The following is a 57,671-nucleotide window of genomic DNA, read 5'->3' on the forward strand; positions in this document are numbered from 1 at the left end:
GGAAGTGGTCGATCGTTTATTGAAGATTTCTTCTGAATTGAAGGCTGCCTACTTGTATTATCAAGAACTATTGGCATCTTATCATGAGAAAGATGGGAATCACTTCTTCCGCCTGCTTCGCACGATGCCAACGAAGCTACCCGAAGAGCTACGATCGGTAAGAAAAGCTTTCTTCAAGTACGAAAATGGCATTCGTCTTGCTTTGACCAAACCCTATTCCAATGGTCGCTTAGAGAACTTGCACACGCATATTAAAACGCTAAAAAGAGTTGCTTATGGTTTCCGAGATTTTTCAAATATGCGTACCCGAATTTTCTTACTCAACGGCCTTATTCAATACAAATAAAAAACACCGGAGAAGGAGTTCGATTCCTTCTTCCGATGTTCATTGGTGATACTATCAGTCCGATTTGACAAAGAGCCCTGAAAGGTTAAACCTCCCGGGCGCTCTCTTTATTTGAAGAAATAATTATTTTGTCGAACCTTTTTTATCCAGCCCATAAGGCAGAATAACTGTCTTATCTTCAATTTCTTCTTTATTCATCAGCTTTGTCAATAAGCGCATCGCTACCGCACCAATGTCATATAACGGTTGTGTAACGCTTGACAGTTTAGGACGGGCAACTTCAGTCAGTAATGAATTGTTGCTGGTAATAATTTCAAACTCTTCTGGAACTTTCACTCCTGCATCAAGCATTCCATCCAATAATCCAATTGCCAGTTCATCGTCAGTAACAACAGCAGCAGTTGCACCACTGTTGCGTATACGCTCTGCCAAATTAATACCATCTTTAAACTTGTATTCCGATTCAAAAATTAATCCTTCGCTGTATGTCAAATCATTTTCAGCAAGTGCTTCTTTGTATCCGCTCATTCTATTTTTACCATTAATTGGATCAATCAGCGCACCGCTGACAAACGCAATCTCCTTATTGCCATTTTTGGCAAGCAGATCTGTAGCATCCTTAATTGCAGAAGTATAGTCAATGTTCACACTGCCAACCTGTTCGTCTGGATCAATCGAACCAGCCAACACAACAGGTGTTTTAGATCGTGAAAATTCACCGCGAATTTCATCTGTAATATGATGACCCATAAAAATAATCCCATCTACTTGTTTTGCAAGCAGATTGTTTAACACATTCACTTCCTTCTGATCATTTCCGTCAGAATTAGCTAAAATAATATTATATTTATACATTGTCGCTACATCATCAATCCCTCTAGCTAAAGAAGAGAAAAAGATATTGCTGACATCCGGTATAATAACCCCTACTGTTGTTGTTTTTTTACTAGCCAGTCCACGTGCTACAGCATTTGGACGATAATCCAAGCGGTCAATAACTTCCAGTACTTTCTTTCTGGTTGCCGGCTTAACGTTAGGATTACCATTCACTACGCGGGAAACGGTTGCCATCGATACATCTGCTTCACGAGCCACATCATAAATTGTAATCGTTTGTTTTTCCATGTTCTTTTCTCCTAAATTTATATTAGTTTTCATTTTCAGAAAACTTCATTTACATTTCTTATTTAGAATATCAGACTTATTTTCATTTTGCAACCGTTTTTATGCCATTTTCATGAAATTTAATTTCTTTATTTCAAAAAGAAAAAAACAGACTTTCATGGTATGATAAATAAAACGATTTTACATAAACAATAGAGAGAAGGTCTTTTATGAATCAGAACAAAATGAATGAATTAAAAAGTTGGATGGCATCCGAACAAATCGATTTAACCTATATCAGCGATCCTCACCATATTGCTTATTTTTCCGGCTATACAAGTGATCCGCATGAACGTATCTTGGCATTATTCATCGCCTTGGAAGACGACCCTTTCCTCTTCACCCCGGCACTGGAAGTTGAGGACGCAGAAAACAGCAGCTGGGCTTATCCTGTCTACGGCTACTTGGATAGTGAAAATCCATGGGAAAAGATTGCTCAATTGATAAAGAAAACTGGGCTTCCAAAGAAAATAGCAACTGAAAAAGAATTTTTGTCTGTCGCCCGCTTTGACCAGCTAAAGGCATTTTTCCCTGAAGCTGACTTATCAGCAAATGCCGTACCTGTTATTGAAAAACTTCAATTGATTAAAACGAAGGAAGAAATCAATCTCTTAATGGAAGCAGGAAATTGGGCAGATGTTGCATTGGAAATCGGCTTTCAAGCCGTAAAAGAAGGAGCAGCAGAACAGGAAATAATCGCTGAAATTGAGTATCAGTTAAAGCGGAGAGGCGTTCGTGCCATGAGCTTCGACACGCTTGTATTGACAGGAAAAAATGCTGCCAGCCCGCATGGCACTCCAGGAAAAACAACGGTCAAAAATGGCGACTTTGTTCTATTTGATTTAGGCGTGGTCTGGAAAGGCTATTGCAGTGACGTCACACGTACAATCTCTTTTAAAGAGCCTACTGCCTTTCAAAGAGAAATCTATGAACTTGTACTTAAAGCTCAATTAGCAGCTGCAGAAGCGGTGAAACCGGGTATAACTGCAGGCGAGCTTGATACTGTTGCACGTTTAGTCATTGAGGAACAAGGCTACGGTGCCTATTTCAACCACAGACTGGGGCATGGAATCGGAACCACTGTCCATGAATACCCATCTTTAATTACCGGCAATGATTTAGTTATTGAAGAAGGAATGTGTTTCTCTTTGGAACCTGGAATTTATATTCCAAATAATATTGGTGTTCGCATTGAAGATTGTGTCTACGTGACTGAGAACGGCTGCGTACCCTTTACAAAAACGCCTAAAGAATTACAGATTCTCGAATGATCTTTTTGAACTTTTGTCATATAAGCAGCATTTCAGGCTAAACTTTCAGCAATTCATCTTCAATTATTGAAGGAAAGCTCTTTCTTAATTAAAGTAAGCTGCTGATACCTTCCATGCTCAAGAGTATAAACAGGTGATTAAATTACGCTATGCTCTCTGTATTTGACTGTGAATTCAAAATAAAGCTGGAACTTCCTCCCTGAGAGTGTTCCAGCTTTATTCGTATACAATATTTTTAGTATTCAGTTCCTAATTCACTGTTTTATCTACAGCCTCTTTAATATCTTCTTTAGCTTCCTCTGCTTTTTCAGGAATATCAGCAGCTGCGGCTTTTGCTTCATCTTTTCCATCAGAAACAATCTCTTTTGCTTTCTTTGCAGAGTCTTTTACATCAATATAAATATCATCAGAAGTGTCTTCTGCAATACTCTCTAACTCACTCAGGTCATCATTTAATTCATCCGCAGTCTTTTTAAAACGGCTGGATAAATCATTTGTCTGTTTCTTTAGTGTTTCTAAAACTGAATCAGAAACTCCTTGAGCCTTTTCAAAAGAATCTTTAGATTTTTCTTTAATATTTCCTGCAAGATCATTCGCCTGATCCCCTAAAGAATCAGCTTTTTCTTTAGCTATTGATCCAAGTTCATTGCTTTTTTGTTTTGCATATTCTGTATAATCAGATGCTTTTTCTTTTAAATCATCTGCCTGTTCAGATAAATCCCTGCGCAGCTCTTTTCCAGATTTCGGTGCAAGCAGTAACGCCGCAATCGCAGCTGCTGTTCCACCAATTACTGCACCCAATAAAAATCCGCCTTTTTTAGCCATATCTCTATTCCTCCATCTATTATTAATTACTACTTACTTCTTTTTTGATCGCATTGCTCGAAAGGCTGCTCCCCCAACTTTGCTGACAACGCCTGCTTTTGCCGTTGTTTTCCCAACAGCTCCAACTTTACTGATTAGATTTCTGCTTGAAAGATTCAATTCAGAAACACTTTCACTCAGATCAGCAACGGCTTGAAACAAAGGATCAATCGTCGCTACCTTCTGATTGACATCATTTAGAAGATCATTGCTTTTTACGAGCAGTCCCTCCACCTGCTTTGATAAAATGTCCACATCATTTGTGACAACCGAAATTGTTTTATTTGCCTCATCTACCGTTTTTGTTACCTGGTCCACTGTTTTTGATATTTTTACCAGTAGAAACCCGATAAACAATACTAAAACAGCAAATGCTGAAGCAGCTATCAGTCCTGCAATTTCTCCACCTGTCATAATTTTACTCCTTTCAAACATCCATTTTACTTAGCATAACATTTGCTATACTTTTCTACAAATCATTAAATGACTTTTCTCTTATTTATTATACCAATTTCTTTCTGTTCACTCCATAATAAAATATCACAAGTTCCTCAAAAAAATTTATTTCAATGATTATCAAAAAAACAGAAGCGGAGATCTTATCTGCCTCCAGCTTCTGTCCATACAATACTATTTTTCTTTAGGGTTGCTTGCTTTTTCTTCTTTCAGCAATTCCTGCCCCAGCTCAAGCAAATACTGTCTTAAATTATCTTTTACCTCAGGATGTGTCAGACCGTATTCAATACTTGTTTTCATAAAGCCGAATTTATCCCCGACATCATAACGTTTCCCCGTAAATGCTCTGGCAAAGACACGTTGCGTTTTATTTAAGGTATCAATAGCATCCGTTAATTGAATTTCACCGCCGGCTCCTGGTTTTTGATTTTCCAATACCTGAAAGATTTCCGGTGTAAGCAGATAACGTCCAATAATGGCTAAATTACTTGGTGCTTCTTTTGGAGCTGGTTTTTCAACAAAGTTTTTTACATTATACAAGCCCTTTGATACTTCTGTTTCCGGATTAATAATTCCGTATTTAGAAGTATCTTTATGAGGTACTTCCATAACAGCAAGTGTTGACGCATGTGTTTCCTCGTAGTCATTGATCAGTTGTTTCGTCAATGGAATTTCATCATCCATAATATCATCACCAAGCATAACCACAAACGGTTCATTGCCAACAAAAGCTTTTGCCTGTAAAACCGCATGTCCCAATCCTTTAGGATGCGACTGGCGAATAAAATGAAGATTCACATCTGTCGTTTCTTCAACCAGTTTTAATAATTCTGTTTTATTTTTTTCTTTCAAATTTGTTTCTAATTCAACATTTGAATCAAAATGATCTTCAATTGGACGCTTTGCTTTTCCTGTGACAATCAAAATATCTTCAATTCCTGAAGCCAAAGCTTCTTCTACAATAAACTGAATTGTCGGTTTATCGACAATCGGCAACATTTCTTTCGCCATTGCCTTTGTTGCCGGTAGAAATCTTGTTCCCAATCCAGCTGCTGGAATGACTGCTTTTTTTACATTCATTTTCAATAGTTCCCCCTTTATTAGAATTCACTTTCTGTTTTTCCATCACGCAGCATGATTTCTTTTGCTGCCTGTTTTACCTCTTTTTGTTCGTATAATACCTGATATATAGCCGTAGTAATCGGCATATCGATATGCATCTGTTCAGCCAATTCATAGGCTGCCTTGGTCGTGGAAACTCCTTCGACAATCATCCCCATATTTTCCAGAATTTCATCCAAACTATGCCCTTTTCCTAAAAGGTTGCCTGCCCGCCAATTCCGTGAATGAATACTGGTACAGGTGACAATCAGATCTCCAACACCGCTTAAACCAATAAAAGTCATTGGATTCGCCCCCATCGCAACACCCAAACGGCTGATTTCTGCTAACCCTCGTGTCATAATTGCAGCCTTTGCATTGTCTCCAAAGCCTAAACCATGAATGGCACCGGCACCTAATGCAATAATGTTTTTTAAAGCAGCACCGGTTTCGACACCAATAACATCCTTATTCGTGTAAATCCTAAAATAGCTGTTCATAAACAATTTCTGTACATATACTGCATTTTCTATAATTTCACTTGCTGCAGTAATTGTCGTAATATCATGAACGGCTACTTCTTCAGCATGACTTGGTCCTGAAAGAACAACAATTCCTTTGCGTTTATCAGCTGGTATTTCTTCCATCAGCACTTCAGAAATCCGCTTATGTGTTCCTTGCTCCAAGCCTTTACTTGCATGGATAATCAAAGGCTGGTTTTCAGCCGCTGCAGCAAATTCTCTTGCCACTGCGCGCATTGCCTTAGTTGGAACAACAAACAGTACTGCATCAACGTCTTTGATACATTCGGCCATTGTTTTCGTTCCTTTAATAGACTCAGGAATCACTAAATCCGGCAGATAGTGCTTATTTGTATGATATTCATTAATTTCATCAATCTGTTTTGGATTATTTCCCCATATTCGCACATCATGACCATTTTCAGCCAATACTTGTGCTAATGCTGTTCCCCATGAACCGGGGCCTAAAACAGCTATCTTTTGTTTCATCGTATATTTCCCTCCTAAAATGGAATCTGTTCATTGCCTGAATCTATTCTCTGATTCCCTATTCGCTTTTTTGAGAAAGCTGTTGCTCTCGATTATAAAAAGGCAGTTTTGCATTTCTTCTGCGAACGGCAAGTAAAACAATCGCACCAACAAATAATATAATCGATAAAAGCTGAGACACTCTGATTAAGTCAAATACATACAAACTGTCTGTTCGCAGACCTTCTATAAAGAAACGGCCAAAAGAATACCAAATTACATAAAGAAGAAATATCTCTCCTTCTTTTAAAAAGTTCTTTTTCCTGCGTAATAAAATAAGCACGATAAAGCCCAAAACACTCCAAATTGATTCATAGAGAAATGTCGGCTGACGGTAAATGCCAGCTATATTCATATTCTCTATGAGGAAATTTGGTAAATGCAGACTTTCCAAAAAACTTCTAGTTGTATCAGGTCCATAGGCCTCATGGTTCATAAAATTCCCCCATCTGCCGATTCCCTGCGCCAGAATGACACTTGGTGCTGCAATATCTAAAAACAGCCAGGTAGATATAAAACGATTTCTTGCAAAGAAAAACAATGCAAGTCCGCCGCCAATCAATCCGCCATAAACAGCAAGACCTCCATTTCTAATTAAAAAGATATCAATTGGATTCTTCAGGTAATCCTGCCATTCAAAAATAACATAATAGAATCTGGCTCCGATGATTGCACTGGGAAGCCCCCAGATCATGAAATCAACCACATCATCTGATTGCATTCCAACTCGAACTGCTTCTCTGCTGCTTAGCCAGACAGCAAGAATAATCCCGGATACAATAATTATTGCATACCAGTAAATTTCAACTCCCAGAATACGGAAAGCCACCGGACTGAGTTGAGCCAACATGTGAATTCCCCCTACATCCCCGAATTTTCTTCAATTAAGCTTGTCAATCTATTTTCAAATTCCTTCGTAGCATCATACCCCATAGTTTTAGCACGAAAATTCATTGCAGCAACTTCTATAATAATAGCCACATTTCGCCCCGTCTTCACTGGTATACGTATTTGAGGAACATCCACGTTGCCAATCTCAATCACTGCATCATTACTGCCTAAACGGTCATATTGCTTATCTTTTGCCCAAGCTTCAAGATATACAACCAATTGAACCTGCATAGATCCTCTGACTGCACTTGCACCAAAAAGATTCATTACATCAATAATACCAATTCCTCTAATTTCTATCAAATGTTGCAAAATTTTTGGCGGTTCGCCAACCAATGTCAGTTCATCCTGCTGATGAACATCAACACGATCATCTGCAATCAAACGATGCCCGCGCTTTATCAGCTCTAATGCTGTTTCGCTTTTCCCAATTCCACTATCCCCCTGAATCAGCACTCCCAAGCCATAGACATCCACTAATACCCCATGAACACTTGTACGACTTGCCAGTTCGCCATCAAGAAAGCTGGATAGCTCCCCCAACAAACGTGAAGTAGAAATCGGTGAGCGAAGAACAGCCATATCTTTTTCTTTTGCCGCCTGAATCATCTCTTCAGGAACGTCCAATCCTCTGGAAATGATAAAGCCCGGTGTATCTTCTGAGCACATTCGCCGTAACACAAGCAGTCGTTCTTCTGGAATCATTCTTTCCGCAAAAGCAATCTCTTTATTTCCAAAAAGTTGCAGCCGATCATGAGAATAATAATTAAAGTAGCCCGTTAACTCTAAACCGGGACGCGAGATATCTCCTGTTGTAATTATTTTATCCAGTGCTTCTTCAGAACCAAAAACAATTTCTAAAGAAAGCTTTTCCACTAATTGACGAATTTTTACAGTTTCTGTCATAAAATACGACTCATTCCTTTCTTCTCTTCGATCTATTTTATCATTTCAATCAATAACTTTCTACCTATATTAATTTAGCCTATTGTTCAAGGAACGATTGCTCTTGACTATTTTGTCAGCCGCAGTATACTTAAACTGATTTTAAAATAAGGTCAGGTATTGATATATGAACGAGCAACTCAAAAAGGAAGCAAAGAAACTGCCTCTTTCTCCCGGCGTTTATTTAATGAAAGATAAATCTGGAACAATTATTTATATAGGAAAAGCAAAAAAGTTAAAAGAACGTGTCAGCAGTTATTTTATTAAGAACAATCAGCATTCCAACAAAGTTAAACGAATGCTTGTTCAGCTGTCTTCTTTTGATGTCATTCATGTTGATACCGAACTCGATGCCTTATTGCTTGAATGTCGTTTAATTCAACATTATCGCCCCATGTATAATCGGCAAATGAATGCTTTTGAAAGATACAGCTATTTGGAAATTCATGAAGGCGAAACATCTATTCGTCTTCACAAGTCTCCTTATCCCGAGGCAAAGTACTCTTTTGGTCCTTATGCAGGCTATCAAAAAATCCCTGAAGTAATAGCAATACTGGAAAAACTCTATCAGCTAAACCCCAATGATGCATGGCAACGTTTATTCCATCGATCAGATGAGACAAAACCATTAAAATACCTTGTCCTAAAAGAACTTTTACAAGCGTTTTCCGGTGATTCACAGGATATAGAAAAACGTATCGAAGAAAAAATGCTGGAAGCCTCCGAGCAAATGCAGTTCATTCAGGCTGCTCGCTGGCGGGATGATGGAAAATTCATCCGGACTTTCTTCTATAAAAACAAACAGCTTCTCTTATCTCCAATTAATCAAAAAGAATGGCATGCACTGTGGCTCCCAATGGATCATACAGTAAAATGCTACCTGATTTATCAAGGTCTAATTGTTACTGAAAAAGTGTTTCCAGAAAAAATTACCAGCAGTAGTCAAAATATGCAGCAAGCTGCCCAAACATTGCTTTTAAACATCACAGAGTATCCAGATTCTCTTAGTACCTATTCCAAAAAACAGATCGACTTTGTGGCGATCCTCCACCTTTATCTTAAACGTATTGAGGAATACCAGTTATTTCCTATAGAAAAAGAATAGACGTGCCTTAAGGCCCTCGTCTATTCTTTTTCTTTATTTAAATTATGCTCACTGACAACGGCATTTACGAGTGACATAATGACTGCCATCAATAGCGCAGCACCAAAACTCGAAAAGCCAAAATTCATCTCTCCCACAAAGTAGGAGGTCATCTTTAAAATTACCGCATTTACAACAAAACTAAATAATCCAAATGTCAGCAACGTAAATGGCAGTGACAAAATTGTCAAAATTGGTTTGACGAACATATTCAATATGGATAAAACAAATGCCGCAATTACAGCTATTCCCAAGCTTCTAACATGAATCATGTTTGGAAAAACAACTGCCAGCGAAACAAATATCAAAGTATTAACGACCAAACGTTGAAAATAGGTCATTAAAAGTCACTCCAGTCATCATCATCCATTTTTTCAGCTTGTTTTCTTTCATGCCTTTTATAAGGATTTTCATTTCTTACGTTTCTATTGTAGTTATATGGGTTACTGCTTCCTTTACGTGGAGAAGGAATGACAATCGCTAAAATGATGTACACAAAAATTCCAGGGAAAGCTGCTGAAAAGAAACTGATAATCACAAATAGTACACGCACAATTGTCGGATCGATACCCAGCCACTCGCCGATACCGGCTAAAGTTCCAGTAAAAACTACGTTATTAGAAGATTTCGTCAATCTTTTTCTCATTTTAATCTCACCTCTTATTCCTGATAAGTTGATTATTTTTCAAAAAGCCGGGACAAAGTTCCTGTTAAACGTTGTCCCACGCTCTACTATAACTTTATTGGTTAATTACTTATATATTTATTTGTCTGTATCTTTCAAATAAATATTTCCTGTTGTTGTAGAAGCATTGATTTGAGCCATTTGCTCATCGGAAACACGTCTGAATTGAAGCAGCTGATTCGTACGTTCTTTTTTCTTACGGATCACTTCATAGTCTGACAATCGACTGTTAATACTGCCTAAGCTTGTTTTAACAGTTCCTTCAATACCAAGCATCAGCGGTAAAGCAATTTTTACATTCCCGTTCACTGAACTTGCTTCAATTTTTTTCAACGTATTTTCCTTTACAGTAATTCGAATATCTCCGTTGATTAAAGAGATTGCAATCGTTTGAGGAGTTGCTGCAACTGTAACTGTACCGTTTACTGTTTCGATAATATTATCCAGAATTTCTCCTTTAAGGACTTTAATATCGCCATTTACTCCTTCTACTTCCAACATCGTTGCATTGATGTCGTTAAAAGTAATTGAGCCGTTTGTAGACTTCGTATAAACATCTTTTGCTTTTAATTCTTCCACCGTGATATTACCATTCAGTAATTTAACAGATACATGATCATATGTACGTGCAGGTAGATAGAATACAAGGTCAGCTCTTACGCGTTTATTTGGAATTTGGAATGAAATGACTTCATCATCCACATCAATCTGACTTCTTTCAAGGAAGGCTTCCAAAGGTGTGTCTCCGTCCATTTTACCATAGAGTTTGATCTTTCCTTCCACTTTTACATCATCCTGATCCCATGTTTTGAAAACAACATTTCCGTTGGCCACTTTCACATCAATCAAGCTTGCTTCAACAGCAGGATAATTAAACTCATGGTCAAATTTCGTTGTAGCCACACCCGGTACACGGAAATTAATATCTTTCCATTCAACGTTTTCGTTAACCGTTTCAGCTACTGTACTGAATGTTTTCTTTAGGAATGAACCTAATTGAGAACCGGCTTCACTCATTTTTTCGCCAACCTGATTTATTGTATCAGTTGCCTGCTCTTTCCAGTCATCCGGAATATCAAATTTTGAAGTTACACGATCCTTTGTTTCAGTCCATTGTTCTTTACGTATATTTTTCAGTTCTGCTTCCAACGCAATCTTTTCCTGACTGCTATCAGCCAGAGAATCTTCTAGCTTTTTAAGCTCTTCTTCCAAATCAGCTCTTATTTTCAGATCTTCTTCAGAAAGCTCACCTAGTTCTTCCTTGGTGTTCAGCTCCATCAGAGCTTCTTGCGTTTCTTTAATTTCTTCTTTGATTCCCGCAATCTCAGCATTTACTTCATCCAGTTCCACAGAAGCCTGATTTGCTTTAGTTGCCAGCTCATCTAAAATCTTTTCCAAATTTTTTCGATCTGCTTCTATACTCGCTTTTGTTTGTTCTTCAAAAGAATCAGCAGCGCTTTTCTCGTCTTCCACTGTTTCTTTTTCAGATTCTAACTCATCTAATAAATCAGCAACTTGGTCACTTTCTTTTGAATCAACATTCGTAGTTGTTACATCTACTTCATCTGCAGCTTTTTTTATCTGTTTTTCATCTTTTTCAGTTGCCAGGTTTTCTAATAAGACCAAGGCTTCCTCAGATGACAGGATTCCTTTTTTTACTAAATCCAGTACTCTTTCTCTTTCTTTCATGGAAATTGCCTCCTTAGCAAATTTTTCACCCTAAGGTGTCTTCCTTACATGTATTATTATGCCTTTTTTTCATTTCTTTGTCATAGGACTTAAGAATGAATTTTCCCTCATTCTTAAGGACATTCAAAAAACACAGCAATTCTCCGCTTTCTTATCTGGTTTAATCATAAAACATTTCATAATGGATGGTCAATTATTACTGATTATTTTATATAGAAAGAAAACAATTTAGAATCGGTATGAATACTCTAGCGGCGAGTCTTTTCATAATTTCTACAGATATCGCCATTATAAACCCTCGCTTATGAATCACATAAACTGTATTTCTTCCCATGACTACCGCTTAAATTCCTGAAAAAGCCATTCCCTCAATAGTTTTCAGACAAACCCTAGTACTCTGAGCAAATTATAAATTGCACTAAAAAATAGTCTATACATGATGTTCTTAGAAAATTTTAAGCTGTTTCTATAATTTTTACAGCTAGTTTGACTCCAGTTAGGGATAAAATCAGCATTTTCTGCCGAGTTGCTCCCGTTCTGGCTCCACGTTTCTTGGATTAAAAGTATAACCTTTTTTAATTCGGTCAGTACACTGGTTTTCTGCTGGATACTTCATTTTATCAGCGGAAAATTAAAAAATAAAAATTTTTTGTAATCGAGTTGCCTTTCTTCAAAAAAAATAGGTCTGTGACATTAATATGTCCAGAACCCTTAAAACCGAATAAATGGTGTTACAAATCCTCTCCATGCTTCGAGGATCAGAATGAAGCCCCTCAATTCTTAGTGGCTCTGCCATTTAGAAATTGATGAGATCGAAACGAAGTGTAGTGTTGTGTAGTGTAGTGAGAACCGTAGACGAAGAAAAATGGATACAGTGTAATGTTTTGTCTAGAGAATCGTTGGACTCGTAGAGACAGCAGCTCTGCTCCGCATACCGTTCTACTACATCAAGTGAGCTAGTTTCATTCAAGAAATACTTATCGAAACTACGCATACCATTCTGCTAAAGTGCGAATATAAGCAGAAGCGGCAAAGTAGAACTAGCACTTGTCGGTCCTAATCTGTGCCGATTAATCGCAGGCAACATCTCGGAAATAAGCCGAATGCTCTCAAAAATATAGACAGCTCCAAGTAGATATCAATCCACAGCTATTCATTTCATAAATAGTGTTCCATGACAATTTTGGGTTTGTCCTTCTTGGTGTCATAAATCACTACGATTGACTTGTCAGAGTAGATGATACATGATACCTACTTGATTATCGGCGCTGAACTTCTGCTCCTGCGATTACTCATCGCATGGAGACGCTTTGTCACAACTTCGTCGTACTATTCATTTAATTATTCATCGTGATTGGTGTTTAATTCAGTAATTTTTCCTGTTGCAAGATAGACAATCCATTCACAGATATTCGTTACATAGTCACCAATTCTCTCCAAATATGTTGCCACATGAAGATAGTCTGTTCCGCTGATTACTGTTTCGGGATTTTCCTGCATGCTTCTAACCGAATTTTTGTAGATACTGTTAAAGTAGTCATTCACAGTATCGTCCATTGTAGCAATCATACGTGCATCCTTTTCATCTGTTTTCACATAGGCGATCAATACATTGTCCACCATTTTTTTCACAAAATCAGACATATCGGATATTTCTTTCTCAATTTCAGGAATTCGTGTTTCTCCTTTTAAGCGGATTGCTGATTTTGCGATGGAAACAGCATGATCTGCCATTCTTTCCAAATCAGAGCTGGCTTTCATCACTGTAATGATCATTCGTAAATCAGTTGTCACCGGCTGCTGTAAAGCAATCATTTCAAAACTTTTCTTTTCCAGCTTTACTTCCATGTCATTGATTTCAGTATCATAATCAATCACTTCCTGAGCAAGTTCCTTATTGTGGTCAATATAGGCACGAACAGACTTATGAACTGCATTGCTCACCATCATTCCCATTTCATAAAATTGATTATGCAGATTTAATAATTCTTCTTCAAACTGGCTGCGCAGCATATACCTTCCTCCTTACATTCTCTGTATGTAAAGTAATCGTCTAAAATTTTTCGACTACTTTCTTCTTTTTTCTCTTTCAATAATATTAATTCCCTGCAGCCTTCTAAATAAATCTGTGATTCAGACTTATCCAAATTTCCCTGATATATAATCTTCTGTTTCTTTTTTCTTCGGATTCAAAAAGATTTTTTTCGTATCGTTAAATTCTATCAGTTCTCCCTGCAAAAAGAAAGCTGTCTTATCAGAAATACGAGAAGCCTGAGACATATTGTGTGTAACCATAATCATCGTATATTGTTCTTTCAATGTCAGCAGCATACTTTCAATCTTCCCGCTCGATACAGGATCCAGAGCACTGGTCGGCTCATCAAGCAAAATAATTTCAGGATTTACTGCTAATACTCTGGCAATACAGACTCTCTGCTGCTGTCCTCCAGATAAAGATAACGCACTTTTATGCAGTTTATCTTTCACATCATCCCAAACAGAAGCAGCTTTCAGGCTTGTTTCCACCACTTCGTCCAGTACCTGTTTATCCTTTTCACCTTTTAAACGCAATCCATATATGACATTTTCATATACGGAAAACGGAAAAGGATTAGGCTGTTGAAATACCATGCCGATTTCTTTACGAAGCTCTACAGTATCTGTTTTAGGTCCGTAGATATCTTTTCCTTTATACATAACACTGCCAGTTATCGTTACCCCCGGAATCAGATCATTCATTCGATTTAACGACCGCAGATAAGTGGATTTCCCACAGCCGGACGGGCCGATCATTGCCGTAATTTCTCCCTGATTAATCGAAAGATCGATTCCCTTCAGGGCTTCTTTTTTCCCGTAATATAAATGCAGATCCTTGGATGAAATAATTTCTTTTGTCATCTTTTTCCTCCTAACCAAAATGTCCGGAAACATAATCTTCTGTTGCCTGTATTTTTGGTCGCGTAAAGATTTTACGTGTTTCGTCGTATTCAATAACTTTTCCTAAATAGAAAAATGCTGTTTGATCACTGATACGTGCTGCCTGCTGCATATTGTGCGTTACAATAATAATTGTATAATTGTCTTTCAGGCTGACCAGTGTTTCTTCCACAGTTCCTGTTGAAATAGGGTCCAATGCACTTGCCGGCTCATCTAATAAAAGAATATCCGGTTTCATTGCAATTGCCCGTGCAATACACAAACGTTGCTGCTGACCTCCGGATAAAGCCAGCGCACTCTTATTCAAATTATCTTTTGCCTGATCCCACAATGCAGCCTGCTTCAAGCTTGTTTCAACAATTTCATCAAGTTTATTTTTATCTTTTTCCCCATGCTGTTTCAATGCAAAAGTAATATTTTCGTAGATTGATTTGCTGAACGGATTTGGACGCTGAAACACCATACCGATTCGCTTACGCATTTCATAGACATCAACCTTCTTACTATTCACATCCACACCTTTATACATAATTTTCCCTGTAATCCTGGTGTTTGCAATTCCATCGTTCATTCGATTCAACGAACGCAGATAAGTGGATTTTCCACAGCCGGACGGCCCGATAAGCGCAGTAATCTTGCTCTTTTCAAATTGAAGGTCTACGCCCTTAATCGCTTCATTGTCACCATACCAAACATGCAAGTCCTCTGTATAAAGAGCAATGGGCGTCTCTTCAGGATTTAACTGGATAATATTTGTTTCATTCAAATTATATTCTTTCATTTGTCTACCCCTAACATTACGCTGATGTCAATCGCTTGTGCAGTTTATTTCCGATAAACCGGGCACCAAAGTTGAATAACAAAACAACGATGATTAAAACTGCAGAGGCTCCTGCTGATACTGCCGGACCATCCGGCATGGTTCCTTCTGAATTGATTTTCCAGATATGAACAGCTAATGTTTCCGCCTGTCTGAAAATACTGATTGGACTGGAAATACTCAATGGATTCCAATTACTGAAATCCAAAGCAGGTGCGCTTTGTCCAGCTGTATAAATCAAGGCGGCTGCTTCGCCAAATATCCGTCCTGAGCTCAAAATCAGTCCTGTCAGAATTCCCGGCATTGCTTCAGGTATAATGACCTTTCTCACTGTCTCCCAGCGAGACAAGCCTAGAGCAAGTCCCGCCTCACGCTGTGTGTAATGTACAGCTTTAAGCGATTCTTCCACATTTCTTGTCAGTAAAGGCAGATTAAAGAACGTCAGTGCAAGTGCACCAGAAATAATTGAAAACCCGTAACCGATTTGAACAACGAAAACTAAAAAACCAAAAAGACCTACTACGACTGACGGTAATGAGCTCAAAATTTCAATAGAGGTTCGAATCACATCTGTCAGCCAATTCTTTTTTGCATATTCCGATAAATATATTCCTGCTCCCAGAGAAATCGGCATACTGATAAGCATTGTTATTAATAGCAGATAAAGAGAGTTAAATAATTGAATCCCAATTCCTCCGCCTGCCTGATAAGCTTTAGATGGTGTTGTCAGGAAGCTCCAGGAAATATGAGGGAGTCCTCTAAATAGAATGAACAGCAGCAACGCTGCCAATAACAGGACGATGACTCCGGAAACGGTATAAAGAACACCTGTTGCTATTTTATCAGCTTTTTTAGCATTCATTATTTCAACGCTCCCTTCCTGCCAATAATTCGAATGATAATATTAAATAATAAGGACATTAGGAGTAAAATCAGAGCCAGTGACCAGAGAACATTGTTCTCAACTGTGCCCATAATTGTATTACCGATTCCCATCGTTAAGATACTTGTCAATGTTGATGCCGGTGTTGTGAATCCATTTGGCATGACAGCAGCATTACCAATAACCATTTGAATAGCCAACGCTTCACCAAACGCCCGAGCCATTCCAAACACAACAGCTGTCAGAATTCCTGGAACAGCCGCTCTTAAAACTACTTTATAGATTGTCTGCCAACGTGTTCCCCCTAAAGCCAGAGACGCTTCCCGGTAGTGACGTGGAACAGCTTTTAAGGCATCGACAGTCATCGTAGTAACCGTAGGTAAAATCATAACAAACAGAACAAATGTCCCAGCCAAAATACCAAAACCAGTTCCTCCAAAGATCGAGCGGATAAAGGGTACAATCACTGTCAGTCCGATAAAACCGTAAACCACAGAAGGAATACCCACTAATAATTCAATAACCGGTTGCAGAATTTTTGAGCCTTTTTTCGGGGAAATTTCCGTCATAAATACTGCTGCACCAATAGCAAAAGGTGTTGCAATAATGGCTGATAGAAATGTCACTATGAATGACCCCGTAATCATTGGAAGCGCACCAACCATTGGCTGTCCGCCAGGTCCAGTCGCACTGGGATTCCAATCTGTTCCAAATATAAAATCAAAAACATTTATTTTATCTACAAAAAAGGTTGCCATACCTTTGCTTGCTACGAAATAAAAAATTGAAAGTACCACGAGTACAATTAGAGCAATACATAAGAAACTGATAAATTTTCCCCGTTGCTCCATTCTTGACCGTTTTGATTTTGTCAGTAATTGCTTCTGCACATCTTCCAAGAAAACCCCTCCTTGAGCACTATAAGATAAATTCAAGTCTACGCGTTGAATATCAATTTGCATTTAATAACATGTAAATCTTATGTTAAGTTTGTAAATTTTGTGTAAAGATGATTAATTGATTAAATTTCCTTCCCAGTCCCGTTCAACTTTCATTTTGGAAACAGGAATGTACCCCAGCTGTTCAACAATCTCTCCCTGCACCTGATCCGACAGCATAAATTCAAGAAAATCCTTTGTTAATTCTTGCGGTTCGCCCAATGTATACATATGTTCATAGGACCAGATTTTCCAGGCGTTTGTTGTTACATTTTCATCCGTTGGTTCTATGCCATCAACGCTTAATGTCGCAACCTGATCATTTACATATGAAAAAGCCGTATAGCTGATTGCTCCGGGCGTATCTGAAACAATAGATCGAACCATCCCGCTGGAATCCTGTTCTTGTGCCTTTACAGCTGTCTGACCATCAAGAACCCATTGTTCAAAAGTTGCACGTGTACCGCTTCCTGAAGCACGATTTAATATAACCACTTCCACATCGGTACCGCCCAGTTCGCTCCAGTTCTTTATTTCTCCAAGAAAGATCTTTCTCAGATTTTCCAATGAGATATCAGTCACGCCGATATTTTTGTTTACAATTGGGGTAATTCCGGCAACTGCTACTTTATGATCAACCAGTTTATCGGCATCAATCCCTTTTTTCTCTTCTGCAAACAGATCAGAATTTCCTATTTCTACAGCACCGGCCTGAACCTGGCTCAGCCCAGTTCCGCTTCCGCCGCCCTGAACATTGATGAACCTTCCAGGGTTACTGTTTTGGTAGGCTTCACTTGCGGTTTCCACCAAAGGCTGCAACGCAGATGAGCCGACAGCAGTAATTGATTCTCCACGATCAATCCAGCTGGCACAGCCTGAAAGTCCGACCAAACTAATAAAGCTAAAAAGAATGAATAATTTCGTTTTCATTTTTCAACAATCCTCCAAATACTTTCATTCAGTTCATTTTAACATTAACATTGGAACTTGAAAATTAAATTTCTTTACTTTTTCTCAAACCCACTGCATTATCATAATAAAATAACAAAAAATCGGAGATTCTCTCCGATTTCAGTAATACTATCTTATGGGCTTGTATCTTAAAAATCAAATGCCAGTTCTTACTCTACTCATTCTGTTTAGTTCACAGCAAAGGTGAAATTAGTCTAGCCAACCCTTCTTTGAGTTTAATCCAAAAGCCGCGTGCATTGTACTTTTCCTGAGTCAGGAGCTCAGATACTTGCGAATCTTCATAGAATGAATCTCTGACTTTTTCTGAAAATTCCTGATCATAAATAATCGTATTGACTTCAAAATCCAGTCGGAATGAACGAACATCGATGTTCGCTGATCCCACAGATACAATTCCTCCATCTATAATCATCGTTTTAGCATGTATAAAACCATTTTCATAGGTTTCAATAATTGCACCATACTCAAGCAGTTCAGCAGCAAACGAATAGGTTGCCCAGTAAACCAGCATATGATCTGGTTTATTGGGGATTTGAATTCTTACTTTCACACCAGACAGCAATGCAAGCTTAATTGCCTCATGGATAGATTCGTCAGGAATATAGTAAGGAGTCTGAATTAGAATTTCTTTCTTTGCAATGGAAATCATCTTCAAATAAGTCATTTTAATCTGTTCATGTTCAGAATCAGGTCCGCTCGTTACCACCTGAACAGCTCGTTTCCCTAAAGAAGTAATAGATGGGAAATAAGCATCATCGTAACTTACTTCCTCAGTATGCTGAGAATTCCAGTCCATCAGGAACCGGTTCTGCATACTGTACACAGCATCACCATATATCCGTAGATGATTATCCCTCCAGTACCCAAATTTATCAACAAGTCCCAGATACTCGTTTCCGACATTGAATCCTCCAGTGTATCCGATTATTCCGTCAATGACAACAATTTTCCTGTGATTCCGGTAATTAATTCTTGGATTTAAATAGGGGACAAATAATGGAAAGAAGAAAGCAACTTCCCCTCCTTCTTTCGTTAATCCTTCAAAAAACTTCATATTTACCTGAGTAGAACCCCATGCATCCAAAAGCAGACGAACTTTAACCCCTCGTTTAGCTGCAGCTATTAATTCACTTCGTATTTCCTGACCCAATTCATCTGAACGGTATATATAGTACTCCATATGAATGTGATTTTTTGCATTTTTGATATCATCAATTAGAGCGTCAAATTTCTCCCGCCCATCCGTATATAAAACAATATCATTGTTTGTGGAATACATAGAGCTTTCAAAAATGGTCAGCATATAAATCAGCTGCTTTGATTCTACCTCACCCGTAGGCGGATGAGGAAACAGTCCCCGCTTTAACGATTGCTTTTCAACTTCTATCTCTACATTCAAGCCAAGCTTAACCTGCATCTTCATATCAAATATCTTATCTTTGGAAATTCCTCTTCCTAAAAAGATATAGAGTATAAATCCAACAACTGGAACAAACAACAGAACCAGCAGCCATGCCCAAGTTTGTGCAGTCTGTTTCCTTTCCCAGAAGACAATAATCAATGACAGTAAAATATTTGCAATAAAAATAATAACAAAAAAATTATTAATGACAAAACTCATCTGTTCACCTCAACCCTAACTTTCCCATAATAGTAAGAATAGCGAACTTATTAAAATAAGTAAAGAAAAAAAGCGAGGTTGTGCTAAACACTCATGAGTGTTTAGCACAACCTCCGCCTAAATTCTTATATCTTTAAGAAACGACGCATTGAAATAATTGATCCTACTGATCCGATAATCATACCTGTTCCTACCATCAGCAGATTTAACTGCCATAAAAAGCTTTCAGGCTTAAGCATGGAATAGTTTGAACGCAGCAGCTGCAAATTCAAAATATTATATGCTTGTGTATAACCAAATGTCAGTAACAAAATTGGAACAATAGCTCCCAATAACCCAATCCACGCTCCTTCAAGAAAGAACGGCCAACGGATATATCCATTTTTAGCACCAACCAGACGCATAATTTGGATTTCTCTTTGTCTGGAAAGGATAGTAATACGTATAGTATTGGAAATTAGGAAAACTGCAACAAACAGCAACAACGCTGCAGCAGCAAGTCCCCAGGTTTGAACTGTTTTTGCCAGTTGAATAATCTTATCTGATGAAACACCGCCGTAATCGGCTTTAAAAACATTTTGAAGTTTTCCGGCATCCTCTGATATTTTCTTTGTCTGTTCAGGTTCTTTTGCACTTAGATAATACACATCATAAAGCGGGTTGCTGTCGCCTTCAAATAAATTCCAGGCGTCTCCCATTTGATCTTGTATTTTCTTCAGCTGCTGATCTTTATTTGAATAAGAAATGCTCTCAACATTTTTAATCTGTCCCAGTTCAGCTTCTAAATTCTGCATCTCCTCCGCAGTTGTTCCAATATCAACAAATACTGAAACTGTTACGTTTTGTGAAATATCTCTTGAAAGCTTTGTAGCATTAAAAATAATTGCCATGAAAATACCAACAAGTATCAGTGTAATTGTCACAGCACTGGTTGAAGCAATGGTCATCCAACCGTTTCGCTTCAAACTTTTCATACTCTCAAGCATATGAGTAAAAAATGTTCTAATCATCGTAACCGTAATCCCCTTCCGCTTGATCTCGAATGATCCGTCCATTTTCTATCGCAATAACTCTGTGACGGATGGTGTTTACGATCGTGCTGTTATGCGTTGCCATCACAACCGTTGTTCCCTGGGCATTGATTCGATCCAATAATTTCATGATTTCCCAGGAATTTTCCGGATCAAGATTTCCGGTAGGCTCATCGGCAATAAGAACTTTTGGTGTATTAACAATTGCACGGGCAATAGAAACACGCTGTTGTTCTCCTCCAGATAGTTCGCTTGGGAAAACACGTACTTTATGTTTCAAACCAACTAAATCTAACACTTCCATTACACGTTTTTTCACCTCACGCGGTTTTCTTCCAATTACCTGCATTGCGTAGGCAACATTCTCATAAACAGTCTTTTTGCTTAACAGTTTATAGTCCTGGAAAACAATTCCAATTTCTCTTCTCAGATAAGGAACCTCAGTGTTCTTGATCTTTATCAAGTCGTGTCCGGCAACTTTTAATTTGCCTTTTGTTGCTTTTTCCTCGCGGTACATCAGTTTGATAAACGTTGATTTACCAGCACCTGAAGGTCCTACAACGTAGACAAACTCACCAGGTTTTATTTCTATTGAAAGATTTCTAATAGCTGTTGTTCCATTAGAATACTTCTTCATTATATCTTTCATTTCAATCATGATGTTTTCTCTCCATCTCTGTATAAAATCATTGCTTATTATAGCATTAATTTGTTTCAATCCTCTTGCAAGACTTTACAGTTATATTTCATTTACAAACTAAAGCTAATTAATCTGCATTTTTAAATACGCATCAATAAATCCATCAAGATCTCCATCCATCACAGCTTGTACATTTCCAGTTTCATGATTCGTCCGGTGATCCTTAACCATGGAGTATGGATGAAAAACATAGGAACGAATCTGAGAGCCCCAGCCAATTTCGAGCTGCTCGCCACGCAGGCTTGCTGCTTCCTGTTCCTTTTTCTCAAGTTCCAGCTGATAAAGTTTTGCTTTCAGCATAGACATTGCCTGCTCCCTGTTCTTCAGCTGAGAGCGCTGAGCCTGGCTGGCAACTACCGTCCCGGTTGGAATATGAGTAATCCGAACTGCCGACTCTGTCTTATTGATATGCTGTCCTCCGGCCCCGCTGGCACGATACGTATCAACTTTCAAATCATCTGTATTAATATCTATTTCTACCGTATCATCCAGTTCAGGCATTACATCGACAGAACAAAATGAAGTATGTCGGCGCTTGGCTGAATCAAACGGAGAAATTCTAACCAGACGATGAACGCCTTTTTCGGATTTTAAATAGCCGTAAGCATTATACCCTTTTATTTCCAGTGTAACACTCTTGATCCCCGCTTCATCTCCTGCAAGGTAATCCAGTGTCGCAACTTGAAAGCCATGGCTTTCTGCCCAGCGTGTATACATTCTAAGGAGCATACTCCCCCAATCCTGTGATTCAGTACCGCCAGCTCCCGGATGCAGTTCAATGATTGCATTATTCTTATCATACGGTTCATTTAACAGAAGAGAAAGTTCATAAACAGCCAGCTTTTCAGTTAGCTTTTGAATTCTTTCCACCAACTCATCCTGTGTCTCCTGGTCATACTCTTCCTGCTGCAGTTCATTCATGATCTCCAATTCTTCAAGTTCCTCAGACAACTGATTAAACTGCTGAAATTTCTCTTTGTAAATATTGGTTTCATTAATCAGCTTTTGCGCTTCTTCTGTATTATCCCAAAAGCCCGGTTCTGCCATTCTATGTTCAGCCTCAGCAATGTCTTCCTCTAACTGATCTAAGTCAAAGAGACCCCCTATAGCTGTTGATTTTTTCATTCATTTCATCTAAAGAACGGCGAATTTCTGCATTTTCCATAAATTGAAACATTCCTTTCTTTTCATATACTAAATGGAATTTTGCTGTTTTTGCCCATAGAATTAATAGATACTAAAGACTACAGGAGAAAAAAAGAAATATCAACTGCTGACTTATTCATCTTTAGCAATTCTTTAATTTTTATGGATGCAGCCAGCTAAACTAAAACATTTGACTGTATGATTATTTCAGTTCTGAAAACAGATGATCTGCATCAACTTTTTTCAGCTCAATAAAACAGCGGGACAGAAGTCACTCCTATAAAATGAATCAGAATTTGATTTAACTGAGAACCATTTCCTACTAAGCAGTACTAAACAGTTTCTCTGCAAAATTGAATGCTCCGCTTTCTGCAAATAAACAGTCGCAGTCAACCTGCCATTCAGTTATCAATTTCTGTTCATTCTTTGAAGTTGAATACTTCCGTCCCGATTTCTTCACATATTACGCATTTTTACCATGACAGTTTTTGTATTTTTTTCCACTGCCGCATGGACATGGATCATTTCTTCCAACTTTTTTATCCACTTTAACAGGTTTCTTTTTAGCAGAAGTATTACTTTGTTCTTCTGCTGTTTCGCCTGGATGACTTGCTTCACCTTTAGCAACCTGTTCTCTTTGAACATTTTGGCGAATCTCTGATTTCATAAACAGACGGGTTACTTCAAACTCGATCGCTCCAACCATATCTTCAAACATTTGGTATCCTTCAGTCTGGTATTCCACTAATGGATTATTTTGTCCATATGCACGCAATCCCACTGATTGACGCAGCTGATCCATCGCATCGATATGATCCGTCCATTTTGTATCTACAACACGCAGAATAACCACTTTTTGGAATTCAAGCATTTGTTCCGGTCCATTCAGCTGTCCTGCTTTTGTTTCATAAACTTTATGGGCAGCCTCATACAAATATTCTTTGATTTGTTCAGGTGTTTTATCTTTAATATCTTCCGCAGAAACTTCATCTTCATGTAAAAGAGCAGAGCCGGCAAAATCAACAATACCTTCAATGTTCCAATTTTCTTTTTCCAGTTGGGTATGGCTGTCAACAACACGTCCGATAGTACGTTTCACCATATTCAGCAAAATTTCTGTCAGATCATTTTCTTCCATAATAACTTGCTGGCGCTGTGCATAAATAACTTCACGCTGTTCGCGCATGACATCATCATACTGCAAGACATTTTTACGAGTATCATAGTTGTTTCCTTCCACTCGTTTCTGTGCAGATTCAACCTGTTTTGTCAGCATTTTACTTTGAATAACCGCATCTTCTTCATCAATCTTCATCCGATCAAGGAATACTTTGATACGATCTGTACCAAAACGTTTCATCAAATCATCCTCTAAAGAAAGGTAGAATTGAGAAACACCCGGGTCTCCCTGCCGGCCCGAACGTCCGCGCAGCTGATTGTCGATACGTCGTGATTCATGACGTTCAGTACCAATTACAGCCAAACCGCCTAATTCAATCACACCAAGTCCCAACTTAATGTCGGTACCACGACCAGCCATGTTGGTTGCAATAGTAACAGCGCCTTTTTGACCAGCATTCATAATGATTTCCGCTTCTTTAAAGTGATTTTTTGCATTTAATACTTCATGCGGTACTTTTTCCTTATTCAGCATATCAGAAAGTAACTCAGATGTTTCTACAGCAACAGTACCAACCAAGACTGGCTGCCCATTATGATAACGTTCTTTAATATCATTAACTACCGCTATAAATTTACTTTTCAGTGTTGGATAAAGCAAATCTGCACGATCATCACGAATAATTGGTTTGTTTGTTGGAATCTGGATAACCTGCATATTATAAATTTCACGGAATTCTTCTTCTTCCGTTTTCGCAGTCCCTGTCATACCAGACAACTTTTTATACATCCGGAAATAGTTTTGGAACGTGATTGTTGCCATTGTTTTTGTTTCATCTTCGATTTCCACGCCTTCTTTGGCTTCAATCGCCTGATGCAGTCCGTCAGAGTAGCGACGACCATCCATAATACGTCCAGTAAACTGGTCAACAATCAGCACTTTGCCTTCCTGCACAACATAGTCAATGTCGCGAATCATGATATAGTTGGCGCGAAGTGCCTGCTCCAAGTGATGGGTTAAAGCTGTATTTTCAATTTCATAAAGATTTTCCAGACCAAAAGTTTCTTCGGCTTTTTCCATACCGGCTTCTGTCAGATTAATCGTTTTTGACTGAACATCAATCTTATAATCGTCTTCTTCTTTCAAGCGTTTTACCAGATTATCTGCACGAGTATACAAGCCAGTTGATTTTTCAGCTTGCCCTGAAATAATCAAAGGTGTACGTGCTTCATCGACTAAAATCGAGTCAACTTCATCCACAATCGCATAGTTCAGCGGACGTTGAACCATTTGGTTTTTATAAACTACCATGTTATCTCTGAGGTAATCAAAACCAAGCTCATTATTTGTACTGTAAGTAATATCTGCTGCATAGGCTGCACGTTTTTCTTCTGCTGATTTTGAGTTGATATTCAGTCCAACACTTAGACCAAGAAAATTATACAATTCACCCATTTCATTGGAGTCACGTGTTGCCAGATATTCATTCACGGTTACAACGTGAACACCTTCTCCTGAGAGTGCATTTAAATAAACCGGCATTGTTGCTGTCAGGGTTTTCCCTTCACCGGTTCTCATTTCAGGAATATTGCCATCATGCAGGACAATCCCTCCCATAAGCTGAACTCGGTAAGGATACAGTCCCAAGACTCTTTTTGCCCCTTCACGAACAACAGCAAAAGCTTCCGGAAGCAGCTGATCAAGAGTTTCTCCTTTTTGATAGCGTCCTTTCAATTCTTCAGTTTTTCCTGCAAAGTCTTCATCTTTTAATTGTTCCATGGTTGAAGCAAAGCTGTCAATTTTATCTGCGATAGCTTCCAGCCGCTTCAGTTCCTTTTTATCATTTTCAATCATCTGTCTCAGAAAATTTGCCATTTTTTAAGTGTTCCTTTCAATTAACTCTATTTATTTTTTTCTTCGAATTACACAGTCATTTTTACAAGAATGTACAATCATCCTTCTTATTTTATCATTACTTCTTAAGAAAGGAAATAACTTACTAAAAAGAATTCCCTAAATATTTCTATGTACTTGCAACTATATTTACAATAAAAACTGGAGAAAAGCAACTGCCTTACTCCAGTCGACTATTAATATTTCCACCTTTGGAATGATTCAAACTCAGTCTGTTTCAATCAATCCATATTTACCGTCTTTACGACGATAAACAATGCTTGTGCCATTAGTGTCAGAATCTTCAAAGATGAAGAAATTATGTCCAAGCATGTTCATTTGTAAAACAGCTTCTTCACTATCCATTGGTTTTAGTGAAAGGCGTTTTGTACGTACGATATCAAGTTCTGAATTTTCTTCTGAATTATTGTCATCTTCAGTAAAGAAGACAGCTTCCTTCATAATTTCTGTACCGGTTTCGCGTGATTTGCGATTGATTTTTGTTTTAAATTTACGGATTTGACGTTCCAGTTTATCTACAACTAAATCAATGCTCGCATATAAATCAGGAGAAGTTTCTTCAGCTCTTAAAACTAGATACGGAAGAGGGATAGTTACTTCAACTTTAGCAGTTTTTTCAGTGTAAACTTTCAAATTAACGTAAACAGTTGCTTCTGGTGAATCACTGAAATATCTTTCCAGTTTCTTAACTTTCTTCTCTACGTAATCACGGATTGCTTCTGTTACTTCAATGTTTTCTCCACGTACATTATATCTAAACATAACAATTGCCCCTTTCATCTACCACTAAAGAGAGAATTCAAAGGACCACTCTTTCCTTCTCTCTTCTTATTCTCTATTATAGCTAACTATTAACTATTTGCCAACAAAATTGCCATTCAAATTTTATGAAAATCATTTAAGTTATCGAGCTAAAGAAAAAGTTTCAAGCTTTTTTACAGGATACTTTAAGATAATTTCCGAGGCATAGAAAAGCGTTCTTCCTGTAGTATATATATCATCAACTAAAAAAACAGCTTGATTCGTCAAACAGGATTCATATTCGGGTTTCAATACAAAGGGCTGTTCACCTGACAATCGCTCCAAACGGCTTTTTTGCGCCTGTGGTTTATCTTCTCTGATTCTCAATAGATAATCTGAATAGGATACACCGGCACTTGCCAGAATACCTTCCACCTGATTAAATCCCCGAATCGCCAGTCTTTTTTGCGATAAAGGAAGCGGAATAATCAAAGAATTTTTCTTCTGCTTAAAAAAATTTGAAATTTCTTTTGAAAAAGTATGGCTCAGAGTATAGTTGCCTTTGAACTTATATTCCTCAAACCACTGTTTCATTTCACTGTCATAATGAAATAATGCAGTATGACTAAAAGGGTATGCAGGATATTTACTTTGCCACCTTTTGCAGTCTTCACAAAAATTTCCAGGGCATTCCCTGCAGCAGCCTGAACAAACTGAGCTTTTATCAATCAAATGAAATTTTTGCTGACACTGAAGGCAAAGCTCATGATCAGAAATGGGTTTAAACAGCAGAAGTTCTGTAATGGAAGGAACTTTAATAAAAGGATGCTCACAATAAACACAGTTCATCTACCAGTCCTTGCTCCTCCGCCAGCTTATTCATTTGCTGTATTTGTCGAATACTGTTCTTTACTTCTCTAGTTTGTCCATCATGGACAAACCAGACTTCACCGTTTGTGTGGATCATTTTACGATCCACCCTTCCTGCGATCTGAACCAGAGCAGATTCGGTGAATACCCGATGCTCCGCTCCCAGTACCATGACTGAAACCTGATCAAAGGTCACGCCCCTTTCAAGAATTGTCGTTGTTAAAAATAGACGGAACTCATTTTTTCTCATCCTCATTACTTTCTCTGCCCGCTCCTCATCTTTGGAATGAACGGCAGCTACCATTCCATCAGGCAGCTGCTTTTTCATCAAAGTATACAGTTTTTCCAAAACAATAATACTTGGACAAAACAGAAGTACATTGTTCTTTTTCATCAGTAGATGAAGAAGGCTGAGCATCTGCTTTGGAATCTTTCCCTGGTTAATCGCTTTGCGCCATTGAAAGCACCACTTTAGTTTGGGGACCGGAAGTTTCCGGCGGTGATATCTTGCTGGTAATATAATTGTTTCCAGTTCATTTATCTTCTGTTTTTGAAGAAGCTCTTTTGTTGGAGTAGCAGTGAGATAAATCAAGCTAGCCGTCTCTTTTAATGCATTTTGAGCACCGATATGCAGTATTTGTTCGTTCACATACGGAAATGCATCGACTTCATCAATGATAAGCAAGTCAAAAGCCTGATAAAAACGCAGCAGCTGATGTGTGGTGCAAATAACTAATTTTGTATAATTATAGGGAATTTCAGACTTTCCATGCAGCAAAGCAATTGGCTCTTCTGGAAAAACCTCCTGAATTCTAGGATAAAGCTCCAAACAAACATCCACTCTGGGAGATGCCAGTCCAACACGTTTCCCCTCTTCCAGTGCTTCATAAATCGCATGAAAGAGCATTTCCGTTTTTCCTGCTCCTGTAACTGCCCAGATCATGCCGTTTCTGTTCTTTGTGATAATGGTCCGCAAATTTTGTGAAACCTCTTGTTGACCGTCCGTCAGCTGCCCCTGCCAGATAAAGAGAACTTCTCTGGGAACAACTTGAGTCTCTGGGAGATGATAAAAAATCTCATCGCTGTCAACTCTGCCAAACTGAATACAGCTTGGGCAAAAATAGAAATTTTGAGACAGCTGAACAAAAGCTTTCAGATGCTTCATCCCACATCTGCCGCATTCAATTTTATCTCCATATTCTTTCATGGCAGGCAATTGAATCGCTGAAGAGATATCTATATCAGTATTCAGCTCCTTTTTCATTACTTTTCGTCCGATTAATTCGTTCATTTCTTTCCTCCTGTCTTAGTATTCGCAAAAAGAGAGAATTATTGTCAAAAAAAATGGAGATGCGACATTAGTATGCCTCATCTCTCTATAATCGAATAAACAGTATTCCAGTCTTTATATACCGCTGCGATCAGTTATCTCCTATTTAAGATTAAATATTTACTTGTTTATGAGATCATCGTGTTGTATACCCTTTCACTAGTATAATTATCTTAATGGGACTGGAAATTCTGATAACCGATTTTCTACTATGAAAAAATCATTGTACCTACGAGTCTCACTACACTACACTTCGTTTCGATCTCATCAATTTCTAAATGGCAAAGCCACTAAGAATTGAAGGACTTCGTTTCGATCCTCGATACAAACGCATTTATTTGGAAAAGCATTGGCAGCTTGAGACGAGAAAAGATTATCACAGCCTAGTTTTGTTTTCTAATTATTTTTTAAATCAACCACTTCGATTTCAGCAGCTTGTTAAATACAATATATTCTTTTTCCAGGTTCACCTGCGCAACCTGGTACCCTGCGTTGAGCCAGCCATAGGCTCCTTTTTCAGGATGTTTATAGTCATTAGCCCACCAGTCTGGATCATCTCTGGCAGTTTTTGGGAGACCCGAATACGGAAAAAGAAGTTCGTCAAATTGAGTAAATGTCAGTGTTACCTGTGAGCCGCCATTTTCTTTAAGGTACTGAGTAATATGATCATATTTCTTTGATCGTTCTTTGGCCACGTGATCTCCTCCCATCTGTTATTATTATCTCACAAATCGTTGAAGTTTCAACTATTGGCACCCTGAAAGCTCAATGTTTTCCATAGTTGCTTAACCTGTTGTTTTTTTCTATACTGGTAGTATTATAACTGTGTAAAGGAAGATACGATGATCGATCATTATTTTACAATTTTGCAGGATGGACAAAGTGAACAGGAAATTAAAAAATCTCGTTTTATTTGCTATATGAAGCGTGTTCACACTGAAGAAGAGGCAAAAGCGTTTATTGCCGAGATAAAAAAAGAACATTGGAAAGCAAACCATAATTGCAGTGCATTTGTTGTTGGTTCAAAAGGAGAAATACAGCGAAGCAGTGATGACGGAGAACCTAGCGGAACAGCCGGGGTGCCCATGCTGGAGGTCTTAAAAAAACGTGAGCTGATCAATGTTGCTGCAGTAGTTACACGTTATTTTGGAGGAACTAAACTAGGTACCGGAGGATTAATTCGCGCATACAGTCATGCTGTTTCTCAGGCAATTGATGAAATTGGTGTTGTTGAAGGAAAGCTGCAGCAGGAGCTCCGTCTGACGATTGCTTATTCCCAGCTGGGAAAACTCCAAAAATTTTTGGAAGGCAGTGATTGTACAACAAAGGAGACACTTTTTAGTGAAACTATTACCTTAATCTGTTTAGTGGATGAAGAAAAGACAAAGCAGTTTCTCAGCGAAGTAACAGATGTATTAAATGGACAGTTTAGTTTTATTGAGGGCGAATGCAGTTATCATGAGGTTCTCTGTAAATAAATCAAATAAGAATGTGCGGCTGTGCCGCACATTCTTATTTAGCTTCTATTTTTGATATAGCAGCTATTTGCCTTATCAAAATAATAACCGTGTGATCTCAGTGCACCACAGAAAGCCTGATTTTCAAGTTCCGGCTGAACAAATAATCCTCTTACTGTTGTTCTTCTGAAAAACAGCTTCTGTCAGCAAACCCACAATCCCTGTTCCAAATCCTTTTCCAAGTTGAGCTTCTTCACCGATTAAATAGTCAATACTGTATATTTCGTTCAGCTGTACTTCTCCATACCATTCTTCTTCAGCATCAGCACAACAATAGTATTGTCCAAATCCAATTGCCTGACCCTCCATTAAAACAATAAAGTGGTGCAGAAACTTAAATGCATCATTTCGTTTTCTGATCTCCAGCAGCCAGTCCTCTGGTTCGTGATACCAACAAGCGACATGCTTCTTTTTGAAGCCAGCTTTCCATTAAAGGTATATCCTTATCATTCAGTTCTCTTAGTTGGGCATTCATTTTTTTCGCTCCTCCAAGTGTTTTTACTTTATCTACGAACCATTCAAGCAAAAACGAAGGAGCATGAATCTGCAGCTCATGATCAGCTTAACAGGGGGCTTACAAATATAACTTTTCCCTTCTGACCTATTTATTTTTCCAGATAAAATTCAAAGCGGTTTCCGGCATATTGTGTACGTACATATTCAAATGGGCGGCCATCCTCCAGATAAGAGATCTGCCGCAGTCTTAAAATAGCATCTCCACGTTTGATTTCCAAGTACTCGGAAATCTGCTCAGATGCCAGCATAGCTGAAATGGTCTGATTGGCATGACCAATCTTATACCCGCCTTTTTCTTCCAGCATCTGATACAACGAAGTACTAATTTCAGATTTGCTGTACTTTTCTACAAGGAAATAAGGAATACTTGCTACCTCAAAACAGATAGGTATGCCATCAGCATAGCGAATTCGCTCCATCCTCAAAATGGAATCCTCTTCTGAAAGCTGTAGTTTAGCCTGCTCACTGGAGTTTGGTTTGGCAATAAAATAAGACACCGTTTTGCTTGAAGGTGTTCGATTTTGAGAAACCATAATTTGGGTAAAACTAGTTGTCCCAATCATTTTTTCCTGTACTTTTTTCCTGGCTACATATGTTCCGGAACCAATTTTTCTTTCCAATATCCCTTCATCAGCCAGCGTTTGAATTGCCTGACGGAGTGTCATTCTGCTTACATTAAAATGTACTGCCAGCTCACGTTCAGACGGCAGACGATCTCCAATTGCCCAGCGACCCTTTTCTATATCTTCTTTTAGCTTATCGTGTATCTGCAAATAGATTGGTAAAGAAGAACTCATGCGATCTCCCCCTCTTATTCTTATATTCCAAGTATAACTGGTATATACCTAATAAACAACCAGATTTTTAATATAAAGGCATTTTTATCCTTAATACGCTTATTTGGTATAACTGAATAATAAGAAAACAGAGAGTGGGACAGAAAAAAGTTCCAAACTCTCTTCGTATCTACCCCCGAATAAACGGCGGGACAAACGCTTATGAATGTTTATCCCGAACTCTGCGATGCGCACACGCTCATATTATAAATGGCTCTTCTCTTCTTTCAACATCTTGTGAGCTGTTGCCATCATCAATCGGATACGGTTCAACTGATTTACCAGTGAGACGCCTGGATCATAATCAATGGCAGCGATATTTGCTTTTGGATACTGGTATCTAAGCTCTTTGATAACTCCCTTCCCAACCACATGATTTGGCAGGCAGCCAAACGGCTGCATGCAAACAATATTGTTTACTCCTTCTTTCAGTAATTCGATCATTTCCCCTGTCAGGAACCAGCCCTCTCCTGTATGGTTACCGATTGACAGCACCTTACCTGCATCTTCAGCTAATTCATAGATTGAAGCAATCCCTTCAAATCTATGAGAATTTCTCAGAGCTTTGTCCATTGGTTTTTCTACTAATTCAATCATCTTAATCGCAAATTCTGCAATCATTTTACTCCTTTTCGACATTCCCAGATTCTCATATTTAAAAATCTGATTATAGAGTGAATAATTCATAAACCCAACGATATCTGGTACAACAGCCTCTGCACCTTCTGCTTCTAAAAGTCGGACGATATCGTTATTTGCAGTTGGAGAATACTTAACCAGTATTTCTCCAACAACTCCTACTTTAGGCTTTTCGATATCCAGCAAAGGAACAGTGTCAAAATCCTGAATAATTTTCTTCATATTTCGATTAAACTGAGTCAGTGAACCATTTCGAACATTTTTCTCGATTTTCTTCAACCATTCCTCATGCATGCGGTCAATCATACCCGGCTCAACCTCATAAGGACGTGTTCGGTAAACCACACGTTCAAATAAATCACCGTACAGGAAAGAAACAGCCACTCGTTTTAGCATAGGTAAAGTAAATTTAAAGCCTGGATTTGATTCAACACCTTTATTCCCCATTGAAATAGATACCACAGGAACCTGTGAAAAGCCTGCATCATTCAATGCTTTTCTCAGCAACGGAATATAATTGGTAGCCCGGCACCCGCCGCCGGTCTGCGTCATCATCACACTGACATTGTTAATATCATAGTCTCCACTCTGCAGAGCCTCTACTAGCTGACCAATTGAAATAATTGCAGGATAACAAGAATCATTGTTAACATATTTCAGTCCAACATTAATTGCTTCATTATCTTCAGAGGGAAGACAGACCACATTATATCCAGAAGCTTTCAACGCCACATCCACAAGTCCATTTTGATGAATAGGACTAAGCATCGGCAAAAGCAGTGTATGATTCTTCTTCATTTGCTTCGTAAAGATGATTTTCTCCTGACTTTCTTCACGTTGTTGAGGTTCAAACCCACGTTTGTCTCTTTCTCCTACAGCAGCTTTCAATGAGCGCAGCCGAATTCGAATAGCTCCCAGATTTGATCCTTCATCAATTTTAAGCACTGTATAAATTTTGCCATGCTGCTCCATAATTTCTTCCACCTGATCGGTCGTCACAGCGTCCAGTCCACAGCCGAAGGAATTCAACTGAACCAGCTCAAGATTTTTAGATTTTGCAACAACCTTGGCTGCAGCATATAGTCTGGAATGGTAAACCCATTGATTGACCACTCTTAAATTTCCAATATCACCCAAATGAGAAATGCTGTCCTCTGTTAACACATGGAAGCCTTCCTGGGTAATCACATCAGCAATACCATGATTGATTTCAGGATCTAGATGATACGGTCTTCCTGACAGTACAATCCCTTTCTGCCCTTTTTGATTTAACATTAACAGTGTTTCCTCGCCTTTATTACGGACATCTTCTTTAAACTGCTCCAATTCTTTATACCCGTGATGAAGAGCTGCTGTAATTTCTTCCTTTGTAATGTCCAGATCTTCAAATGCTGCTGCCAGCACCTCTGCCACTGAGGCTTCGTTTGCCAAATTTATATAAGGATTCCGATAATCCACTTTTCCATCACGAATATCATCCACATTATTTCTGATAACATCCGGATAACTTTGTACAATGGGACAATTAAAATGATTATCCGCTTTCAGGTCTTCCTGACGTTCAAAAATCACTCCTGGATAAAAAATCATTCGAATTCCTTTATCGATCATCGCCTGAATGTGCCCGTGAGTTATTTTAGCCGGATAGCAAGCCGTATCACTTGGGATGCTTTCCATTCCCTGTTCATATAATTCCTTGCTGGATCGTGGAGACAACTCCACTCTAAATCCTAAATCATTAAAGAAAGTAAACCACAAAGGATAATTTTCATACATATTCAACACACGTGGAATACCGACAGTTCCTCTGACAGCATCTTTTTCTTTCAGAGGACGATACTTGAACAGTCTGCGATATTTATAATCGATTAAATTTACTTTTCGGTCTTCACGTTTTACTTTAATCCTTGCTCCTCGTTCACAGCGATTACCTGTGATAAACTTGCGGCCATCTGAGAAAATAGTCACAGTCATCATACAATTGTTTTCACAGAGACCACAATTCGTAAATTCTTTATCTGCAGTAAAAGTTTCCATTTCTTCTTGTGATAGCAGAGTTGTTTCATCCCCGAGTTCATAGTTCTCCAGTGCAATTAATGCGGCACCGTATGCCCCCATCAATCCAGATATGGAAGGACGTATAACTTCACGACCGCTGATCATTTCAAAAGCCCTTAAAACAGCTTCATTGTAAAAGGTTCCTCCCTGACAAACAATCTTTTTCCCAAGTTCTTCAGGTCTTCTCACTTTAATTACTTTGTAAATGGCATTTTTGATAACAGAATAGGAGAGCCCTGCTGAAATATCTCCAATAGAGGCACCTTCTTTTTGCACCTGCTTCACTTTGGAATTCATAAAGACAGTACAGCGAGAACCTAAATCAACAGGCCCTTTTGACTCCAATGCTGCCAAAGCAAAATCTTTCACATTGTAATTCAGTGATTTCGCAAAAGTTTCGATAAATGAACCGCATCCGGAAGAACAAGCTTCATTCAGTTGAATAGAAGACAGAACACCTTCTTTTATCGTCATCGCTTTCATATCCTGACCGCCAATATCTAAAATAAAGTCAACACCGGGTTGAAAATGCTCTGCCGCTTTGTAGTGAGCCATTGTCTCTACTTCGCCAATATCTACTTTCAGGGCATTTTTTATCAGATGTTCACCGTACCCTGTAACTGCAGCCTTGCCAATAAACGCTCCTTCCGGCAGTTGAGCATAAAGATCCTTCAAAACAGTCATTGTTGTTTCCAACGGCTGTCCCTGATTATTGCCATAATAAGAAAAAAGTAAATTACCTTCCTCGTCAATTAAGGTAACTTTAGTTGTTGTGGAGCCGGCATCCAACCCCAGAAAAGCTGCCCCTTTGTGCTTGGACAGCACTTTTTCCACCGTATTCGACTGACTGTGACGTTTCCTGAATTTTCTCAGATCCTCTTCATCTTTAAACAACGGCTCCAAAGTATCTGTAGGCTTCAGCTGATCTTTATCACCGCCTGTCAGTCTTTCAATCAGCCGATTCAGCTGCGTCGGTTCAACTTCCTGTGAATAAATCGCTGCTCCCATTGCAACAAATAACTGTGGATGTTCAGGAAAAATTACATCTTCCGGCTTAATATCCAATGTTTCAATAAATCTTCTACGCAGTTCAGACATAAAGAACAAAGGTCCACCAAGAAAAGCAATCTTCCCTTTTATTTTTCGACCTGCTGCTAAACCGGCGATCGTCTGATTCACAACTGCCTGAAAAATACTTGCAGCGATATCTTCTTTTGCAGCCCCTTCATTGATTAGCGGCTGAACATCTGTCTTGGCAAAAACACCACATCGGGAAGCAATCGGATAAATAGTCTGATAATCCTTAGCCAGTTCATTGACACCGTTGGCATCCGTTTTCAGCAATACTGCCATTTGATCAATAAAGGCTCCCGTTCCGCCTGCACAGCTTCCATTCATGCGCTGCTCCAAAGCACCCTCAAAAAAGGTAATTTTAGCATCTTCCCCACCAAGCTCTATCGCTACATCCGTTTCAGGTATAATTTCTTCAACCGTCTTTGTGCAAGCAATTACTTCCTGTACAAAAGGAATTTCCAGCACATCTGCCAAACCCATCCCGCCTGATCCTGTAATCATCATGCTTATTGGCTGTTCTCCGCCTAAAATTTCCCGAGCGTCGCTTAATACACGTTCCGTTGCAGCTTTTACATCTGAATAATGCCGTTCATATTTCGCAAATTTTGTTTGATTTTCACCATCAATAATAACTAATTTAACAGTGGTTGATCCCACATCGATTCCTGCTCTTAATTTTATCATGCAACCACTCCTTCCAAGAGAAAAAAATCACAATAAGCAACAGTTTGTTGATTAACTTACGTGTTGTCTGATATAATACTTATGTCTATTTTAGAAATGATTGCTTTTTTTTGCAATAAGCAAAATGTTGGTTTTTGTGAGATAAACAACAAAGTTGGATGTAATGTTGTCTTTTTGAAAGGAATTTTTGCAATGAAAAAAAAAGATCTTCGAGTAATGAGAACTCACAAGATGATTATTGAAGCTTTTTTTCATTTAGTTGAAGAGAAAAGCTTGGATGCAATCACGATTCAGGAAATTGCCGACCGGGCAATGATTAACAGAGCCACCTTTTATGCACACTTTAAAGATAAGCAGGATCTTTACGAGCAGATTTTTGATTTTGCTGTTCAGGCGTTTACCTCCGTTCTTGATGCAGATACCACTATTCAACAGAACAAATTGGAAGTAAAAAAAATTGAATTGCTGTTAACAAGAATTTATAACAATATTCATAAAAATAAGAATTTCTTTCTGACAATTATGGATGGCAGCTCTAATGAAGTGTTGAGAAGAAAGCTGGCTGATATTCTCTATGAAAAATATTCCTGTATTTTTTCACAGTTAAAAATCACCGAAAATGATATTGAAGTTCCTGTTGATTTCATCATTGAATATATGACATCCATATTTGTAGGAACACTTCACTGGTGGGTCAGCAGTGAAACAGATATGACGCCAAACCATCTGGCACGTTTGGTGATTAAATTAGTTGGCAATGGACATCTGACCGTTTTAGGGATAGAGATTGAGAAGTAAGAGGTTAGATTGCTGTTCTTTGAAAAAAAGTTGGTTGAAGTTCTGTAATGACTTCAGTATAAAATTACAATTCTCTTCTACTTATATCAAACAAAAGAAGCAAGCCTCCTTCCTGCGGATCAGGTGAAGGTACTTGCTTCTTTTGTTGTATCAGAAGAATTAATGGCTCTTATCTGTTTTTAGCCCGCCATTTTTTGTTATGGGCTGTTTTTCTGTCCGAAGTTATTTTACCGGGAAAACCAGCTTTTATCTGATACTTTTTTTGTTTGCTTAAATCATACAATCTTTCAGCTGTATCTGTAATTTTTTCTTTAAGATTCATCTGTTTACTCTCCTTTACCTGTTCATCAACTTATACACTTTCATTATAGAATAAAAAACAGAGCTGCTCAAGAATTATGAGCAGCTCCAAAGACTGGGGTAGCTGGATTCGAACCAACGAGTGACGGAGTCAAAGTCCGTTGCCTTACCGCTTGGCTATACCCCAAAAATAAAAAATGGAGGAGAGTGGATTCGAACCACTGAACCCTAAGGAACGGATTTACAGTCCGTCGCGTTTAGCCACTTCGCTACTCCTCCAAAAGGTTTCTTAAAAACCTGACTTATTCATAATACATAATTTCATCTGTAAATGCAAGTGTTATTTATAATTTTTTTCAGCATTTATTCCGCAAGATTCCATTGACGAATAATGCTCTCAATTCCTTCATCAACTGTCTTAACTGTTGCCTGTGTACCGCCATTCATTTCAATCGTAAAACGCTTTTCATCTTTTGGAATAATCCGTCCGATTTCTTTCTTTCCGATTAATAACTTTGTTACAGTTATCTGTACGCCGGCAAGCGTTTGTTTTTCTTCCTCAATTCTTACCTCTATATCTTTATTCTTTTTTGACATTCTTATCCCTCCCGAAATAAATCATACCATAATCAGAAAAAAAAGCATCTATTTCTTTTCAAATAGACACTTTTACACTTATTGCCTAAGCATTCGTTTTCTTTGAAATTCACTGAAAAGGGCAAAGAATACGCCGATGGCAACGGATATAATCCCCATTACAATAAACATTTGAAGAAAGCTGGCTAAATAAGTTTGTACAAATCCATACATTGCTTTAGATTGTATTCCCAGACGCTTCAATACGCCTGTCAGCAGGAAAAATGCCGGCAGAACGATCATCATCAAACCGCCGCCTGTAAAAATATAGCCCCAAAATCTCACCAGTCGGTGAAAATATCCTCTTAATGAGCTGAAAAGAACAGCACTTAAGATTGCCCAAAGAATACCGCAAACAATCATGAATAATAAAAGCTTTGATTTATAACCAATCATTCGATTTGTAAAAGAAACCAGAAAAGGCAGCTCAATATACCCATCATATATTTCAACAGAGCGATCAGCCAAAAGAAGGATTGAATTTTCCGTATCCTTAGTAACATCTATACCCTTATCCGTTGCATATCTCTTGATTTTCTCAGTTACAGAATTATGGACATTTTTCTGATTTTTTAGTTCAAAATCTTTTCCTCTGTTATACATTGCAGTGAGATAAGACTTTACATCTTCCTTTACAAAAGCTTCTGTCACCGCTATTTCTAAAACTCCGGCCGGAATATTGCTGCCTAATGCGGTATTTTCTATCTGCTTATTAATTTCTTCAGATAAATTGGTGTAATAATCTGATTTCTCCGCTTGCCTTTCCAAATATTTTCCACTAAAAAGTGTGAGGTACAGACTTAGCAGAATCAGAAAACCAAATAAAAATACCATTGAAAGAAAAGCCAGAAATTGTCTTGCAATCGTTTTACTTAATGGTGTTGAGTGTTGCATTTCTACTTCGCTCCTCATTTTAGACATCCCCATCTATTAACGGTCCCGAAACATAGTCTGCAAAAACAAACACCCGTTCCGGCGTTAACCCTATGGCATCCAGCGGGTAACAAGTATATAAAATCAGAGAATGCTTTGTTTTATCTCCAAGTCTTTCTTTAATAACCGGGTCTGTATAATGTGCAATCTTCTTTTCTGTAACCTGATAAGTATAATCTCCATAATGTGTACTGATGGAAATTGAATCACCCGGCTCCAAATAGTAAATCTTACCAAAAGAAGGTGCGTTATGCCCACCAATCAATGTTGTCCCAATATCTCCCGGGATCATACTCCCAATATATTGACCAGCGCCCAGGCTTAAAATATCTTCGCTATCTCCATAAAATAAAGGTTCATTAATTCCAACTTTATCAATAATCACCTTGCCGAACTGATCTCCTCCATCCGGATAAATCAATGTCGATGAGGCTAATTTTCCTTCAGAATTAATAGACTGTTCTTTTTCAGTCTGCTCAGCTTCAGCAAAAAGATTATTTTTTTCACTTTCAAAATCCGGAGCATCGCTTAATAAAATCAACTCAACAGCTGATGAAGCAAAATTAATGACAGGTGCACCGATAATATAAATGATAAGATAGCCAAAAATCATAAAGAGAAAGGGCACATAAAAATATGCCCCCACCCTTTTGAACGTTTTTTTACGCAAGTTTACGTTTTCTACTTACAAATGCCGCACCTGCAGCAGCTGCCAGTAAAGAACCAAAAGTGATTCCGCTAAGAACATAGCTGTTTCCAGTGTTTTTAACCGCACTGCCAGAGCTGTATACTGGATTTCCAGCAGCATCTGTTACAGTAACAGCGGTATAAGAACCTCCGCTGCCGAAAGTGATTTTCACACCTACTGCATTACCAGCAGCAATAACATAGTTCTTCAGCTGATCAAGTACACTTGTCGGCAACAAGCGTAATGCATCTCCCAGAGTTGTTGCATTTGTTGTATCTACATTTTGAGCTCCAACTAAAGCAACAGCTGCACGAATGTTTGTAAGAACTTCTTCAACCTGTGCATCTGTTAATGCTACACGTTTCAAATGATTCTCAGCAGCATTAATTTCTGCTGCTTCAAAGTAGAATTTCTTTCCGCCAATCGTTGCACCTGCATTCAACTCATTTAGGATTTTTTGCTCATTGGCTGCAATCGCGCCATCTGCTGAAGCTGGCATAGCCAAGCCTAGAGCAACAAAAACTACAACTAATAATCCCAAGATTTTTTTCATGTAATCTCCTCCTATCTTTAATTATTTATAAAAAATTACCGGCAAACTTTGCAGTTAGCCAGAATTAATTATACCAACAAACAACGGGGTGAGTAACATATTCTCCCCTTACACAAAAAAAGACTATTTACTGATATCCGAATGTTTTTTAAGAAAAAAGTGAAATTTCCAAAGCCCTGGTAAGGTCTGAAATGGAAATTTCTCTTCATTCGATAATGCGTTTACTCACTACAATTAATGAAATTCTAAATTAAAGTTATCATATGGATATTTATTAGTCAATGCTTTTCAAAGACTTCAATTAGAAAAATATTCTAGACATTCTTTTTGGTAACAAGGGCTACTTCAAAAACATCGTATCCGGCATCTGTTAAAATACGTTGAATTTTCTCAGTTTCCCGACTTTCTACCTGCATTTCAATAATCGTCTCCAGCTCTTTACGATTTACTACTACCGTCATAATACTGAAATCATTTTCCGCAAGAAGTTCTGTCATTCGTGCAAGAATTCCTTTATGATCCTCAGGAATACGAATCTGAATTCTTGTTCCCCCATCATTATAACCTGTTATTTTTAGGAAAGCATCAAAAATATCATTGTTTGTAATAATACCAACCAAATCATTATTTTTATCAACAACAGGCAATACACCTATATTGTTGACTCTCATTTGATAAATACCATCTTCAAGTAAAGCATCAGGATCAACAGTCAGAACATCTTTAATCATAATATCAGCAACTGTTGTTTTGTTTAAAAGATAGTTTACCTCATACACGCTCAGGCTGGTTGCCTGAGAGGGCATTGCCGACTGAATTGTTCCTTCTGTCAGCAGTCCCACCAATCGTTCATTCTTAACAACCGGCAGTCGGTGAATATCGTTTTTCTTCATCAAATCTACAGCATCAAAAATTTTCACATCAGGCTGTACAACGATCAGATTTTTCGTCATAAAATCTCTTATACTCATTAATTAGCCTCCTAAATATGCTTTTTTCACTTCTTCATCATCAATCAGTTCTTTCCCAGTTCCGCTTAAAACAATCTTTCCGGTTTCAAGTACATACCCTCGATCAGCGATTGACAGTGCCATTTTAGCATTTTGTTCAATCAGTAAAACAGTAGTTCCCTGCTTATTGATTTCCTGAATGATGTTAAAAATTTCCTGAATAAAAATCGGTGCAAGTCCCATTGATGGTTCATCCAGCAGCAGCAGTTTCGGTTTTGACATTAGAGCACGTCCCATTGCCAACATCTGCTGTTCGCCTCCTGAAAGTGTAGCTGCATCCTGATTTCTTCTTTCTTTCAAAATTGGGAAGCGATCGAAAATCATGTCATACTCTTTTTTAAACTCATTTGATTTACGTAAAAACGCACCCATTTCAAGATTTTCCTGCACAGTCAATCCAGGAAATACATGTCTTCCTTCCGGCACCTGACATAATCCAGAGGCGACAATTTTCTGCGGTACCATTTTTTGTATCTCGTTTCCTTCAAAAAGAATTTTCCCGCCTGATGAGCGGGTCAGTCCTGAAATCGTTCGAAGAATTGTCGTTTTTCCAGCGCCGTTTGCACCAATCAGAGAAACGATCTCTCCCTGCTCCACATTAAAGCTGACTTCTCTTACTGCTTGAATCATACCATAATGAACAGATAAATTTTCAATCGACAGCATTACAGCTCACCTCCAAGATAAGCTTCTATTACCTGAGGGTTATTCCGAATTTCTTCCGGTTCTCCTTCAGCAATGACCCGTCCATACTCAAGAACATAAATTCTCTGACACACTTCCATCACCAGACTCATATCATGTTCAATCAGCAAAATTGTAATTTGAAACTCTTTTTGTATTTTTCTAATCAGTTCTGTCAGTTCAGCTGTCTCCTGTGGATTCATTCCAGCAGCCGGCTCATCCAGAAATAGAACCTGCGGATTTGTCGCTAAAGCACGAACGATTTCCAATCTGCGCTGTTCTCCATAAGGAAGGTTTTTAGCTAGATGATCTGCTTTCCTTTCCAGTCCAAAAATCATAAGCAGTTCTCTGACTTTTTTCTCCAGCTCTTCTTCCTTTTTATAAAACATCGGCAGGCGCAAAATACTGGAAAAAATGCCTTCTTTATTTTTACTGTTCATTGCAATCAATACATTATCCATCACAGTCAGTTCTTTGAACAGGCGAATATTCTGAAAAGTTCTGCTAAGTCCCATATCTGCAATTTTATAAGGTTTCATCCCATTTAGTATATGCTTTTTCCCCAGCAGAGACAATTCAACGGTTCCTTCACTTGGCTCATAAACCCCTGTTAGCAAATTGAACAGCGTTGTTTTGCCGGCACCATTCGGACCAATAAGTCCAATTAATTCGTTGGTTTCCAAAGAAAGATTTACATCAGAAACAGCCGCCAAACCGCCAAAGTTTTTAGTCAGATTTTTAACTTCCAATAGAGGCATTTGAATCGTCCCCCTTTTTATTAAATAAGCGTTTTACTGAAAATTCCCACGTACCCAATAAGCCGCCCGGTTTGAAAATCATAATAATAATTAACGCCAGTGCATAAATAATCATACGCAGTTCCCCAAAGTTTTGCAGATACATATTCATAACCCCTAATGCTATTGCAGCAATAACGGTTCCAGTCACACTTCCAATTCCACCAAATACCACGATAATCAGAATATCTATGGATTTCATAAACCCAAAATCTTTTGGTGCAATTGTTTGGATATAACTTGCATAAATTCCTCCGGCAACACTGGCAGTCATCGCTCCAACTACGAAAGCAATAACTTTATATTTTGTTGTATTAACTCCCATTGATTCTGCAGCAATTTCATCTTCGCGAATAGCCATTGTAGCTCTTCCGGAACCGCTGTGAATATAATTGACAACAATCAAAATAGTTACCACAACAAAACCAAAAACCATAGACCAGTTAACGAATGGCGGAATACCGAAAATTCCAGCCGGTCCATTTGTAATATCTCTCATATTAATAATGACAATCCGAATAATTTCCGATACACCTAATGTCGCAATAGCCAGATAATCTCCTTTCAATCGCAGTGTAGGAATACCAACCACAACCGCAACTATCCCTGAAAGGAGGATACCTAAAAGCAAACCTGTGAAAAAGCCGGCTAAAGTAGGATTTTTTACAGACATAATTGCCGTTGCATATGCACCGATTGCCATAAAGCCGGCATGTCCCAATGAAAACTGTCCGGAAAACCCGATAATCAAATTTAATCCCAAAGCTAAAATTATATTCATTCCAATGGTGATAAGCGTATTTTCTAAATACAGATTTACCGCACCAAGAACATAAGCTGCATAAATTGCACCATAAACAGCTAAAGCAATCAGCGACCAGATTAGGATATATTTCATATTTTTCTTCATGCATATCGCCTACACTTTCTCTTTAATATTTTTCCCTAATATACCTGCAGGACGAATCAGCAAAATAACTATCAGCAAGGCATATACAACAGCATCTTTATAATCGGAGAAGCCAAAAGCCACTGCCGCTGTTTCCAGCAAGCCGATAACGAAACCACCGATTGCCGCGCCGGGAATAATACCAATTCCACCGACAACTGCTGCTACAAATGATTTCAGTCCGGGAACAACCCCCATCATCGGATCAATGGAATTGTAGTACAGCCCGATCAGCATACCAGCTGCAGCTGCCAGAGCAGAACCCAAAGCAAAGGTAAATGAAATGGTTCGATTAACATTGATCCCCATCAGTTGAGCAGCATCAGAATCTACACTCACTGCACGCATAGCTTTCCCCATCTTACTCTTTTTAACAATCACCTGCAGCAAAATCATTAGGAACAGAGACGTAAATAAGATAATCAACTGAATATTGGAAACTTCAATAAATCCGATTTTGTATGTTTCCAGTTTAATTGCCTGAGGAAAAGCACGAGGATCCGATTTAACCATTTGAATCATCACATTCTGAAGCAGGAAAGATACACCGATCGCAGTGATTAATGCGGCGATTCTGGTTGATTTCCTTAAAGGACGATAAGCTAAAAACTCAATGATTACACCAATCACAGCTGCACAGATCATTGATAGAATCAGTGCCGGAAAAAATCCAAGATTAAAGCTGTTAATAAAAAAATATCCCATAAATGCACCCAGCATATAAACTTCTCCATGGGCAAAATTAATTAATTTTATAATACCGTAAACCATTGTATAGCCTAAAGCCAACAATGCATATATACTGCCAAGAAACAGTCCGTTTATTAGCTGTTGAATCAGCATTTCTATTGCCATTTAATCACATCCAGTTTTTGGTTTTTCAGTAACAAAAGAAGCAGTTGTTTTTTATGAACAGTATGAAGAGTCAATTCCTCCAGCAAAACTGTTTTTATTAATTCAGCTTCATTCTGTTGTTTATTCAATTCAGAATATATTTAGAGACTGGGATACAAACAAATCCCAGTCCCCATCATTCTAAAATTATTAAGGATTAACAGGCTCTGCCGATGTTTCTTTTCCATCAGTCAGTCCAAGTACAACCGCAGATTTTTCCGGGTTATGGTTTTTATCCATTGTCATAATTCCAGTTACGCCTTCAAAATCTTTCAATTCAGACAATCCTTTAGTAATACTTGCAGAGTCCGCTGAATCCTGATCTTCCATTGCCTGCTTCAGCATGTATACTGAATCGTAAGCAAGAGCATTAAATGCTGAAGGTTGTTTGCCGTATTTTTCTTTAAATGCTTCAACAAATGGTGTAACTTTATCTGTTGCCGGTGCATTTTCAGAGAAGTGACCCGTATAATAGACATTACTTACGTTCTGACTTCCTGCAATTTCAACCAGTTTTTCGTCGCCAAATCCATCTGCACCAATAATTGGTTTATCAATCCCCATTTCTCTAGCTTGTTTGATAATCAAACCAGCTTCAGTATAGTAGCCGGGAACATAAATTACATCATAATCAAGGGCTTTAATTTTAGTCAATAATGCCTGAAAATCTTTATCTCCGGCAGTAAAATTTTCTTCCCTCACGATTTCGCCTTTATAAGTATCTTTGAATGAATCAGCCAAGCCAATTGCATAATCACTTGATTTATCTCCAAGAATCACGACTTTATCAGCTTCAAGATTATCTTGAGCAAAATTAGCTAAAATAACCCCCTGGAATGTATCCTGGAAACAAGATCTGAATACATATTCCTGCACTGTATCATTGGCAGTTGTAATACTATCATCTGTTCCTGAAGGTGTAATCAACGGTACACCCGCTTTTGTCATATTTGGAATAGTCGCTTTCACCGCTCCTGATGTTGCTGGTCCAACTACTGCAACGACTTTGTCTTCATTTGTCAGATTGGAAGCAACCGATGCTGCTTCACTGTTTTCTGATTTGTTGTCCTTTGAAACTAATTCTAATTTCTTACCTAGTACTCCGCCGGCTTCATTAATCTCTTCGACTGCTAATTCAATGCCTTCTTTTTCGGCATTTCCGTAAGCAGATACTCCCCCGGAAAGTTCCATGTTCATCCCGATTTTAATTGTATCACCGTCTGATGTATTTCCGGCTGAGTCTCCCCCGCCGTTTGTTGCAGCTGGTCCGCATGCTGCCAGTAAAAATAGGCTGGCAAATAAATAACTAAATTTTTTCATCCGATTACCCCCTCGTTTCACTCTGCAAATAATAATTATTAAAGAGTATGTATACAAATATAATAAAAAAGAAGATTCTTGTCAACGAATTTTCAGAAAATTTCTATAATTCAAATTATTAAAGGAACTATGGAAAAATCTGAGCAGAAAATAACTTGCTTTTTTTAAATATTATATGCATATTTTGGAAGAAAAATCAGGCATATAATAGCGGGATGAAAAATGATTGCTTCTTGGTTTTCCCTACTTCAAAAAGCATTGGATTATCTGATTTCTTTGTTCAATTAGGAAAAAAGTCATCCTGATTAAGCATTTTTTTCGAATCAGCTCAAAAAAATAATTAGGAGCTACAAGTCAATGCAAGAAAAATCATTTTGAATGATTCTTTTGAAACATGGGGTTACTCTTTCTTTATTAAAAAAATAAAGGCGCAGGATTTTATTCCACGCCCCTATTCTTATTTTTGTTTTTCCAAAAAATTTGCTGCTGCACCAACTAAATTTGCATCATTTCGATAATCACAGATGACTATTTCCGGAACAAAATCCTTCAACTCAAAATGTTCCAGTTTTTTCTTCATTCTTCCATTGATCTCGTCCAGCAGCCCTTCTTTCGCTGAAATCCCGCCGCCTAAAACAATTATTTCCGGATCTAATGAAAATTGAATACTGAAAAGTCCCTGTGTCAGATATTCATAGAAATTTTCTACTTCTTCTGCTGCCACATCGTCTCCCTGTTCAGCTAGTTGAAACACTTCCTTGCCAGAAACTGTTTCACGGTCAAGGCCCTTTCTATCGCAATAACGCCAAGCCATTTGAACTGCAGTTCCCAGAGAGCTGAAGGTCTTTCCGTTATTCAAATACATCAGACCAAACTCGCCTCCATATAAATGAGCGCCTTTAACGATTCTGCCATCATGAAAAACAGCTCCGCCAATACCTGTACCGATTACAACGAAAGCAACTTCCTTTTTACCTTTGGCAGCCCCCTCAGCGATTTCAGCAATACCCGCACAATTAGCATCATTCTCGATCGTTACAGGTAATTGAAAAAGCTCTTCCAGCTCATCATAAATGTCAAAATGATGAATATAGGGAATAGCGGAAATCCCAAGAATTTGTCGTTTTTCTTCATCAACAGCTCCCGGAGCACTCATTCCAATTCCTTCAATAGAGTACGTTGCAGCTTTGATCACTTTGGAAAGGGATGCTTTCATCTCTTTCCACGTTTTAGGTGTGACAAAACTCCCAGTTTCATGAAGTTCATTCTTCTCCCACACACCATATTTCACTGCTGAACCGCCCAAATCAAATGCCAAGATTGCCATTGTTCTCCACCCTCTATCTTTATTTTTTGTGTTTTCTGTAATTATAGGGACCATGATATTCTTTGTCAGGATTTCTACGCAGACTGAATTTTAATGGAACATAATCAATTCCGCCTTTTACAAATGGGTGACAGCGTAAAATTCGTGCTATCCCCATAACACCGCCCTTAATTCCGCCATGTGTATGAACAGCATCCACCATGTATTCTGAACAAGTAGGATGGTAGCGGCATCTAGGTCCCAAAGCCGGGGAAATAAATCGTTGATAGAAACCAACGACAGAAATGATCATTTTTCCAAACATCTTTTACTCCCCCTTCTTCCCCGCTCGCAAAAACTATATCGCTTTTCCCACACTTATGCAAGTCCTCAATCATTGCATAGATTAATAAGTTTAAGTAATCTAAAAATTTATCCTCCCCTTGTACCGAGGACTATTCAAACACCCGAAATCGTGCTAAACTATGACATAGTGAATGGAGGAATAAACATGGGTTTAAAATTTGAACGAGTGGATGATTTAGATAGATTATTTGAATCTTTCGCTGTTGATCCTAAGAAAAAGGAAAAGCCGCAAGAAGAACTTGCTGAGAAAAAGGAAGACCAAAAAGAAACAGAACAATAATCAGAAAATCTGGTTGTTGTTCTGTTTTTTGATTCACTCAAGCAAATCAGATTATAAATATTGTTCGATTGCTTTCCAGGCTTCCTGTTTCCCTTGTTTTGTTTCTGAAGAAAAGAGGATAAAATCATCAGATGGATCAAAATTCAATGTTTTTTTAACCATACTTTCGTGTTTATTCCATTTGCTTCGTGGTATTTTATCTGCTTTTGTTGCAACAATTATTACAGGGATATCATAATATTTTAGGAACTCATACATTTGAACATCTTCCTGAGAAGGGGCATGACGTAAATCCACCAATGAAACAACCGCTTTCAACTGCTCTCTTTGTGTCATGTACGTCTCAATCATTTTCCCCCATTTAGCCCGTTCCGTTTTTGACACTTTTGCATAGCCATAGCCGGGAACATCGACAAAATGCAACGCATCTTCAATCAAATAAAAATTCAGTGTCTGTGTCTTCCCAGGTTTTCCTGAGGTTCTAGCCAGATTTTTTCTATTAATCAACGTATTGATAAATGATGATTTTCCAACATTGGATCGTCCGGCCAATGCTATTTCCGGCAGCTGTGTATCCGGATATTGTGCAGGTGACACTGCACTAATTACAATTTCAGCGTTATGTACATTCATGGTGAGCTCCTTATTCGTATTAATGATTTCATTTTTCTCTAGAAAAATGCAGTTTATTCTGCTTCCATACTTCATTAATCTGTGTTATGAGCTGCAGGACAGCTTTCGAACTGCTTCAATTCATAGAAAAAAGCTGAGATTCATACCTTCCATCAGATATTTCCTCCCAGCTTTAGAATTGCATATTAATGATTCACTGAAGCAATTTTAATCCGATTGTTTAACCGGCCTTTTGATCCTTTTTATTGTAAATGATCGCTGGTTTTCCTTTTCCTTCAACAGCCAATTCAGTAATAATTACTTTTTTGATTGTTTCATCAGATGGGATATCAAACATGACATCCAGCATTATTCCTTCAATAATAGATCTTAATCCGCGCGCTCCTGTATTCCGCTCAATTGCCTGCTTGGCAATTCCACGTAATGCATCATCCTCGAATTCCAGCTCCGTATTGTCCAAGGCCAACAGTTTTTGATACTGTTTCACCAAAGCATTCTTCGGTTCAGTTAGAATACGAACAAGATCATTAACCGTAAGTTTTTCCAAAGCAGCAGTAACCGGCAACCGACCAATAAATTCAGGAATCAGACCAAATTTAAGCAGGTCTTCCGGGATAATCTGCTGCATAATACTTTCATCTTCTGAAAGCTTGCTGTTGTTTGTTCCGAAACCAATAGTCTTGTCACCCAGACGGTTTTTAACGATACCTTCAATACCATCAAATGCTCCACCGACAATAAACAAAATATTGGTAGTATCAATCTGAATAAACTCCTGATGAGGGTGCTTTCTTCCACCTTGAGGAGGAACGCTGGCTACTGTCCCTTCCAAAATTTTTAACAGTGCCTGCTGCACACCTTCACCGGAAACATCTCTTGTAATAGAAACATTTTCGCTTTTACGGGCAATCTTATCAATTTCATCAATATAGATAATCCCTTTTTCAGCACGCTCCACATTATAATCTGCTGCCTGCAGAAGTTTCAACAGAATGTTCTCCACATCTTCTCCTACATACCCTGCTTCTGTTAAGCTGGTTGCATCAGCAATCGCAAATGGTACATTTAATGTTCTTGCCAAAGTCTGAGCGAGAAAAGTTTTACCGGAACCCGTTGGTCCAATCAGGCAAATATTGCTTTTTTGTAGCTCAACATCGTCTGAGGTATTATTCTCAGTATGGTTCACACGTTTATAGTGATTATAAACGGCCACTGAAAGAGAACGTTTTGCCTGCTCCTGACCAATGACATATTGATCTAAAATATCTAAAATCTCCTGAGGCTTAGGAACATCAGTCAATTCACGTACAGCTTCATCATAAAATTCTTCATCAATAATCTCTTTGCACAGATCTATACATTCATTACAGATATAGACACCCGGTCCTGCAACAATTTTCTTTACTTCCTCCTGTGTTTTACCACAGAAAGAACAACGAACAGGTCCATTATTATTTGTGTTGTCGTACACGTATGTTCCTCCTTAAAAAATAAAAAGTAACTGAGAGAACAGTCTTAGGGAATCATATCACAAATAAGACAAAAATGCGAATTTTGCAGCAGCAGTTTTTAGAATAAAGATATTCTTAAATAAATCTTCTTTATGTTATACTATGGGATGTAGCGTTTAACTTATAAAACTTAATAAATGGAGGGCATAATGCATGTTGGAAAAAATTTTACTAGGTACATACACTCGAAGAGCTAGTAAGGGAATTCATGAAATTCTATTAGATACAGATAAAGGACAGCTTTTAGAGGTTGAACTGGCAGCTGAAGGAAATGGTCCGACTTATGTAACCATGAGCAAGAAAGGAAACTTGTATTCAGTAATCGAATTGGGTGAGGAAGGCGGTGCAGCTGCATTCGAAAAAGATGGAGAAAAGAGCTTTAAACTGATTAATGCAGTAACAGAAAAAGGAGCCCCTCACTGCTATGTTGCCGTTGATGAGAACCGCCAGCTGCTTTATGGTGCCAATTATCACCGAGGCATGGTTTATACTCATCGTATACTGGCTGACGGATCACTGGAACTGGCAGACATAGTTACTCACGACGAGGAAACTGGTCCACATAAGAACCAAAACAATGCCCATGTTCATTATACAGATTTAACACCAGATCAACGACTTGTTGTCTGTGATTTAGGAACAGATCGTGTGTACACTTATGATGTGGATGATGATGGCAAATTGACAGAGGTTGCTCAATATGTTGCAGAACCTGGAACAGGTCCGCGTCATTTAGTCTTCCATCCAAATAATCAGTTTGCGTATTTATTTGGCGAATTAGACAATACTGTAACTGTATTAGCATATAATGCAGCTGATGGAACATTCAGCCAAACACAGAAATTATCTACACTGCCTGAAGATTTCACTGATTTTAACGGCGGTGCTGCCATTCGTATTTCAAAAGATGGACGCTTCCTTTACGCTTCAAACAGAGGGCATAATTCAATCGCTGTTTTTGCAGTCAACGAGAGCGGAAATGAAGTTGAACTCATTCAACTGATTTCGACAGAAGGAGATTTCCCAAGAGATTTTGCTTTGAACAGCTCTGAAGAATTTGTTGTTGCTGCCAATCAGAATACAGATAATTTAACACTTTATCGCAGAGACAAAGAAAACGGTCTGCTGACGGTAATTCAAAAAGATATCTATGCACCGGAATGTGTTTGTGTCTACTTTAAATAGAAAATAACTAAAAGATGAGCAATTTCAATATATGTATCCTAATCGTTCCAAAAGGTTGGTCAAATATAGCAGCTTTTTGACGATCGATACATTGTGAAGGCTCATCTTTTTTTGCCGATTTTTAATTGCTTAATAACATTTTTGTCTTTTGAACGGATACTTTTTTCAGTTTACCTTCTGCTTGAATGTTGAAAAATCTTCTGTTAACGTTCTGTTGCAAGCCTGCTTAGCTGTTCCTTTTTACAGATAGATAATTTTTGCTTTGACGAATGACCGCAATCTCCCTAGTTTCCATGATTCCTTCCAATGCAGCCAATGCTTCCAAAAACCGTTCATCTTCTTTTGCATACTCGTAAAATGGTAAAATTAGACGTAAAGGAGCACCTTTGATCAGTCATTTATCAGGAGTTGTTCAGTAATAACTGCTATTATCGTACCTGGGAAACATTACTTCCGAAATATCTTGAGTATACTGGTTTTCAGACAATTTCTTCTCTAAAATCCGCTTATATTCAATCCCCCAGAGACAACTTGAGAGAACGCGAATATTCTTCCATCCCCTCTTTTCTGCTATTCTTCTTTTTCATGACACACTCATTCTTTTTTTAATGACTTTATATAAAAAGAATGAAGTAAGATAAATTGGAAAATTCTGTAATAGCCAAGATAATAATCTGATTGTTTCCAGAAGTAGTTTCGACCTATCTGATTTCATTAGCTGTTTCTTCTATCTAAAGTACACGATATCCATGCACCACCAATTGATAAGAATTAATCATGTATGCACTATATTCTGTGATTTCAGTTCATAGAGGACTGCTAAACAATACATTTTTAACCAATTTATCGGAACTGGAAGCAGGAGATATTTTTATTCTGTCGATTTTAGATTCAGAAGCTTTCCTACAAGATATGAGGAATTGAAGTGATCAAGCCAACGACAGTTGAATCATTGAGAATTACCGAAGGAGAGGAACAGATGATATTAATAACCTGTATCCCATACGTTCACAAAACCGCTAATCCATGCTCTGAGATTTGTTCATTGAGATTCAAACTCTCTTTGTATCTAACCCCGAATAAATGGCGGTACAAAAGCCCCACTTTTATAAACAGTGCTTTTCAACTAATTTTCTACCTTAAAAGAATTACTACCTATTCGGTGTGTGTTATTTTTTAGTTTTTCTTTTACTGATATTATTTCCAAATTTTTCTATTTTAATTCCCTTTCCAAAATAAATCAAAAAAGAAACTGTTCAAGCTACAGGAAACTTTATAAGGCTCTTTCAAGTTTCACTGTAAAAACAGTTTCTTTTTTATCAGAGGATGACTTCTTTCCAATCAGGCATCGTGACATATAGAATAAGTCTATTCATTGTTTAAAAGCAGTACACTAATTCTCTTCTGCTCTTCTTTAATCTGCTTTTAACCAATTATTCTGTATTAGTTTTATTCTCTAACAGTTTAGTGCCGTTTACATCAGACAATTATTCATCTATTCTGCCTAAGAGATTTTCTTCTGCTATCTCCTCTTTATTATGTCTTTTCTTCAAACGTTTTTGCAGCTCTTTATCATAATTCCGCGCAGCAGGAATGAGGTAATTAAGAATACCGCAAAGTAGTGTACCAATTCCTGCAATTAAAAACATTTTTTCTACTCCTATATTATCTGCCAGCGGTCCTGCCATAATTAAACCTACAGGACCGGTAATACTCATCAGTGAATTCAATACACCTAATACTCGACCAAGATATTTAGGTTCGTAGCTTTGCTGGATCATTGTCATCAGCAATGTATTGAAATAAGGCGTTGCGAAACCGGCGATTGCATTCAAAATGATGAAGAGCATGAATCCTCTATTCGTTCCAGGAAGCAAGCCGCTGGCACCAATCGTCAGTCCAATCACAAAATACGCAAAAAATATAGGCTTCATTCGATCTTTCCAGTTTCCAAAAACACCTATAACTGCACCGCCTGCCAACATTCCTACTGCATAGATGACTTCAACCAAACCAGCCTGCCCTACTGTTCCTCCAAAGTAATTCATTGTCATCAAGGGATAAAGACTGGCTGCCGGCATGAAAATCAGCATAAATACAGCACCAATAATAGTGATGTACCAAAGACCTTTGTTTTCCATCAGTTTTTTTAGACCAAACTTCGTATCTGCCAAAAGATGTATTTTTTCCCCTTCAGAAACAATTCTTGGAATAGTTACAAAAATTAACAGCCCTACGCCCAAAAATGCGCCCAATACATCCAGCATAATCAACAAATTCATCGGCATAATGGTGAAAAGAAAGGCTCCCAGAGCCGGCGCAATGATAAAATTGGCAGATTGAACCATGCCCAGCTGACCATTTACTTTTGTCAGCTCTTCTTCAGGAACCATGGTCGGTAAAATCGACTGAATGATCGGCATCTGGAATGTTTGAGCTACAGCACGCATAAATAACGAAACGAAAACCAGCCAAAGAGGAAACTCATCAGCAAGAGTTCCTGAAACTGCTAAAATCAGTGCGAAAATCGCAACAATAATATCTGTAACGATTAAAATAGTTTTTTTATTCAACCGATCGACAAAAGGTCCAACAAACGGACTTAACAAAACCATTGGAATCATGCCCACTAATGTCGCAAAGCTGAGGATGGTTGCCGATCCGGTCGCTTTCGTCAGATACCAGATAATTGAATACTGAACAATCATGCTGGTTATTCCAGATAAAAATTGTCCAGTAAGAAATAGATAGATATTTTTTCTCCAGTGAGGAGGAATCATAATATTCTCAGTCATAAAAACACTCCTAATATTTATTCTTTCATGAAATAGTGATAGAACGCAATCGAGGTTGTGACAGAAGTGTTCTGTCTCAAGAACCCGGTAGGTATCATGCATCATCTACTCTGACGAGTCAATCGTAGTGATTTATGACAATAAGTCGGAATATACGAAAATTGTCAAGGAACACTAGTCATAAAATGACTAGCTGTGAATTGATACCTCCCTGGAGCTACTCATATTTTCAGTATCGTTCGACTTATTTCCGAAGAGACAGCTTCTGGAACACCGTTTATTCGGTTTTAGGATCTCAGATATACTTATGTCACAGTCCAATCGTGCTCCTGCTTGAGAAGCAAAAAGAAAGTTTGAAAAATCACTTTTTTCAATACCCCTATGCTTCGAAAGAATCTTCTGATATCGGAATGTTTTCCAAAATCAGAAGAGACTTAGGTTATTCTCATTCTTATTGAGTGAATTCCTGCTTTTTTATATAACATGAGAGCCGGCCCCTTTCCTCGAATTCTGTTCCTCTTTAATCGTACCTTATTGTATTGGGAGAGACAAGAAAAAAACTAATATTGGATCATTTCCACTCTGATCTTCGACAAGCGGAACAATTCAATCCTATTAAGATACAACCAACTTTTTAATCTACTAAAAAGCCGTACAAACCTAAATGTCTGTACAGCTTTTTTAGTTAGAGGGATAGTTCTTTTAAAATTTTTTAGACAGAGAAGCAGCTTCTCCATCAAACTGATTTTCTACTCCCACAAAAAATCAATTATGGAAAAACAGCTCTCATCTGCCTAATTTTCAATCCTGTTTTGAGATCAGCAGGAAAAGGATTTCCCTTTTTAAAGTATCCCCTGCTTAAGAAAGCGTGAGTCAGACCAACAACAGTCTCCGTCACCTTCATTTTTGTCTCAAAAATATTCAAAACTTAAAAGCTGACAGCTGTCCAGAAACTGTTCGCTCTTTCAAGATTTTGACCATTCAACGTTCCTTTTCAACCATTACCTTTTTTATTTTTCTATTTGTATCCTTTTTTATATAGATGAAGAATTATTCAAAGGAGTGACTCCCATCATCCATGTAAATAACACCCATCCAGTAAAAGCCCTGCAGTTCTTCATTCTTGGTTTTACTGAGTACCTTCTCTGCAATCACCGCAAATCGCTGATCATCCAAATCATAGGATGTACGCAAAACTGCCAGACCTTCTTTTTCCAAAGAATCAACCAGCTTATCAGAAATTTTATCCTCATCAAAAAATTTCTCTTCTACATGATAAAATTCTTTATCGGCTACATCTTCCGTAATTTCATAATCTAAAAGGTTTTTATCAAGGACATAAAGGCTGTCTTCCACCAATACTCGCTTTGATGCTTTTCCGGAAACATTGAGCAAGACATTATTCAGTAATTCATTATCATTATTGGTACTGTCCAGAACATTCCATTCCCCATTTACTTTGACCTTGTTCCAGGCATGTGGAAGATCTCCATCCAGATAACCAGTAACAACAATCGTTTCAAGCCCAGCTTCATCTGCCAGAAGCTTAAAAGCACTGGCATAGCTGGCACAAACGCCAACTTTATTAATCAAAACTCCATAAGGCGTAAATGAATCGTTAAACGCTTCATCAACTGTCACAAAATCATTTTCTTCCGCATTTTCCAAAGCAGCATTGTCATATTCAGCAATTTCACAAAGATACTGATTGATTGCATACTCTTTTTCAAGATCACTCATTTTATCCGTAATGATCTCTTTAACAACTTTTTTTACTTCAGCTCTTAATTCTTTTTGCTTCTTCTTCATTGCAGAAGTATCCATATTATAACGAATCATTATTTTCATGCCGTCATCTGAAATTGAGGCCCCTTCAGCACCCAAAATTAATGGGTTTTGATAAATTGCTTCCATCCAGGCATCCGCCAAATAAGTCTGATCTCGTGCTTCGGGAAAATCTTTTAGATCAATCGTTGTCTTGCCGGAAATCATATGAATCGCCAGGTACTCACTAAGTGCACTGTTTGCAGTGATTTTATCGGTTGTTTCCTGAATACTGTCAGATGATTCTTTTTCATCCTCTGTCTCTGCTTCAGCTTCAGGAACAACTTCCATTTCAGTTGTTCCTGCCCGACTGCGCAACAAGTTCTGCCGAGTTTCCAAAGCAGACAAATCATCCTCTAGCGTTTTTTGCTTAAAGGTTTCCACTCTTGCTTTCCCTGAAAAACCAGTTCCATCTATTGTATAGGGAATCACCACTACCTCTACTTTTTCGGCAGTCATATCGGACATATCTTCTTTTTCATACGAGTAAATAGACTCTGTTGCAACTTTCGCCTTAGATACTTCATAAGTAACGAGCTTCTGAACAAGAGAGCCGTCGCACATGGTCACCCAGCGATAAGAAGGCAGCTGACTATAAGAATCCGCTCTTAATTTACCTTCTTCTTCATTACTCAGATCAATTTCTTCATTGGAAGGTATACGTTCCGCCATCGAAGCAATATCCATCGCATTACTGATTGCTGATGTTCCGTCTTTAGATACAGCAATCACAGCATAATTACTTTGGTATGTCTGATCCTTATAAATCGGTTCATCCCCTTCACCATATTTTTCAATGTTGTAATCTTTCCGACGTTCGTACTCAGAAACTGAATACGTTCGTAAATAGGCAACATTCTCAGGCGTCCAGGTCGTCTCTTCTGTCTGCGCTCTGACAGAACCGCTCCATCGATACCCATTTTTCTCAGTATAATCGAGATCCAAAATATAGTAATATTCTGCATCTTCCACTTCATTCCAAGAATATTCCGGCATTCCCTCTTCATTGATTTTCATCTTCAAACGCAATGAATCGGGAATTTCATGAATTACTGAAAAGAGTGTTACGATTGGTTTCTCAAGCTTTTCGCCAGTGTCCAAATCTACACGGACGATCATATAATACTGCTGTAAGTTTCCCCAATCTCCATATTCCCCTTTATCAAACAAAGTGTACTCAGCACTATCATAGCCATAGGAATTTTTATCCAAATCAGAAGAAGATATAGAAGCGGGCGCTGTTTTCGGCGGCAGCACTTCAATTTGTGTCCGTTCTTCGTCCATTTCAAATCCTGTACCCAGCGATTGTGTCAACTCCGGATCCTGGAACACTTCAACAACTTCCGTGTAATTCTTCATTCCTAATTCTTCAGGGTCAAATCCGATTTCTATTTTGAGCGGTTCATCACGTTCAACCATCAGTCTTTCTTCAGAATAGATATAGGCTTCATCGTATTTATTCTTGATATCTAAAGCAAGCTTAGTCGAAGATATTTCGTTTCCTGCTGATTCATCTTTTTCAGCTGCCCTCTTTGTCCCCTGACATCCCCCCAATATTAGAGTTATTCCCGCCAACACCACAAAAATTTTATTTTTCATCTTCCTCTTTTCCGCCTTTCTACCAGTAATACCTTTTAAACTCAAAAAAGGTTACAGGTAAAATCACTTTTTATTCAAGTCTGTCTTTTATATACGCTAAAAATTCTGTTTCAGAAATTTCCTTTGCCTGAATAAAGTAATAGATTCCGTCTTTTTGATAGCCGGCAAAAAAAATATTCTCTTCATTCTTTGCCAGCCAAACATCTATTTCATTAAGCTTATTTGGCTCTGTTTCTCTCAGAAAATCCGGAATTACTTTGCTGCTTCTGCCTTTACTGACTTCAATATTTTCATTTTTACTTCCACCAATTTGACCGAAATTTTTGTCTATCGAAAAAGTATCGCTCTCCTGTTCAACAAATGCTATGCGAAGTGAATGCTGGGATTGATAATACCCATAACTGCCTGCACCAGCTATAATAACAAGAACTGCTGCCAATATCGCAAAGCGAACCGATTGTGAGAGCTTTCTTTTTACAGGTAAAGAAACAGGTTGTTCTTTTATGTCTGTTTTTGGAGGTACTTCCTGCTTTTTTTGTTCTTCACGTTCTCTCAGCTCAAGTCTGGTCTTCTCGATTAAACTTTTGGGAGCTTTAATTTGATTCAACTGTTTTTTATATTCGTCTTTCATTCAAAAAAATCTCCCTTCATTTTTAAT

Annotated in this window: 55 protein-coding genes and 2 tRNA genes (1 of these 57 running past the window's edge); 7 read left to right on the plus strand and 50 right to left on the minus strand. The window is 38.2% G+C overall.

Annotation, left to right across the window (positions count from 1 at the left end):
* A partial coding sequence (locus LI951_RS06370) for a transposase (RefSeq protein WP_229441628.1) occupies window positions 1-346 on the plus strand: 346 nt, incomplete at its 5' end.
* A 123-nt stretch (window positions 347-469) separates the two neighbouring features.
* Here the strand turns inward: LI951_RS06370 and ccpA are convergent.
* Complete coding sequence (gene ccpA, locus LI951_RS06375; RefSeq protein WP_202067124.1) at window positions 470-1,471, minus strand: catabolite control protein A; 1,002 nt, start codon at window positions 1,469-1,471, stop codon at window positions 470-472.
* 209 nt (window positions 1,472-1,680) lie between these two features.
* Between ccpA and LI951_RS06380 the strand changes: the two genes are divergently transcribed.
* A complete protein-coding gene (locus tag LI951_RS06380; protein ID WP_229441629.1) occupies window positions 1,681-2,781 on the plus strand; it encodes a M24 family metallopeptidase in 1,101 nt (366 codons plus the stop codon).
* Window positions 2,782-3,030: 249 nt separating this feature from the next.
* On the opposite strand, the gene LI951_RS06385 is transcribed toward LI951_RS06380, so the two are convergent.
* The 6 genes from LI951_RS06385 to hprK form a co-directional block, all read right to left on the minus strand.
* Window positions 3,031-3,606 (minus strand): YtxH domain-containing protein, encoded by a 576-nt coding sequence (locus LI951_RS06385; RefSeq protein WP_202067126.1) that lies wholly within the window; start codon window positions 3,604-3,606, stop codon window positions 3,031-3,033.
* 33 nt (window positions 3,607-3,639) lie between these two features.
* Complete coding sequence (locus LI951_RS06390) at window positions 3,640-4,059, minus strand: DUF948 domain-containing protein (protein WP_229441630.1); 420 nt, start codon at window positions 4,057-4,059, stop codon at window positions 3,640-3,642.
* A gap of 216 nt (window positions 4,060-4,275) precedes the next feature.
* Window positions 4,276-5,181 carry a UTP--glucose-1-phosphate uridylyltransferase GalU gene (galU, locus tag LI951_RS06395; protein WP_202067128.1) on the minus strand — a complete coding sequence of 302 codons (906 nt, stop codon included), beginning with the start codon at window positions 5,179-5,181 and terminating at the stop codon, window positions 4,276-4,278.
* A gap of 20 nt (window positions 5,182-5,201) precedes the next feature.
* Window positions 5,202-6,212, minus strand: coding sequence for an NAD(P)H-dependent glycerol-3-phosphate dehydrogenase (locus tag LI951_RS06400; RefSeq protein ID WP_229441631.1), 1,011 nt, complete (start codon window positions 6,210-6,212; stop codon window positions 5,202-5,204).
* A gap of 58 nt (window positions 6,213-6,270) precedes the next feature.
* Complete coding sequence (gene lgt, locus LI951_RS06405) at window positions 6,271-7,101, minus strand: prolipoprotein diacylglyceryl transferase (RefSeq protein ID WP_229441632.1); 831 nt, start codon at window positions 7,099-7,101, stop codon at window positions 6,271-6,273.
* Window positions 7,102-7,112: 11 nt separating this feature from the next.
* Entirely contained in the window at window positions 7,113-8,048 is a 936-nt protein-coding gene (gene hprK / locus LI951_RS06410; protein WP_202067131.1) for an HPr(Ser) kinase/phosphatase, read from the minus strand.
* Window positions 8,049-8,214: 166 nt separating this feature from the next.
* On the opposite strand from hprK, the gene LI951_RS06415 reads away from it, so the two are divergent.
* Window positions 8,215-9,192: a GIY-YIG nuclease family protein gene (locus LI951_RS06415; protein ID WP_202067132.1), complete on the plus strand. Its 978-nt coding sequence runs from the start codon at window positions 8,215-8,217 to the stop codon at window positions 9,190-9,192.
* Window positions 9,193-9,212: 20 nt separating this feature from the next.
* On the opposite strand, the gene LI951_RS06420 is transcribed toward LI951_RS06415, so the two are convergent.
* From LI951_RS06420 to LI951_RS06505, 18 genes are all read right to left on the minus strand, one after another.
* Window positions 9,213-9,572: a phage holin family protein gene (locus LI951_RS06420; RefSeq protein WP_202067133.1), complete on the minus strand. Its 360-nt coding sequence runs from the start codon at window positions 9,570-9,572 to the stop codon at window positions 9,213-9,215.
* Window positions 9,572-9,877: a PspC domain-containing protein gene (locus LI951_RS06425; protein WP_202067134.1), complete on the minus strand. Its 306-nt coding sequence runs from the start codon at window positions 9,875-9,877 to the stop codon at window positions 9,572-9,574. The genes LI951_RS06420 and LI951_RS06425 overlap by 1 nt, the downstream gene beginning before the upstream one ends.
* A 117-nt stretch (window positions 9,878-9,994) precedes the next feature.
* Window positions 9,995-11,605: a daptomycin-sensing surface protein LiaX gene (gene liaX / locus LI951_RS06430; protein ID WP_202067135.1), complete on the minus strand. Its 1,611-nt coding sequence runs from the start codon at window positions 11,603-11,605 to the stop codon at window positions 9,995-9,997.
* Between the two features lie 1,341 nt (window positions 11,606-12,946).
* Window positions 12,947-13,618: a phosphate signaling complex protein PhoU gene (gene phoU / locus LI951_RS06435; RefSeq protein WP_202067136.1), complete on the minus strand. Its 672-nt coding sequence runs from the start codon at window positions 13,616-13,618 to the stop codon at window positions 12,947-12,949.
* Window positions 13,619-13,744: 126 nt separating this feature from the next.
* Window positions 13,745-14,503 (minus strand): phosphate ABC transporter ATP-binding protein PstB, encoded by a 759-nt coding sequence (gene pstB / locus LI951_RS06440; protein WP_202067137.1) that lies wholly within the window; start codon window positions 14,501-14,503, stop codon window positions 13,745-13,747.
* Window positions 14,504-14,513: 10 nt separating this feature from the next.
* Window positions 14,514-15,323, minus strand: a complete 810-nt coding sequence (gene pstB, locus LI951_RS06445) for a phosphate ABC transporter ATP-binding protein PstB (protein WP_229441633.1) — start codon at window positions 15,321-15,323, stop codon at window positions 14,514-14,516.
* Between the two features lie 16 nt (window positions 15,324-15,339).
* Window positions 15,340-16,224 (minus strand): phosphate ABC transporter permease PstA, encoded by an 885-nt coding sequence (pstA, locus tag LI951_RS06450; protein WP_202067139.1) that lies wholly within the window; start codon window positions 16,222-16,224, stop codon window positions 15,340-15,342.
* Entirely contained in the window at window positions 16,224-17,144 is a 921-nt protein-coding gene (pstC, locus tag LI951_RS06455; RefSeq protein ID WP_202067140.1) for a phosphate ABC transporter permease subunit PstC, read from the minus strand. The genes pstA and pstC overlap by 1 nt, the downstream gene beginning before the upstream one ends.
* Window positions 17,145-17,258: 114 nt before the next feature.
* Window positions 17,259-18,113 carry a phosphate ABC transporter substrate-binding protein PstS gene (locus LI951_RS06460; protein WP_202067141.1) on the minus strand — a complete coding sequence of 285 codons (855 nt, stop codon included), beginning with the start codon at window positions 18,111-18,113 and terminating at the stop codon, window positions 17,259-17,261.
* A gap of 214 nt (window positions 18,114-18,327) precedes the next feature.
* Window positions 18,328-19,776, minus strand: a complete 1,449-nt coding sequence (gene cls / locus LI951_RS06465; RefSeq protein WP_202067142.1) for a cardiolipin synthase — start codon at window positions 19,774-19,776, stop codon at window positions 18,328-18,330.
* A gap of 125 nt (window positions 19,777-19,901) precedes the next feature.
* The gene (gene ftsX, locus LI951_RS06470; protein ID WP_202067143.1) at window positions 19,902-20,786 is read right to left on the minus strand and encodes a permease-like cell division protein FtsX; all 885 of its coding nucleotides are present in this window, start codon (window positions 20,784-20,786) and stop codon (window positions 19,902-19,904) included.
* Window positions 20,779-21,465, minus strand: coding sequence for a cell division ATP-binding protein FtsE (gene ftsE, locus LI951_RS06475; RefSeq protein ID WP_202067144.1), 687 nt, complete (start codon window positions 21,463-21,465; stop codon window positions 20,779-20,781). Before ftsE ends, ftsX begins: the two co-directional genes overlap by 8 nt.
* 105 nt (window positions 21,466-21,570) lie before the next feature.
* Window positions 21,571-22,672, minus strand: a protein-coding gene (prfB, locus tag LI951_RS06480; RefSeq protein WP_202067145.1) for a peptide chain release factor 2 whose coding sequence is annotated in 2 segments (ribosomal slippage) — window positions 21,571-22,599 and window positions 22,601-22,672 — 1,101 coding nt in all. Because the reading frame shifts where the segments join, the coding sequence is not laid out codon by codon here.
* Between the two features lie 444 nt (window positions 22,673-23,116).
* Window positions 23,117-25,648 (minus strand): preprotein translocase subunit SecA, encoded by a 2,532-nt coding sequence (gene secA / locus LI951_RS06485; protein WP_229441634.1) that lies wholly within the window; start codon window positions 25,646-25,648, stop codon window positions 23,117-23,119.
* A gap of 246 nt (window positions 25,649-25,894) precedes the next feature.
* Window positions 25,895-26,449 (minus strand): ribosome hibernation-promoting factor, HPF/YfiA family, encoded by a 555-nt coding sequence (gene hpf / locus LI951_RS06490; protein ID WP_202067147.1) that lies wholly within the window; start codon window positions 26,447-26,449, stop codon window positions 25,895-25,897.
* 141 nt (window positions 26,450-26,590) lie between these two features.
* Complete coding sequence (locus tag LI951_RS06495) at window positions 26,591-27,022, minus strand: ComF family protein (RefSeq protein WP_229441635.1); 432 nt, start codon at window positions 27,020-27,022, stop codon at window positions 26,591-26,593.
* A gap of 235 nt (window positions 27,023-27,257) precedes the next feature.
* A complete protein-coding gene (locus tag LI951_RS06500) occupies window positions 27,258-28,589 on the minus strand; it encodes a DEAD/DEAH box helicase (protein ID WP_229441636.1) in 1,332 nt (443 codons plus the stop codon).
* Window positions 28,590-29,035: 446 nt separating this feature from the next.
* Window positions 29,036-29,323, minus strand: a complete 288-nt coding sequence (locus LI951_RS06505) for a DUF7662 domain-containing protein (protein ID WP_229441637.1) — start codon at window positions 29,321-29,323, stop codon at window positions 29,036-29,038.
* A gap of 147 nt (window positions 29,324-29,470) precedes the next feature.
* Between LI951_RS06505 and LI951_RS06510 the strand changes: the two genes are divergently transcribed.
* Window positions 29,471-30,106 (plus strand): YigZ family protein, encoded by a 636-nt coding sequence (locus LI951_RS06510; protein ID WP_229441638.1) that lies wholly within the window; start codon window positions 29,471-29,473, stop codon window positions 30,104-30,106.
* Between the two features lie 123 nt (window positions 30,107-30,229).
* Here LI951_RS06510 and LI951_RS06515 read toward each other — a convergent pair whose 3' ends face one another.
* The 4 genes from LI951_RS06515 to LI951_RS06525 form a co-directional block, all read right to left on the minus strand.
* Entirely contained in the window at window positions 30,230-30,514 is a 285-nt protein-coding gene (locus LI951_RS06515) for a GNAT family N-acetyltransferase (protein ID WP_324254780.1), read from the minus strand.
* Window positions 30,489-30,620 carry a hypothetical protein gene (locus tag LI951_RS15090; protein ID WP_267491494.1) on the minus strand — a complete coding sequence of 44 codons (132 nt, stop codon included), beginning with the start codon at window positions 30,618-30,620 and terminating at the stop codon, window positions 30,489-30,491. The genes LI951_RS06515 and LI951_RS15090 overlap by 26 nt, the downstream gene beginning before the upstream one ends.
* A 130-nt stretch (window positions 30,621-30,750) precedes the next feature.
* Window positions 30,751-31,458 carry a GntR family transcriptional regulator gene (locus tag LI951_RS06520; RefSeq protein WP_202067153.1) on the minus strand — a complete coding sequence of 236 codons (708 nt, stop codon included), beginning with the start codon at window positions 31,456-31,458 and terminating at the stop codon, window positions 30,751-30,753.
* A gap of 243 nt (window positions 31,459-31,701) precedes the next feature.
* On the minus strand, window positions 31,702-35,949 hold the full coding sequence (locus tag LI951_RS06525; protein ID WP_202067206.1) for an acyl-CoA dehydratase activase-related protein: 4,248 nt from the start codon (window positions 35,947-35,949) through the stop codon (window positions 31,702-31,704).
* A 195-nt stretch (window positions 35,950-36,144) separates the two neighbouring features.
* Here LI951_RS06525 and LI951_RS06530 point away from each other — a divergent pair, with 195 nt between their 5' ends.
* Window positions 36,145-36,750 (plus strand): TetR/AcrR family transcriptional regulator, encoded by a 606-nt coding sequence (locus LI951_RS06530; RefSeq protein WP_202067154.1) that lies wholly within the window; start codon window positions 36,145-36,147, stop codon window positions 36,748-36,750.
* Window positions 36,751-36,919: 169 nt separating this feature from the next.
* Here LI951_RS06530 and LI951_RS06535 read toward each other — a convergent pair whose 3' ends face one another.
* The 15 genes from LI951_RS06535 to yidD form a co-directional block, all read right to left on the minus strand.
* Complete coding sequence (locus tag LI951_RS06535) at window positions 36,920-37,072, minus strand: hypothetical protein (protein WP_202067155.1); 153 nt, start codon at window positions 37,070-37,072, stop codon at window positions 36,920-36,922.
* A gap of 93 nt (window positions 37,073-37,165) precedes the next feature.
* Window positions 37,166-37,237: transfer RNA gene (locus LI951_RS06540), tRNA-Gln, on the minus strand.
* A gap of 11 nt (window positions 37,238-37,248) precedes the next feature.
* Window positions 37,249-37,329, minus strand: a tRNA-Tyr gene (locus LI951_RS06545).
* An 84-nt stretch (window positions 37,330-37,413) separates the two neighbouring features.
* Window positions 37,414-37,647 (minus strand): DUF2969 domain-containing protein, encoded by a 234-nt coding sequence (locus LI951_RS06550; RefSeq protein ID WP_202067156.1) that lies wholly within the window; start codon window positions 37,645-37,647, stop codon window positions 37,414-37,416.
* Window positions 37,648-37,725: 78 nt separating this feature from the next.
* Window positions 37,726-38,580, minus strand: a complete 855-nt coding sequence (locus tag LI951_RS06555) for a hypothetical protein (RefSeq protein ID WP_229441639.1) — start codon at window positions 38,578-38,580, stop codon at window positions 37,726-37,728.
* Between the two features lie 19 nt (window positions 38,581-38,599).
* On the minus strand, window positions 38,600-39,247 hold the full coding sequence (locus LI951_RS06560; protein WP_229441640.1) for a class D sortase: 648 nt from the start codon (window positions 39,245-39,247) through the stop codon (window positions 38,600-38,602).
* Window positions 39,248-39,281: 34 nt separating this feature from the next.
* Window positions 39,282-39,860, minus strand: coding sequence for a hypothetical protein (locus LI951_RS06565; protein ID WP_202067157.1), 579 nt, complete (start codon window positions 39,858-39,860; stop codon window positions 39,282-39,284).
* Between the two features lie 314 nt (window positions 39,861-40,174).
* Window positions 40,175-40,831, minus strand: a complete 657-nt coding sequence (locus LI951_RS06570; protein WP_202067158.1) for a CBS domain-containing protein — start codon at window positions 40,829-40,831, stop codon at window positions 40,175-40,177.
* 3 nt (window positions 40,832-40,834) lie between these two features.
* Complete coding sequence (locus tag LI951_RS06575) at window positions 40,835-41,536, minus strand: ABC transporter ATP-binding protein (RefSeq protein ID WP_202067159.1); 702 nt, start codon at window positions 41,534-41,536, stop codon at window positions 40,835-40,837.
* Complete coding sequence (locus LI951_RS06580) at window positions 41,536-42,312, minus strand: ABC transporter ATP-binding protein (RefSeq protein ID WP_202067160.1); 777 nt, start codon at window positions 42,310-42,312, stop codon at window positions 41,536-41,538. Before LI951_RS06580 ends, LI951_RS06575 begins: the two co-directional genes overlap by 1 nt.
* Window positions 42,293-43,261: a branched-chain amino acid ABC transporter permease gene (locus tag LI951_RS06585; RefSeq protein WP_202067161.1), complete on the minus strand. Its 969-nt coding sequence runs from the start codon at window positions 43,259-43,261 to the stop codon at window positions 42,293-42,295. Before LI951_RS06585 ends, LI951_RS06580 begins: the two co-directional genes overlap by 20 nt.
* Window positions 43,262-43,270: 9 nt before the next feature.
* Window positions 43,271-44,149 carry a branched-chain amino acid ABC transporter permease gene (locus LI951_RS06590; RefSeq protein ID WP_202067209.1) on the minus strand — a complete coding sequence of 293 codons (879 nt, stop codon included), beginning with the start codon at window positions 44,147-44,149 and terminating at the stop codon, window positions 43,271-43,273.
* A 195-nt stretch (window positions 44,150-44,344) separates the two neighbouring features.
* Window positions 44,345-45,514 (minus strand): ABC transporter substrate-binding protein, encoded by a 1,170-nt coding sequence (locus tag LI951_RS06595; RefSeq protein WP_229441641.1) that lies wholly within the window; start codon window positions 45,512-45,514, stop codon window positions 44,345-44,347.
* A gap of 457 nt (window positions 45,515-45,971) precedes the next feature.
* Window positions 45,972-46,841 (minus strand): ROK family protein, encoded by an 870-nt coding sequence (locus LI951_RS06600; RefSeq protein ID WP_202067163.1) that lies wholly within the window; start codon window positions 46,839-46,841, stop codon window positions 45,972-45,974.
* A 19-nt stretch (window positions 46,842-46,860) separates the two neighbouring features.
* A complete protein-coding gene (gene yidD / locus LI951_RS06605) occupies window positions 46,861-47,145 on the minus strand; it encodes a membrane protein insertion efficiency factor YidD (protein WP_229441642.1) in 285 nt (94 codons plus the stop codon).
* A 186-nt stretch (window positions 47,146-47,331) separates the two neighbouring features.
* On the opposite strand from yidD, the gene LI951_RS15095 reads away from it, so the two are divergent.
* Window positions 47,332-47,466, plus strand: a complete 135-nt coding sequence (locus LI951_RS15095; protein WP_267491492.1) for an SPJ_0845 family protein — start codon at window positions 47,332-47,334, stop codon at window positions 47,464-47,466.
* A gap of 51 nt (window positions 47,467-47,517) precedes the next feature.
* On the opposite strand, the gene yihA is transcribed toward LI951_RS15095, so the two are convergent.
* Both yihA and clpX read right to left on the minus strand, forming a co-directional pair.
* On the minus strand, window positions 47,518-48,099 hold the full coding sequence (yihA, locus tag LI951_RS06610; RefSeq protein WP_202067165.1) for a ribosome biogenesis GTP-binding protein YihA/YsxC: 582 nt from the start codon (window positions 48,097-48,099) through the stop codon (window positions 47,518-47,520).
* Window positions 48,100-48,319: 220 nt separating this feature from the next.
* Window positions 48,320-49,570 (minus strand): ATP-dependent Clp protease ATP-binding subunit ClpX, encoded by a 1,251-nt coding sequence (gene clpX, locus LI951_RS06615; protein WP_202067166.1) that lies wholly within the window; start codon window positions 49,568-49,570, stop codon window positions 48,320-48,322.
* A gap of 193 nt (window positions 49,571-49,763) precedes the next feature.
* On the opposite strand from clpX, the gene LI951_RS06620 reads away from it, so the two are divergent.
* Complete coding sequence (locus LI951_RS06620; protein ID WP_202067167.1) at window positions 49,764-50,795, plus strand: lactonase family protein; 1,032 nt, start codon at window positions 49,764-49,766, stop codon at window positions 50,793-50,795.
* A gap of 1,487 nt (window positions 50,796-52,282) precedes the next feature.
* Here LI951_RS06620 and LI951_RS06625 read toward each other — a convergent pair.
* The 4 genes from LI951_RS06625 to LI951_RS06640 form a co-directional block, all read right to left on the minus strand.
* Window positions 52,283-53,590, minus strand: a complete 1,308-nt coding sequence (locus tag LI951_RS06625; protein WP_229441643.1) for an MFS transporter — start codon at window positions 53,588-53,590, stop codon at window positions 52,283-52,285.
* A gap of 1,050 nt (window positions 53,591-54,640) precedes the next feature.
* On the minus strand, window positions 54,641-57,013 hold the full coding sequence (locus LI951_RS06630; RefSeq protein WP_229441644.1) for a transglutaminase domain-containing protein: 2,373 nt from the start codon (window positions 57,011-57,013) through the stop codon (window positions 54,641-54,643).
* Between the two features lie 70 nt (window positions 57,014-57,083).
* Window positions 57,084-57,644, minus strand: coding sequence for a hypothetical protein (locus LI951_RS06635; protein WP_229441645.1), 561 nt, complete (start codon window positions 57,642-57,644; stop codon window positions 57,084-57,086).
* Window positions 57,641-57,671 carry the 3' end of an RNA polymerase sigma factor gene (locus LI951_RS06640; protein ID WP_202067171.1) on the minus strand. The gene runs 470 nt beyond the window's last position, so the window shows 31 of its 501 coding nt (coding positions 471-501); its start codon lies off the right edge, out of view — the gene reads right to left on this strand; the stop codon is at window positions 57,641-57,643. The genes LI951_RS06635 and LI951_RS06640 overlap by 4 nt, the downstream gene beginning before the upstream one ends.

It is taken from the genome of Enterococcus sp. BWT-B8 (assembly GCF_020567625.1).
Classification (GTDB): domain Bacteria; phylum Bacillota; class Bacilli; order Lactobacillales; family Enterococcaceae; genus Enterococcus_L.

Coding starts and splice junctions, on each gene's coding strand:
- ccpA (WP_202067124.1), bottom strand. CDS start 1,471: ATGGAAAAACAAACGATTACAATTTATGATGTGGCTCGTGAAGCAGAT.
- LI951_RS06380 (WP_229441629.1), top strand. CDS start 1,681: ATGAATCAGAACAAAATGAATGAATTAAAAAGTTGGATGGCATCCGAA.
- LI951_RS06385 (WP_202067126.1), bottom strand. CDS start 3,606: ATGGCTAAAAAAGGCGGATTTTTATTGGGTGCAGTAATTGGTGGAACA.
- LI951_RS06390 (WP_229441630.1), bottom strand. CDS start 4,059: ATGACAGGTGGAGAAATTGCAGGACTGATAGCTGCTTCAGCATTTGCT.
- galU (WP_202067128.1), bottom strand. CDS start 5,181: ATGAATGTAAAAAAAGCAGTCATTCCAGCAGCTGGATTGGGAACAAGA.
- LI951_RS06400 (WP_229441631.1), bottom strand. CDS start 6,212: ATGAAACAAAAGATAGCTGTTTTAGGCCCCGGTTCATGGGGAACAGCA.
- lgt (WP_229441632.1), bottom strand. CDS start 7,101: ATGTTGGCTCAACTCAGTCCGGTGGCTTTCCGTATTCTGGGAGTTGAA.
- hprK (WP_202067131.1), bottom strand. CDS start 8,048: ATGACAGAAACTGTAAAAATTCGTCAATTAGTGGAAAAGCTTTCTTTA.
- LI951_RS06415 (WP_202067132.1), top strand. CDS start 8,215: ATGAACGAGCAACTCAAAAAGGAAGCAAAGAAACTGCCTCTTTCTCCC.
- LI951_RS06420 (WP_202067133.1), bottom strand. CDS start 9,572: ATGACCTATTTTCAACGTTTGGTCGTTAATACTTTGATATTTGTTTCG.
- LI951_RS06425 (WP_202067134.1), bottom strand. CDS start 9,877: ATGAGAAAAAGATTGACGAAATCTTCTAATAACGTAGTTTTTACTGGA.
- liaX (WP_202067135.1), bottom strand. CDS start 11,605: ATGAAAGAAAGAGAAAGAGTACTGGATTTAGTAAAAAAAGGAATCCTG.
- phoU (WP_202067136.1), bottom strand. CDS start 13,618: ATGCTGCGCAGCCAGTTTGAAGAAGAATTATTAAATCTGCATAATCAA.
- pstB (WP_202067137.1), bottom strand. CDS start 14,503: ATGACAAAAGAAATTATTTCATCCAAGGATCTGCATTTATATTACGGG.
- pstB (WP_229441633.1), bottom strand. CDS start 15,323: ATGAAAGAATATAATTTGAATGAAACAAATATTATCCAGTTAAATCCT.
- pstA (WP_202067139.1), bottom strand. CDS start 16,224: ATGAATGCTAAAAAAGCTGATAAAATAGCAACAGGTGTTCTTTATACC.
- LI951_RS06460 (WP_202067141.1), bottom strand. CDS start 18,113: ATGAAAACGAAATTATTCATTCTTTTTAGCTTTATTAGTTTGGTCGGA.
- cls (WP_202067142.1), bottom strand. CDS start 19,776: ATGAGTTTTGTCATTAATAATTTTTTTGTTATTATTTTTATTGCAAAT.
- ftsX (WP_202067143.1), bottom strand. CDS start 20,786: ATGATTAGAACATTTTTTACTCATATGCTTGAGAGTATGAAAAGTTTG.
- ftsE (WP_202067144.1), bottom strand. CDS start 21,465: ATGATTGAAATGAAAGATATAATGAAGAAGTATTCTAATGGAACAACA.
- secA (WP_229441634.1), bottom strand. CDS start 25,648: ATGGCAAATTTTCTGAGACAGATGATTGAAAATGATAAAAAGGAACTG.
- hpf (WP_202067147.1), bottom strand. CDS start 26,449: ATGTTTAGATATAATGTACGTGGAGAAAACATTGAAGTAACAGAAGCA.
- LI951_RS06495 (WP_229441635.1), bottom strand. CDS start 27,022: ATGAAACAGTGGTTTGAGGAATATAAGTTCAAAGGCAACTATACTCTG.
- LI951_RS06500 (WP_229441636.1), bottom strand. CDS start 28,589: ATGAACGAATTAATCGGACGAAAAGTAATGAAAAAGGAGCTGAATACT.
- LI951_RS06510 (WP_229441638.1), top strand. CDS start 29,471: ATGATCGATCATTATTTTACAATTTTGCAGGATGGACAAAGTGAACAG.
- LI951_RS15090 (WP_267491494.1), bottom strand. CDS start 30,620: ATGAATGCCCAACTAAGAGAACTGAATGATAAGGATATACCTTTAATG.
- LI951_RS06520 (WP_202067153.1), bottom strand. CDS start 31,458: ATGAGTTCTTCTTTACCAATCTATTTGCAGATACACGATAAGCTAAAA.
- LI951_RS06530 (WP_202067154.1), top strand. CDS start 36,145: ATGAAAAAAAAAGATCTTCGAGTAATGAGAACTCACAAGATGATTATT.
- LI951_RS06535 (WP_202067155.1), bottom strand. CDS start 37,072: ATGAATCTTAAAGAAAAAATTACAGATACAGCTGAAAGATTGTATGAT.
- LI951_RS06550 (WP_202067156.1), bottom strand. CDS start 37,647: ATGTCAAAAAAGAATAAAGATATAGAGGTAAGAATTGAGGAAGAAAAA.
- LI951_RS06555 (WP_229441639.1), bottom strand. CDS start 38,580: ATGCAACACTCAACACCATTAAGTAAAACGATTGCAAGACAATTTCTG.
- LI951_RS06565 (WP_202067157.1), bottom strand. CDS start 39,860: ATGAAAAAAATCTTGGGATTATTAGTTGTAGTTTTTGTTGCTCTAGGC.
- LI951_RS06570 (WP_202067158.1), bottom strand. CDS start 40,831: ATGAGTATAAGAGATTTTATGACGAAAAATCTGATCGTTGTACAGCCT.
- LI951_RS06575 (WP_202067159.1), bottom strand. CDS start 41,536: ATGCTGTCGATTGAAAATTTATCTGTTCATTATGGTATGATTCAAGCA.
- LI951_RS06580 (WP_202067160.1), bottom strand. CDS start 42,312: ATGCCTCTATTGGAAGTTAAAAATCTGACTAAAAACTTTGGCGGTTTG.
- LI951_RS06585 (WP_202067161.1), bottom strand. CDS start 43,261: ATGAAGAAAAATATGAAATATATCCTAATCTGGTCGCTGATTGCTTTA.
- LI951_RS06595 (WP_229441641.1), bottom strand. CDS start 45,514: ATGAAAAAATTTAGTTATTTATTTGCCAGCCTATTTTTACTGGCAGCA.
- LI951_RS06600 (WP_202067163.1), bottom strand. CDS start 46,841: ATGGCAATCTTGGCATTTGATTTGGGCGGTTCAGCAGTGAAATATGGT.
- yidD (WP_229441642.1), bottom strand. CDS start 47,145: ATGTTTGGAAAAATGATCATTTCTGTCGTTGGTTTCTATCAACGATTT.
- LI951_RS15095 (WP_267491492.1), top strand. CDS start 47,332: ATGGGTTTAAAATTTGAACGAGTGGATGATTTAGATAGATTATTTGAA.
- yihA (WP_202067165.1), bottom strand. CDS start 48,099: ATGAATGTACATAACGCTGAAATTGTAATTAGTGCAGTGTCACCTGCA.
- LI951_RS06620 (WP_202067167.1), top strand. CDS start 49,764: ATGTTGGAAAAAATTTTACTAGGTACATACACTCGAAGAGCTAGTAAG.
- LI951_RS06625 (WP_229441643.1), bottom strand. CDS start 53,590: ATGACTGAGAATATTATGATTCCTCCTCACTGGAGAAAAAATATCTAT.
- LI951_RS06630 (WP_229441644.1), bottom strand. CDS start 57,013: ATGAAAAATAAAATTTTTGTGGTGTTGGCGGGAATAACTCTAATATTG.
- LI951_RS06635 (WP_229441645.1), bottom strand. CDS start 57,644: ATGAAAGACGAATATAAAAAACAGTTGAATCAAATTAAAGCTCCCAAA.